This window comes from Nocardia sp. NPDC056064 (assembly GCF_042266925.1).
Classification (GTDB): domain Bacteria; phylum Actinomycetota; class Actinomycetes; order Mycobacteriales; family Mycobacteriaceae; genus Nocardia.
Genome location: NZ_JBHJWO010000002.1, coordinates 395,393 through 449,453, shown reverse-complemented (window position 1 = coordinate 449,453; position 54,061 = coordinate 395,393). Strand labels below are relative to the sequence as shown.

Sequence of the window (54,061 nt, the reverse complement as noted above, 5' to 3'; positions counted from 1 at the left end):
GCCAAGGACGACACCGACCGGATCGAGCGCGAGATCGAGATCGCGCGCGCCCGGTTGGCGACCACACTCGACGAACTGGCGGTGCGCGCCGATCCGCAGCGGATCGCGGACGACACCAAAGCGATGGTGGTCGCCAAGTTCAACGAGCCCAAGGTCAAATACACAGTGATCGGCGCGGGCGCCCTCGTGGCGGGCCTGCTCCTGATCAAGATCTTCCGCCGCTGAGAAACAAGCGGTAACAAGAAAGAACACCCGATGCGGCACTTAGCCACATCGGGTGTTCTTCGTAATGGCGACCCCCACGGGTTTTCGGCCGCCTCGCTCCCGAGGGGCGAGACGTAACGGCGAAGCCGGAGTATCGCCCCTCGGGAGTGAGGCCCAAGGGGCCGAAAACCTCGAGGCGCCAGCCTCAAAAAATTACTGCGTGGGGCAGGCCAGGCCGTCGCCGTCCGGGTCCAGGTGCGGGGAGTAGCCCGCCTCGCCGCGGAACAGGGGGGCGCGTCCGGCGGCGATGGCGTCGTCGCAGCTGCGGAAGGCGCCGCCGGCCGAGCCGGACTGGACCAGGTTGGCCGAGCCGGTGGCACCGAGCAGGGAGTCGAAGCTGGAAGAGCCGGTGCCCGCGGAGCCCGACACCACGTCGGCGTTGGCGACGGGGGTGACGAGCAGGCCGAGGCCTACGGCGGCGAGGCTGACAGTGAGCCGGCGAACGTTCATGAATTCCTCTATGTCTGCTGCGGTTCGGATGTGGGCCCGGACACGTGCGATGGCGGGCGGCCCCGTCAACAATCGTGACGGGGCCGCCCGTTGTCAACCGCGCCGCTGCACCCGATCGCCGCGACCAGCGGTCGGTTATTCGCCCAAGCGCCGACCGGTGAGATGTTCGGCCGGGACGGTGCCCATGCGACCGGCCTGGAAGTCCTCCATGGCCTGGATGATCTCTTCCTTGGTGTTCATGACGAACGGGCCGTACTGGACCACCGGTTCCCGCAGCGGAGTCCCGCCCAGCAGCAGTACTTCCAGATCGCCGGTGGTGGTGTGCTGTTCGGTGTCGGCGGTGAGGCTGATCACGTCACCGGCGCCGAAGACCACGAGCTGTCCCGGACCGATCGGCCTGCGGTCGGCGCCGACCGTGCCGCTGCCCGCGAGCACGTACGCCATGGCCGTGAAGTGTTGCGGCCACGGGGTTTCCAGCTGGGCGCCGGGGCTGATCGAGGCGTGCGCGTAGGCGATGGGGGTCTGGGTGGAGCCGGGGCCGGTGAAGCCGCCGAGCTCGCCCGCGATGATGCGGACCAGCGCGCCGCCGTCGTGCGAGCTCACCAGCGTCAGCTCGCCCGCTCGCAGGTCCTGGTAGCGCGGGGTGGCGAACTTCTTGGCGCGGGGCAGGTTCACCCACAGCTGGATGCCGTGGAAGGTGCCGCCGGAGATGACGAGTTTCTCGTCGGGCAGTTCGTCGTGCAGCATGCCGGAACCGGCGGTCATCCACTGGGTGTCGCCCTCGCCGATGACGCCACCGCCGCCCTGCGAGTCGTGGTGGACCATGATGCCGTCGAGCATGTAGGTCACCGTCTCGAAGCCGCGGTGCGGATGCCAGGGCGCGCCCTTGGCCTCGTAGGGCTCGTAGGCGACCGGGCCCATCTGGTCGAGCAGGATGAACGGGTCGGCCGAGCGCAGATCCACACTCGGGAACGGGCGGGTGACCTCGAAGCCCGCGCCTTCCTGCTGGCGGTGCGCGCTGGTGATGCGGCGCACGGGCCGCTGGGTCTCGGTGACGTCCGGGCGGGGGAGCCGGGGCAGCACCATGATGTCGTCGACGGTGACAGCTGGCATGGGGAACGCCTCCTGAAGTGAATCCACGGTAGCTTGGTTTCCATGTCAACCTTACGCACTCTAGGATAATTCCCGTGACGAGATGGCTCTCCGAGGCGGAGCAACAGACCTGGCAGGCGTTCATCAAGATGCGCCAGCGCCTGGACGGGGCGCTCAGCGCGGGACTGAGCGAACACGGCCTGTCGATGGCCGATTACGAACTCATGGTGCCGCTCTCGGCCGCGCCGAACGGCTGCCTGCGCGCCAAGGAACTGGTCGCCGAGGTGCGCTGGGACAAGTCCCGGCTGTCCAAGCAGCTGGCCAGGATGGCCGCGCGCGGGCTGGTCGACCGGACGCCCGCCGCCGACGACGCGCGCGGCGTGGTCGTCTCGCTGACCGAACACGGCCGGGAGGTGCTGCGCCGGGCCGCGCCCGAGCACGTGGAGCTGGTGCGGGACCTGTTCGTGGACAAGCTGACCGAGCAGGAGAGCGCGGCGCTGCGCTCGTTGTCGGCGAAGGTGATCGCGGCGGCGGACCGGACCTGTTCGCCAGGTTAACGAGTCCGGGGGCGGCGGCGATGCACAGACGTCGGGGTTCGAGCGTTCGGACGAAGGGGCGGCCATGCGGATCGGCGGAACACAGGTCTTGATCGGCGCGGCGTGTGCCCTGGTGCTGACCGGGTGCGCGGAATCGAAACCGCTGGACTATCCGGGGTCGACCTTCCTGCCGAGCACGTCATCGGCTGCGGGCCCGACCGGTGGTCGCACGCCCGCCCCGGACATCACGGCGCCGACCGGTGGGGGTACTCCGGCCCCGGCGCCGACCGGTGGCGGTACCCCTGCCGCACCCGCACCGACCGGTGGCGGCACGCCGGCTCCGATGCCCGCCCCGGGGCCCGCCACGGCGGTCGTCACGCTGGTCGCCGTCGATGCCGCCGGTCAGCCGCGCGACGGCTTCACGCTGTCCAGTCCCGATCCGGTGAGCACTCTGAGCTGCGTCGATGCTGTCCCCAGCCGTTCGGCGACCACCGCGGGTATCTACCACTGCGGCCCGTCGGCGGCTTCGGCCGATGTCTGCTGGCCGACCCCGGACAAGGCCGCCCTGCTCTGCGGTTCGGACCCCTGGGAGCGCACGTTGCGCAAGTACACCGTCGACCCGCCACTGGCCCCGATCGGCCGCACCGAATCCCCCGAACCCTGGGCACTCGAACTCGCCGACGGCCGCCAGTGCCGCATCCGCGTCGGCGGCGCCTGGGGCGGCCGCTCCGACGGACTGGTCGGCGCCTACTCCTGCTCCGGCGGCCACGACGTCGTCCTGCAACCGTCGAACGCCGACACCGCCGTCGACACCTCCTCGCCCACCTGGAAAGTAGCGGTCGGCCCCCTCGGCTCGGGCAACCCCGACTTCCCGCCCCCGGCGAGTATCGAGGTCCGCACCGCCTACTTCGCCGCCGCGAGCTGAACGACCGGGGGCGACCTGTCTCGCGCAGTGCTGGTCACCCTCGGCCGGTGATCCGGCGCTCGCCGCCAGGCCCGCCCAGGGGCCGTGTAGCCCACTCCGGGGCGGCGGAGCTCGTCACCTCGCCTGTGGTGCCCGGCGGAATGAGGGCCCGCGGAGGTCGGCGGTGCCGCCAGGCCAACGGTGCTGGGAGACACTGCGATACGGCTCAATGGTGCTTGCGGCTCGCGGGGATGAGCTGACGCGCGTAGGCGATCGCGGCGCCGGTGTCGGGGAAGACGCTGTCCTCGCCGCCCGAGGGCAGCGCGCCCATCGCGGTCAGGCGGCGGTGGTGGTCTGGGCGCAGGCCGGAGAACAGGACCGTGATGTGGCGGTGTTCGAGTTTGCGGACGGCGCCGGTGAGGACCAGGGCGCCGGTGGTGTCGAGTGCGGTGATGCGCGACATCCGCAGGATCACCACCCGCACGTCGGTGACCTCGGCCAATTCCAGCAGGAAGCGGTGGGCGGCGGCGAAGAACAGCGGGCCGTCGATGCGGTAGGCGACGATGTGGTCGCGCAGCAGCGCGTGTTCCTCGCCGAGATGATCGGACTCGTCGAGCGGGACCTGGTGCAGCCGGGCTTCTTTCGCGACCGCGCGTACCGCGAGGACCAGGGCGAAGCCGATCCCGATCACCACGGCGGTGACCAGGTCGAAGGCGACGGTGACCACGAAGGTGATCCCCATGACCACCGCGTCCCCACGCGAGGCCCGCGCGATGGCGGCCAGGGACGCGGTCTCCACCATGCGCACTGTGGTCGCGAGCAGGACACCGGCCAGCGCTGCGATCGGGATGTGGGCCACCAGGCCCGCCGCGCCGTAGACGATCCCGGCCAGGATCGCCGCGTGGGTGAGTGCCGCCAGCGGCGTGCGCGCGCCGGAGCGCACATTCACCGCGGTCCGGGCGATGGCACCGGTCGCGGGCACGCCACCGAACAGCGGCGCCGCGATATTGGCCAGGCCCTGCCCGAACAGTTCGCGATCGGGATCGTGGCGGGTGCCCACCGCCATGGCGTCGGCGGCGGTCGCCGAGAGCAGCGACTCCAGCGCGGCCAGCGCGGCGACGGCGAGCGCGGGCAGCAGCAGCGCGGTCAGTTCGTCGAGGCGCAGGAATTCCAGCGAGGGCGCGGGCAACCCGGCCGGGATCGTGCCGATCCGGGCGAGATCCAGGTGGAACACACCCGCGCACACCGTCGCCAGCACCACCGTGACCAGGGCGAACGGCAGCTTCGGCAGGTACCGGCCGCCGACCAGGATCACCAGGGCCACCGCGAGCGCGGTCACCGGCGCGGTGGCGTGCGGATCGGCGAGGAAGCGGCGCACCGCGTCGAAGGCCGACTGCCAGACCTTCTCGCCCTCGGCCCCGGACACCCCCAGCGCGCCGGGGAACTGCTGCAGCGCGATCACCACCGCGATCCCCGCGGTGAACCCCTCGATCACCGGGGCGGGCATGAACCGCACCGCCCGGCCGACCCCGGCGAAGGCCAGACCGACCAGCAGCACCCCGGCCATCAAACCCACGGTCAGCACGCCGGACGCGCCGTGCTCGGCCACGATCGGCACCAGCACCACGGTCATCGCGCCGGTCGGTCCGGAGACCTGGAAGCGCGAGCCACCGAAGACCGCGGCCAGCGCACCGGCCACGATCGCCGTCGCCAGCCCGGCGGCGGCGCCGAGCCCGGAACTGATGCCGAATCCCAGCGCCAGCGGCAGAGCCACCAGCGCCACGATCAGCCCCGACATCAGATCCGAGCCCGGTGCCCGGAAGGCGGGCTGCCATGCCGACCAGGTCGGCAGCAGGGCCCGCATGGTCAGCGGTTGCCGAGCAGACGCAACTTCAGCGCGGCGAGCTGCTCGCGCAGCTGGTCGGGTAGCCGGTTGCCGCCGATACCGGCGAACCATTCGTCGATGGAGCGGGTCTCGGCGACCCATTCCTCGGTGTCGACGGCCAGGGCCCGCTCGACCAGGGCACGATCGGTCTCGTTCAGCCCGGACAGGTCCAGGGCCTCGGCGGTGGGGACGTAGCCGATCGGCGTCCACCGCGCCTCGGCGCCGCCGTCGAGACGTTCGAGCGCCCACTTCAGCACGCGGACGTTGTCGCCGAAGCCGGGCCACAGGAAGGTGCCCTCGGCATCGCGCCGGAACCAGTTGACCTGGAAGATCTTCGGCAGCTTCGCCGGATCGGCGGCCGCGCCCAGCTTCAGCCAGTGCGCGAAGTAGTCGCCGACGTGATAGCCGAGGAACGGCAGCATCGCCATCGGATCGCGGCGCACCACCCCGACCGCGCCCGCCGCCGCGGCGGTGGTCTCCGAGGACAGCACCGAGGCCGTGAACACCCCGTGTGCCCAGTCGAAGGTCTCGGCGACCAGCGGCACCGTGCTCGCCCGGCGACCGCCGAAGAAGATCGCCGAGATCGGCACCCCGGTCGGGTCGTTCCACTCCGGCGCCACCGAGGGGCACTGCTCGATCGGGGTGCAGTAGCGCGAATTCGGATGCGCCGCCGGTGTTTCCGATGCGGGGGTCCAGTCGTTGCCGCGCCAGTCGGTCAGATGTGCGGGCGGCTGCTTCGTCAGGCCCTCCCACCAGACGTCGCCCTGGTCGGTGAGCGCGGTGTTGGTGAAGATCGAATTGCCGCGGTCGATGGTGGCGATCGCGTTGGGATTGGTGCGCTCGCCGGTGCCCGGCGCGACGCCGAAGAAACCGGCCTCGGGGTTCACCGCGTAGAGCCTGCCGTCGGCGCCGAAACGCAGCCAGGCGATGTCGTCACCGATGGTCTCGGCCCGCCAGCCGGGCAGCGCCGGTTCCAGCATGGCCAGGTTGGTCTTGCCGCACGAGGACGGGAACGCCGCCGCCACATAGTGCGTCTTGCCCTGCGGCGAGGTCAGTTTCAGGATGAGCATGTGCTCGGCCAGCCAGCCCTCGTCGCGGCCGAGAACCGAGGCGATGCGCAGCGCGAAGCACTTCTTGCCCAGCAGCGCGTTGCCGCCGTAGCCGGACCCGTAGCTCCAGATGGTGCGCGATTCGGGGAAGTGCGCGATGTATTTGGTGTGGTCGCACGGCCACGGCACATCGGCCTGCCCCGCGGCCAGCGGAGCGCCGACCGAGTGCAGGCACCGCACGAATTCGGTGTCGCCGCCGAGCTTTTCCCAGACCGGCGTGCCCGAGCGGGTCATGATCTGCATCGAGACGGCCACGTACGCCGAGTCGGTGATCTGCACGCCGAACTTCGGTTCGGCGGCGTCGAGTGGGCCCATGCAGAACGCGATCACGTACATGGTGCGGCCGGTCATGGCGCCGCGGTAGTGCTCGGTGAGCACGGTGCGCATGTCGACGGGGTCGACCCAGTTGTTGGTGGGGCCCGCGTCGGCGGGGTCTTCGGAGCAGATGAAGGTGCGGTCCTCGACGCGGGCGACGTCCTCGGGATCGGAGACGCACCAGAAGGAGTTGGGCTTGGCGTCGAGGCGCACGAAGGTGCCCTTGTCGACGAGTTCGGTGGTCAGGCGATCCCACTCGGCGGGGGACCCGTCGCACCAGACCACCCGGTCGGGCGTGGTCAGCGCGGCGATCTCGTCGACCCAGCGCAGGACGGCCGGATGCGCGGTGGGGACCGTCGCAGGCACGGAGCTCGCGGTCACGATTGTTCTCCTTCTCACCTTGCTAGGTGTCTAGTTTAGAAAATACGCAATCAGTGGGAACGGGTCGATCCGGTTCGGCGGATGCCGGATCAGGCGACGGTGGTCTCGGGGGGATTGTCGAGTAGTTCGGCCTGACCGGCGACGACACCGGTCAGGATGGCGCGAGCCACGGTCAGCAGCTCTTTGACCCGGGGCGAGGTGAGCTCGTAGGTCACCGACAGGCCCTCGCGGCGGGCGGTCACCAGCCCCGCGCGGCGCAGGATCGCCAGCTGCTGAGACAGGTTCGCCGCCTCGACGCCGACTTCGGGCAGCATCTCCGAGACGGCGTGCTCGCGCTCGCTGAGCAGCTCCAGCACCCGGATCCGCACCGGATGGCCGAGGGTTTTGAAGAAGTCGGCCTTCATCTGATAGAGCGGCCTGCTCAGTCCTGGCACCGTGCTGAGTCCCGTCCTGCCGTCGGAGGTAAGGTGTTTTCTAACTTTAGCAAACAGGCTAACAGGAGAGATATGCCCATCGCCTCGCTCAACGGCATCCAGCTCAACTACGACGTCACCGGGTCGGGCCCGCTGGTCCTGCTCGTGATGGGCAGCGGCAGCCCCGGTCGCGTCTGGCGCAGTTACCAGGTCCCCGCCCTGGTCGCGGCCGGATTCCGGGTGGCGACCATGGACAACCGCGGGATCGCGCCGTCGTCGGAATCGGCGTCGGGCATCACCATGGCCGATCTCGTCGGCGACACCGCCGCGCTCATCGAGCATCTCGGCGCGCCCGCGCACGTCGTTGGCACCTCGATGGGCTCGCGCGTGGTCGCCGAGCTCGCGCTGGCGCGGCCCGAGCTGCTGGGCAAGGCGGTGCTCTTCGCCGCCACCGCCCGCCCGCATCCGGTGACCAGCACGCTGAGCCGGGGCGAGCAGGCGCTCTACGACAAGGGCATCCAGTTGCCGCCGGAGTACGCGGCCGCGGTCAAGGCCATGCTGAACCTGTCCCCGCACACCCTGGCCGACCCGGCCAAGGCCCAGGAGTGGCTCGACATCTTCGAGTTCACCGCGGGCAAGGCCACCGCGGGCACCCGCGCGCAGGCGGGTATGGACCGCTCGCAGGACCGTCGCGCGGCCTACCGCGCGATCACCGTGCCGAGCCTGGTGGTCGGATTCGCCGACGATCAGATGGTGCCGCCGCGCTTCGGTCGCGAGGTCGCCGAGGCCATCCCGGGTGCCACCTACACCGAGATCGAACGGTGCGGGCACTACGGCTACCTCGAGCGCCCGGACGAGGTGAACCGCGTGCTGATCGACTTCCTGGCCTAGTCCCCGGCCGACCAGGGCCGCACGGGCGGTTTGACCCACAGCAGCTTCTCGTCGGCGTGCGCGCGCACCGCCGCCGGGTGGCCGGGGTTGCGGGCGGCCCAGGCGTCCTTCTGGTCGAGCAGATCGGCGACCACCCGCCAGGTCTCGCCGGTGCTCGGCGGGTTGGTCCGCGCGGCGCGGGCGAGCTTGCGCAGGGTGGCGGCGTCGAGGGTGGTCAGTTCGGCGCTGCGGATATCGCGCGACCACAGATAGGCGGCCAGCCGGCGGGCCTTGGCGACGCGGCCGGCGTTGGCCGCGTCGGAATGCGCGTGATCGGGTGCCTGATCGGCGCTGTCTGGCACGTCGGCGATTCTACGACGAACGCCCGTGCCCCGGTCATCGTCGACCGGGGCACGGGCGTTGTGTGCGTCAGCGGCTGTCAGTACGCGCTGTTGACGTTGTCCATCGAGCCGTAGCGCGAGGCCGCGTAGTTGCAGGCCGCGACGATGTTGGAGACCGGGTTCCAGACATCGAACGGGGTGCCCTCGACGTGGTACGCGGCGAAGGTGGGGTCGATCACCTGGAGCAGGCCCTTGGAGGGGATGCCGTTGATCGCGTTGATGTCCCACAGGTTGATCGCCTGGGGGTTACCCGTCGACTCGCGCATGATGTTGCGGTGGATGCCCTCGTAGCTGCCGGGGATGCCCTTGGCGGCCATGATGTCGAGGGCCTCACGGATCCAGCCGTCGAGGTTGTTCTCGTAGGTCTTGGGTGCCGGTTCCGGCATCGGGGCCGGAGCGGCCTCGGGGGCGGGCGCCGGAGCGGCCTCGGGAGCCGGGGCGGGGGCGGCCTGCACGGCCGGGGCCGCGGCGGCGGGGATGTTCTCCGCCTGCTCGACGACCATCGCAGCACGCTCGGGAACGCTGTCGTCGGCGAAGGAGACGGCGGAGGACGCGGCCACGGCGACCAGGCCGACCGCGGCGACCGCCACGGTGAACGCCTCACGACGCGAACGACGGCCGATAACGGTGCTGAGCTTGTCTTTGTTGAGCATTGCTGTTCTGTTCCTTCATCTCTGTCTGGCGAGCACCGGCCCGGTGTGGAGTACGGTGGATCGCGGCAGCGCACGCAGCGGCGCACGCCGGTCAGGCGATGTGTTGTTTCTGTCTGTATGGGGAAGGTGCGACGCTGTCAGGGAGTGGGACGCTCGAGGGCTGTCCATCGCGTCGCACGGTGCTCCACAGCTGGCTGCGGGGAGACCACGCGCTGTTTGGAACTTCCGGAAGTTGGGTACTCCCGCTCTAACCAAACCGCAGGTCCGTTTGTGACCTGATTGCAGAATGGTCACGGTAAGTGAACGCAAGGTGAACGAGACCTGAACGGCAAACGATGCCGATCTTGGTCGGTTCCCGCGGGGGTTGCGGAATCGTTATGTATGCAGGGGGTTTGCCCCCGTTACCGCAGTGGCGGGCGTCACAGAAAAAGATTGCCCGAATCGGGTTTCGCGAGCGTTTGCGCAGCTCGAAGCTGTCCGAATTGGTGTCCGAGTGACATCAGTGCCGAAATCCATGGCCGTTCGATAACGAGACCGTGACCGTTGCCCGACGGGCGGCACCAGACGTAGAAAGACCGCATCCCGGCAGTTGTGATAACTGCCGGGATGCGGTCTGTTGTGCGCCATCAGGGACTCGAACCCCGAACCCGCTGATTAAGAGTCAGCTGCTCTGCCAATTGAGCTAATGGCGCTTGGTTTGCTGTGGATCGCGGCTCCTGGACTCTCTGTCCGGCCCCGCTCTCCGGTGCGGAACAAACATTAACAGGCTCAGGGGCGAAACGTGAAATCGGGCTCTGACCAGCGGGAACGCAATGCTGTTCGCGTTGTTAACGGCGGCGGCCCCCGGACGTATCTAACGATTGTGAACTGGTCGTGTCGCGGGGGCTTTCCCGTTGGTGCGGGCCGGGCGGGCTGGCAGAATGACGGGACGACGATCTCGAACGCCCCGCCGGCGCGGTTGGCATGAACGATTCAGTCGGTGGGATCTGCGGCGCACTGGTTATTGCGCCGGTACGGAAACGGGGTTGACATGGGTAAGAAGCGGGGGCGACCTCGGTCGCTACGGACGTTCGTTCCGGTCGTGCTCGTCGCGGTGCTCGCACTGGGCGTCTCGGCCTGCTCGTCGGCGGAGGGCACGGGGGTGGAGGCGGCGATCGATCGCAACCCCATCACCGAGCTGATCAAGCCGAAGCTGGTCTCGGCGATCAAGGACGGTCAGGTGGGTGTCTCGCCGGGGATGCCGCTGGGCTTCCAGGTCGAGGACGGCACCTTCACCGACGTGAAGCTGACCAACCCGCAGGGCAGCGCGGTCGCGGGCAAGCTCGCCGCCGACGGCCGCTCCTGGGAGACCACCGAGGTCCTCGGCTACGGCAAGACCTACACGCTGACCGCGTCGGCGATCGGCCTGGGCGGGGCCAACTCCACCCGGCTCTCGTTCACCACCAGCTCTCCGGACAACCAGACCAAGCCGTACCTGCTGCCCGGTGAGGGCGAGGTCGTGGGCATCGGCCAGCCGGTGGCGATCCAGTTCGACGAGAACATCCCCGACCGTCGCGCCGCGCAGGACGCCATCAAGATCACCACCGAACCCGCCGTCGAGGGCGCCTTCTACTGGGTGAACAACCGCGAGGTGCGCTGGCGGCCGGAGAACTTCTGGGCGCCGGGTACCAAGGTGTCCATCGAGGTGAACGTCTACGGCAAGGACCTGGGCAAGGGTCTGTACGGCCAGGACAACATCACCTCGTTCTTCACCGTCGGTGACGCGCAGATCTTCACCGCCGACGACAACACCAAGCAGGTGGTGGTCGAACGCAACGGCCAGGTCGTGATGACCATGCCGACCTCGATGGGCAAGGACAGCACGCCTACCGACAACGGCGTCTACATCGTCGGCGACAAGTTCGAGCACATCATCATGGACTCCTCGACCTACGGTGTCGCGGTGGACTCGGCGGCCGGCTACCGCACCCCGGTCGACTTCGCCACCCGGATCTCCTACAGCGGCATCTTCTTCCACTCGGCGCCCTGGTCGGTGGGGCAGCAGGGCTACTCCAACGCCAGCCACGGCTGCCTGAACCTGAGCCCGGCCAACGCGCGCTGGGTCTACGAGAACGCCAAGCGCGGTGACATCACCATCGTCAAGAACACCGTCGGCGGCACCCTGTCCGGTGTCGACGGACTCGGTGACTGGAACATCCCGTGGCCGGAATGGAAGGCGGGCAACGCCGACGTCGCCTGAGCCGCGGTCAGCGAAAAACGAAGGGCCACCGGAGATCTCCGGTGGCCCTTCGTCGTGATCGGGGGTGGTTCAGGCCGGGGTCGGCAGGTCGGCGCAGTCCATCATGGCCTCGCCCGCCACGGCCAGCGCGCTGCCGAGGGCGCCGCACAGGATGCGGCCGCCGAACAGCAGGCGGTCCAGGTTGGGCAGCCCGGCCGAGCCGGTGCCCGAGGAGCCGGTGGTCTCCACGCCGGTCGTCGATCCGCTCTGCGCCGAGCCGGATTCGGGCAGCTCGCTGGGCAGGCCCGCGCCCACGGGGGCGCCGGGGACCTCGGCGGTGAACTCGGTGAGGGGCAGGCCGGGGGACGCCGCCGCGGTGCCCGCGACGGGACCGAGCACGGTGGCGGCCGCGAGGGCCACGACGACGGTGGAACGCTTCATCAAGTGGTCTTTCCGGTCGAACGCTGACGAGAGATGCCACACACCTGGGCGGCGGTCCAGAGTGTAGCGGGCCGGACGTGAGGTTCGTCATGAATCCGTCATGTGATCGCTCAGGCGGTGGCGCGGTGATCCTCGCCATGCAGTTCGGCGGTGATCCCGGCCGTCTCGCCGACGGCGATGCGGCGTACTCCGCACCGGCAGCGCTGATAGGTGACCAGGCCGTCGCTGGTGCGGTGGCAGGACTCGATCCGCCAGGTGTGTGCGTGGTGGGTGCTCATGCATCGAGTCTGTTGTAATGGCATTGTGCATTACAACCATTACGGCCGGGAGCCGGTGCGGCTCGGCATCGAACTGCTCAACGAGCCGTGTGCGAGCGCGGCGGAGCTGGGGCAGCGCTGTGCCGCCGCGGGGCTGGTGCTGTCGTGCGCGCCCACCGAGGCCGATCGCGCCTCGGTGACGGCGTTCCTGGCCCGCTGGCGGCAGGTGGTGCTGGCCGTGGAGCGGGGGGAACGCGCCGCCCTGCTCAATGTGCTGCTGGGCGAGTACGCCGCGGCGCCCCGGCTGACCGACCACGCCGGGGACGGCTGGCATCTGCACTTCCGTGACCCCGGGGTGGCCACCGACCGTCAGATCGCCGCGCTCATCACCGTGGGCACCGCACTGCATCTGACCGGGCTCGGCATGGATCGCCTCGGTGGCTGCGCGGCCGACGGCTGCGAACGGGTCTTCGCCGACAACTCCCGCAACGGCACGCAACGCTTCTGCAGTCCGGCATGCGCGAATCGGTCGGCGGTGCGCAGGCATCGTGAGCGGCGCGGGACCGGGCGCTGATACGGAGAAAGCCCGGTCCGTGGGGACCGGGCTCTCTCGCTCGGGTGACTGACGGGACTCGAACCCGCGACAGCCAGGATCACAACCTGGTGCTCTACCAACTGAACTACAGTCACCATCACCGGTTATTCACCGGCGCGGTAAATAGTAGCGTGCCAGGGGGCGTATGCCCTAATCCGCTGGTCGGGGGCTCGATCCGGTGACATCCACGGCCTCGGTGGCGGCCGCCGCGGCGGCGGTGATCTCGGTGGTCGACGGCCCGGGCAGCGGGACGAACGCGGTGCGGCGGTAGTACTCGAGCTCGCGGATGGACTCCTTGATGTCGGCCAGCGCGCGGTGGGCCAGGCCCTTGTCCGGCTGACCGAAGTAGATGCGCGGGTACCAGCGGCGGCACAGCTCCTTGATCGAGCTCACATCGACCATCCGGTAGTGCAGGTGCGCGTCCAGTTCCGGCATGTCGCGGGCGATGAACCCGCGGTCGGTGGCGATGGAGTTGCCGCACAGCGGCACCGTGCGCGCGGCGGGCGCGTACTGGCGGATGTAGTCGAGGACCTCGGCCTGGGCCTGCTCGAGGGTCACGGTGGAGGCGCGGACCTCCTCGGTGAGACCGGACTTGGCGTGCATCTCGGCGACGACCGGGGGCATGCAGGCCAGGGCGGCGTCGTCGGCGTGGATGACGATGTCGACACCGTCACCGAGGATGTTCAGGTCGCTGTCGGTCACGAGCGCGGCGATCTCGATCAGCTTGTCGCTGTCGAGACGGAGCCCCGTCATCTCGCAATCCATCCAGACCAAGAGTTTGTCGGACACCTGAGTCACCCTAACGGTGCGGTCCCCGCCCGGATCGCTAGGTGCGTCGCGTGGGCGAGGCGGCGCGGTTGCCCGCGACATCCCCGGATGACCGGCATCGAGGTGACCGGCGGGGATACAGTTTGCCCTGGACTTGCGTACGGCTCGGTGACCAGACGGAGGACGCGCGAATGACCACCCCTCAGGAGAAGGCAGCGGCGGCTCGCAAGGCGGCCGAGGAGGCGGCCCGGGTGGCCGCGGAGGCGGCGCAGGCCGCCGAGGCCGCCGAGCGGGAGGCCGCCGCGAGTACCGAAACGTCCACCGCGCCCGCGCAATCGGGGGCCGCGGCGGAGATCGCGGCGGGGTACGCCCTCGACGGTGTCGCGCTGGAACTCGGCACGGTGATGGTCGACGGGGTCGCCGATCCGGCTGCGCGCGTGCGTATTCCGCTGCGCATGATGAACCGGCACGGGCTGGTCGCCGGCGCGACCGGTACCGGCAAGACCAAGACCCTGCAGGGCATCGCCGAACAGCTGTCCCGCGCCGGGGTTCCGGTGGTGATGGCCGATATCAAGGGGGATCTGTCGGGGCTCAGCGAACCGGGCGCCGACAACGACAAGATCCGGGCCCGCGCCGCCGAGACCGGCGCGACCGGCTGGGCGCCGAGTTCGTTCCCCACCGAGTTCGTCTCGCTCGGCACCGGCGGGATCGGGGTGCCGATCCGCGCGACGATCAGTTCCTTCGGCCCGATCCTGCTCAGCAAGGTGCTCGGCCTCAACAACACCCAGGAATCGACGCTGGGCCTGATCTTCCACTGGGCCGATCAGCGCGGCCTGGCCCTGCTCGATCTCAAGGACCTGCGCGCGGTGATCACCCACCTGACCAGCGCGGAGGGCAAGGCCGACCTCGAGGGCATCGGTGGGGTGTCGGCGCAGACGGCCGGGGTGATCCTGCGCGCGCTGGTGAATCTGGAGGCCGAGGGCGGCGACACGTTCTTCGGTGAACCCGAACTCGATCCGGCCGATCTGCTGCGCACCGCGGGCGGGCAGGGCGTGATCACGCTGTTCGAGCTGGGTCAGCAGGCCGCGCGGCCGGTGCTGTTCTCGACGTTCCTGATGTGGGTGCTGGCCGATCTGTTCCAGGTGCTGCCCGAGGAGGGCGATCTGGACCAGCCCAAGCTGGTGTTCATCTTCGACGAGGCGCATCTGCTCTTCGCCGAGGCGTCCAAGGCGTTCCTGCAGCAGGTCGAGCAGACGGTGAAACTCATCCGGTCCAAGGGCGTCGGGGTGTTCTTCTGCACCCAGCTGCCCACCGACATCCCGAATCCGGTGCTGTCCCAGCTCGGCGCGCGCGTGCAGCACGCGCTGCGCGCCTTCACCCCCGACGATCAGAAGGCACTGGCCAAGACCGTGCGCACCTATCCGAAATCGGCGGTGTACGACCTGGAATCGGCGCTGACCTCGCTGGGCACCGGTGAGGCGATCGTCACGGTGCTCTCGGAGAAGGGCGCGCCGACACCGGTGGCGTGGACCAAGATCGCGCCGCCGCGCTCGCTGATGGACACCATCGGCGAGGACGCCATCAAATCCAAGGCACTGGCCAGCGCCCTGCAGGGCAGGTACGGGCAGACCGTCGACCGGGAGTCCGCCTACGAGATGCTGCTGGCCAGCGTGGCCGCCGCCGACCCGGCACCGGAGGCCGCGCCCGCGCCCGGCCGCGCCGACGACTCGGCCGCCGACCGGATCATGAACAACCCCGCGGTCAAGAGCTTCCTGCGCTCGGCGGCCAGCGCGGCGGGCCGCGAGATCAGCCGCAGCCTGTTCGGGACGCGGCGACGGCGGTGATCAGCCGCCCAGCTTCTTGTAGAAGGCGCCCGCGATCGGGGCGGTGAACGAGCGCGGGCCGTAGTTGCCCGCCACGCTCATGCCCTTGCTGATCAGGCCGGGCACGATGCGCATCTTGTTGCGGGCCAGCGCGTCGATGGACACCTTGGCGGTGTACTCGGAGGAGACCCACAGGAAATCGGGGACCATCTTGTCGACGATCGACTCGTCCTCGGGGGCGGGGATCTCGGTGCGCACCGGGCCGGGCGCCAGCAGGGTGACATTGACGCCGCTGCCCTTGAGCTCGCCGCGCAGCGACTCGGAGAAGGTGTTGGCGAAGGCCTTGGAGGCCGCGTAGGTGGCGTTGTTCGGGATGGGCATGTTGCCCGCCGCCGAGCCGCTGATCAGGATGCCGCCCGCCTTGCGCTCGAGCATGCCGGGCAGCACGGCCAGGGTGAGATCGTGCACGGCGGTGGCGTTGAGTTCCATCTGCGCGCGCTCGTAGGCGAAGTCGAGTTCGGCGACCGGGCCGAAGGTCGCGATGCCCGCGTTGTTGCACAGGATCGCGATATCGCGCACGGCGAGCTCGTCGACGAGGCTGGCGCGCTGCGTGCGGTCGGCCAGGTCCACCGCGCGCACCTCGGCGGTGATGCCGTGCGCCAGCGTCAGCCGCTGGGCGAGTTCGGTCAGCACCTCGCCGCGTCGCGCGACCAGGATCAGCGAGTAGCCGCGCCCGGCCAGCTCGGCGGCCAGCGCGGTGCCGATGCCGGAGGAGGCGCCGGTGACGACGGCACGATTGTCTGCAGTGGGGGAGGGCAAGCTCACACCGGGAGCTTAGGGGATCGGCGGCGGCGGGCACCTCGCGAGGCCCGGCGGACCTAGCATGGCTGCGATGAGCGAGGACCAGGTGTTCGGGATGGGTGACGATCCGCTCGCGGCGCCGCTCGGGCCGCCGCTGAGCGAGGACGAGGTCGCCTGGGTGATCGCGGCCACCTGGCCCGGCGCGCGGCCGGGGGAGATCCGCTGGCGCAGCCCACGCCCCCTGTCCTCGACGGTCGGTGTGCGGTGCGTGGACGGGACCGACCTGGTGGTGAAGCGCCTGCCGCGGCAGCTGCGCGACCTGACCGCCCTCGGCGAGGAGCACCGATTCACCGCGCATCTGCGCGACCGGGGGATTGCGGTGCCCGAGGCCCGTGCCACGGCGGGGGAGGCCGGTGCCCGCGACCGACGGCCGCTGCACGCAGGCCCGCCGGGCTCCAGCTCGCCGTGCGAATCCGGGTGGTTCGTCTACGAGGTGCAGCAGGTGGGGGTCGGCGCGGACCGGTATCGGGCCGACTTCTCCTGGTCGCCGTACCGGGATCGCGCCGATGCGGCGGGTGCCGGGGCGATGCTGGGCAGGTTGCACCTGGCCGCGGCGGGTTTCGAGGCGCCCGCGCGACCGGCCCGGCCGCTGGTGGCGAGCATGCACGCCGGGGTGCGCGCGGCGTTCGAGTGGCATCTCGCGCGGCGTCCGGCGGTAGCTCGTTTCCTCGCCGAGCGCGACTGGCGCAACGAGATCGTCGACGTCCGGGCCGATCTCGGGGGCGTCGCACCCCTGTGGACGCACGGTGACTGGCATCCGACCAACCTGCTCTGGCACGACAACGAGGTCACCGCCGTCATCGACTTCGGGCTGGCCGATCGCACCACGGCGGTCTTCGACCTCGCCACCGCGATCGAGCGCACGGCCGTCGACTGGGTCGCCCTGCGCGACGGGGGAGCGGCGTCGGTGCGCTACGACCAGATCGCCGCGCTGCTGACGGGATACCGATCCGAGCGGCCGTTGTCGGAAGCCGAGCGAGCGCTGCTGCCGGACCTGCTGCCGCTGATCCACCTCGGCTACGAACTCTCCGAGATCGACTACTTCCTCACCGTCGCCCACGATCACCGCGCGGCCGAGATCGCCTACCACGACTGGCTGCTCGGGCATCTGCGCTGGTACGCCGGCCCCGACGGGCGCGAGCTCGCCGACGCGCTGCGCGACCTGACATAGAACACCGCCCCACCCACCGGATGCGAGTTCGGTGGATGGGGCGGTGCGGGCGGCCGTCCGTCGCGTCGGACGGCCGGGTCGGGGGGACTACAGGCTCGCCGCCAGGCGGGTGCCCTGGGCGATGGCGCGCTTGGCGTCGAGTTCGGCGGCCACGTCGGCGCCGCCGATCAGGTGCAGGTCGACGCCCGCGGCGCGCAGCGGTTCCTCGAGTTCGCGCACGGATTCCTGTCCGGCGCAGACGATCACATTGTCGACCTCGATGACGCGCGGGTTCTCGCGCTTCTCACCGAAGGAGATGTGCAGCCCGGCGTCGTCGATGCGCTCGTAGTTCACGCCACCGACCTGCTCGACGCCCTTGGCCTTGATCGCCGCGCGATGCACCCAGCCCGACGTCTTGCCCAGGTCCTTGCCGAACGGGGTCGACTTGCGTTGCAGCAGCACCACATCGCGGGCGGCGGGAGCGGGGCGCGGCTGCCTGAGCTGGCCGGGCACCTTCTCGTCGTCGGCGTCGACACCCCACTCCTCCTTCCACTCGTCGAGCTTGAGCGTGGGATGACCCTCCACGGTGAGGTATTCGCTCACGTCGTAGCCGATCCCGCCCGCGCCGATCACCGCGACCTTCTTGCCGACCGGCTTCTCCTGCTTCACCAGCTCGGCGTAGGACAGCACCATCGGGTGGTCGATACCGGGAATGTTCGGGATGCGTGGCCGCACACCGGTGGCCAGCACCACCGAGTCGTAGCCGCCCGCGATCAGTTCCTCGGCGGTGACCCGCTTGTCGAGGTGCAGGGCCACGCCGGTGAGCTCGATCTTGCGGTTGAAGTAGCGGATCGACTCGTCGAACTCCTCCTTGCCGGGGATGCGGCGGGCGATGTCGAACTGGCCGCCGATCTTGTCGTCGGCCTCGAACAGGTCGACCCGGTGCCCGCGCTCGGCCAGGCTGACCGCCGCCGAGAGCCCCGCCGGGCCCGCGCCGACCACCGCGAAGCGCTTGGCGCGGCGTGTGGGCAGCAGGTTCAGCGTGGTCTCGCTGCCCGCGCGTGGATTGACCAGGCACGACACCTTCTTGTTGCCGAAGGCGTGGTCGAGGCAGGCCTGGTTGCAGGCGATGCAGGTGTTGATCTCGTCGGCCCGGTCGCCCTCGGCCTTGTTGGCCCATTCCGGGTCGGCCAGCAGCGGCCTGGCCAGCGAGATCAGCGCCGCGTCGCCGCGGGTGAGGATCTCCTCGGCGATCTCGGGCATGTTGATCCGGTTCGACGCGCAGACCGGGATGTTGACCTGGCGGGCGATCTTGGCGGTGAACTCCACGAACGCCGCGCGCGGCACCGAGGTGACGATGGTGGGCACCCTGGCCTCGTGCCAGCCGATATCGGTGTTGAGGATGTCGACGCCGACGGCCTCGAGTTCCTTGGCCAGCGCGACGATCTCCTCGAAGGTCTGCCCCTTCTCCACCAGCTCGGCCATCGACAGGCGGAACACGATGATGAAATCGGGCCCGACCGCCGCGCGGATGCGCCGGGCGATCTCCACCGGCAGCCTGCGCCGGTTCTCCGGGGTGCCGCCCCACTTGTCGGTGCGCTTGTTCACCCGCGGCGCGAGGAACTGGTTGATGAAATAGCCCTCACCGCCCATGATCTCGCAGCCGTCGTAGCCGGCCAGCTTGGCCAGCGACGCGCAGCGGGCGTAGTCGTCGATGGTGGACTCCACGCCCTTGCTCGACAGCGCGCGCGGCTTGAACGGGTTGATCGCGGACTTGATCGCCGAGGCCGACACGCTGGTCGGCATGTAGGAGTAGCGCCCGGCGTGCAGGATCTGGATGGCGATCTTGCCGCCCTCGGCGTGCACCGCCTTGGTGATGGCGCGGTGCCGGTAGGCCTCGGTCCTGGTGGTGAGCTTGCCGCCGAAGGGCAGCAGCCAGCCGGTCCGGTTGGGCGCGTAGCCACCGGTGATGATCAGGCCGACCCCGCCGCGGGCGCGTTCGGCGAAATAGGCGGCCAGTTTGTTGGTGTCCCAGGCGCGGTCTTCCAGACCGGTGTGCATGGAACCCATGACCACCCGATTGCGCAGGGTGGTATGGCCGAGGTCGAGGGGTTCGAACAGGTGCGGAAAACTCATGGGCTGGGTTCACCTTTTCGCGGTCGCAGGGCCTGCAGTACTTCGTCGCACCATTCGACGTAGCCGGACTCCGCGCGGATGCCCGCGCGCAGCACCAGATACTGGTGCAGTGCGGTGCCGGAGAGCTGGTCCGGCACCGGGAAGAATTTCTTTTCGCTGAGGCGGTACTCGTCGAGGCGGCGGGCGTGGTCGGCGCGATGGCGCTCGACCTCGGCGCACACCGCCGTGATGTCGCCGTGCGCGGCGCCGCGGATCTTCACGCCGAGCTCGTCGCGCGCGGGGGTGGACTGGGTGGGTTCGGCGAGCCAGCGGGCCAGTTCGGTGCGTCCGGCCTCGGCCACCGAGTACACCTTCTTGTCGGGTTTTCCGTGCTGGGTCACCGATTCCACGGTCACCCAGCCGGACTCCTCCATACGCTTGAGGACCCGGTAGATCTGCTGATGCGAGGCACTCCAGAAGTAGCCGATCGACTTGTCGAATCGATGGGCGAGCTCGTATCCCGAGCCGGACCGTTCGCTGAGCGAGACCAGCAGCGCGTGCTCCAGTGCCATGTGACGAGGATATCCGGAACGGGCGGTACTATGCAATCAGGTTCATATTGACGGCGACCTGCCGAAACACTGATGTGCCCTGCCGGGCGCCGCGATCGCCATTACGCTTCGCCCATGACCGAGGTGAGCGCGGCCGAGACCGTCGGTGAGGCGGCCGGACGCGGGCAGGTGCTGGCGTGGGGACTGTGGGATTGGGGGTCCTCGGCGTTCCAGGCCGTGACGCTGACCTTCGTGTTCTCGGTGTATCTCACCGACAAGGTAGGCGACGACCTGCCCGGTGGCGTCTCGGCGAGCGCGTGGCTGGGCTGGGCGCTGGCTGCCGCCGGGCTCGTGGTCGCGGTGACCGCGCCGGTCTGCGGGCAGTACTTCGACGCCGTCGGCTCCCGCAAACGCGCGCTGGCCACGCTCACCACGCTCACCGTCGGCGCCATGTCGCTGATGTTCTTCGTGCGCGACGACTACCACGATCTGTGGCTGGGCCTGGCGCTACTGGCCTTCGCCTCGGCCACCTTCGAGCTGGCCGGGGTGCCCTACAACGCCATGATGCGCCAGGTGTCCACCCCGGCCACGGTCGGGCGGGTCTCCGGATTCGGCTGGGCGATGGGCTATTTCGGCGGCATCGTGCTGCTGCTCATCTGCTACGTGGGGTTCCTGGCCGGTGACGGTGATTCCCGTGGCGTGCTTGGCATGCCCACCGACCAGGGGCTCAATGTCCGGCTGGTGATCGTGCTGGCGGCGGTCTGGTTCACCGTGTTCGCGTTGCCGGTGCTGTTCGCGGTGCCGGAGATGCCGCGCACCGGCGCTGATCCGGGGGCGTCGCGGGCCGGGTTGCTCGGGTCCTACCGGGTGCTGTGGCGGGATGTGCGGGAACTGTGGGGACAGGACCGTCACACGGTGTGGTTCCTGCTGGCCAGCGCGGTCTTCCGGGACGGCCTGGCCGGGGTGTTCACCTTCGGCGCGGTGCTGGCGGTGCAGGTGTACGGCTTCGCCGACGCCGACGTACTGCTGTTCGGCATCGCCGCCAATGTCGTGGCCGGGGCGGCCGCCATCGCGGCCGGACGCTTCGACGACCGGCTCGGCCCGAAACGCGTGATCGTGGCCTCGCTGGTGGGGATGATCGCCTGCGGGCTGGTGTTGCTGGTGGTCTCGGGCACGCTGATGTTCTGGATCTTCGGCCTCGCGCTGACGGTGTTCGTCGGGCCCGCGCAGGCCTCGGCCCGGTCGTTCCTGGCCCGGCTGGCCCCGCCGGGACGCGAGGGCCAGCTCTTCGGGCTCTACACCACCACCGGGCGGGCGGTCTCGTTCCTCGCGCCGGCCCTGTTCGGCCTGTTCGTCTGGGTCTTCGGCAGCGACCGGGCCGGGATCGCCGGCCTGCTGGTGGTGCTGGTGGCCGGACTGCTGGTGCTGCTCCCGGTCCGGGCGCCCGCGCAGACGAAATAAACCAGATCTGGGCGATCTCACAGTGAACGAATGTTCACCCTGTGGTTCACCCGGCGTTCTTGGGCTGCCAGCCCGCGATACCCAGCGCGATCAGCCGCATCTGCATGACCGTGCGCTCGACGATGGCGGCCTCCTCGCGCGGGGTGGAGGCCACGAAGGCGGCGATGCCGTCGGTGACCGTGGTCACCAGCAGGTCCGCGGCGATCTCGAGTTCGGTGGTGCTCCAGGAGTCCAGCGCGCGTAGCCGGGACAGGTCGGCGACGATCTCGCGCACGATCAGCTGCATCTCCATCGCGATCGCCTGACGCAGCGGGGCGGGCCCGCCGTGGCGCTCGCGGATGAGGAAGCCGAACAGCGCGCGCTTGGTGCGCACCTGGTCGAACACGAAGCGCACGGTATCGGCCAGATGCGCGTCCGGCTTGCGCCTGACCTCGCGCAATGCCAGTCGTAGCGCGGTGACGCCCTCGTCGACCAGGGTCGCGCCGAGGTCGTCGAGCGAGGCGAAGTGCCGGTAGAACGCCGTGGGCACGATGCCGGCCGAGCGCGCGATCTCGCGCAGGCTCAGCGCCGCGAAGCCGCGGTCGGCGGCCAGCGCGAGCGTGCCGTCGAGAAGGGCGGCCCGGGTGTGCGCTTTGCGCTCGTTACGGGTTCCTGCCTGCTCAGTCACATCGGTGAGCATACATCCGTTCACCATAGTCGAATCCCTCTAGATGTTGCCCGCCTCACATTATTGCCGGTTGACAGCGGGATGGGTCCATCCGGCACACTGGTGAGTGTACAGGCGTGCACTGAAATGTGGACCGCATGCCGAGTGACTTCCATGAAGGGGTTCAAGCAATGGTGGGACTGATCGATCTGGTGCAGACGTTGACGACGCCGCACCCGCTGGACCGGTACCTGGAGCTCGTCCGCCCCGGGCTCACCGCACGGGAACTGCGTGCCGAGATCACCCATGTCTCGCACGCCACCCCCGGTTCGGTGACCCTCACTCTGCGGGCTACCCGCCAATGGCGCGGTCACACCGCGGGCCAGTACGTGCAGATCGGCGTCTCGATCAACGGCGTGCGCCACACCCGGTGCTATTCGCCGATCGATCCGGAGAGCCGCGGGGACCGATACCTGCAGATCACGGTCAAGGCGCATCCCGGCGGGCTGGTCTCGAACTACCTGCACGACAACGCGAAGCCGGGCATGATCGTCGACCTGGCGCCCGCCTCCGGCGTCTTCGCGCTGCCCGAACAGCGGCCCGGCAAGGTGCTGCTGGTCAGCGGCGGCTCGGGGATCACGCCGGTACTGTCGATGTTGCGGACCCTCGACGCCGAGGGTTTCACCGGTCCGGTGACCTTCCTGCACTACGCGCGTCAGCCGGAGATGGTGCCGCACAAGGCCGAACTGACCGCGATCGCCAACCGGCGGCCCAACTTCCGCATCGAGTACCGCTTCCCGGTCGAGCCGGGCACCGTGGTTAACGGCGAGACCTCCACCGGCAGCGGGTTCTTCGACTACGACGAGCTCGAGCGGGTGGCGCCCTGGTTCGCCGACTCGCAGACCTTCGTCTGCGGGCCGCCGCCGCTGATGAACGCGGTGCGGACCCTGTTCGAGGCCGAGGGTCTGGGCGATCGGGTGCACAGCGAGGAGTTCACCCTCACCACCGTGCCGACCGACCCGTCCGAGGCCACCGGCACCGTGACCTTCTCCGGCAGCTCCGTCACCACCGAGAACTCCGGTGCGCCGCTGCTCGACCAGGCCGAGGCCGCCGGGCTCACCCCGGAATACGGCTGCCGCATGGGGATCTGCTTCTCCTGCACCGCGACCAAGGTCTCCGGTTGCACCCGCAACCTGCGCACCGGCGAGCTCGACGCCGATCCGGACAAGCAGATCCAGATCTGCGTGAACACCGCGGTCGGCGACGTCGACATCGCGCTCTAGACGACAACCACAGCCCGATTCACCAACCAAGGGGAGATACCGCTATGACGATCCTCACCGAAGGCAAAGACGGTCCGGTCATCCTGACCCCCGACCAGGTCGAAGAGCTCGGCAAGGCACTCGACGAGCTGCGCGCCCGCATCGAGGCCGACCTCGGCGAGCGCGACCGCGACTACATCTACAAGATCATCAAGGCCCAGCGCGGGCTCGAGGTCGCCGGCCGCGGCCTGATGTACCTGGGCTTCCTGCCCCCGTTCTGGCTGGCCGGTGTCGCCGCGCTCGGTGTGTCGAAGATCCTCGACAACATGGAGATCGGCCACAACGTCATGCACGGTCAGTACGACTGGATGCGTGAGCGCGGCATCAACTCCCGCGAATTCGACTGGGACACCGTGTGCCCGGCCGATCAGTGGAAGCACTCGCACAACTTCATGCACCACACCTACACCAATGTCCACGACATGGACCGCGACATCGGCTACGGCATCCTGCGCATCGACGAGGGCCAGAAGTGGCACCCGTACTACCTGGGCAACCCGGTCTACGCGTTCCTGCTGATGGTGCTGTTCGAGTGGGGCGTGATGCTGCACGACCACGAGGTCGAGAACATCATCCAGGGCAAGCGCAAGCTGCGCGACAACATCCCGCTGATCAAGGGTGGTCTGCGCAAGTCCGGCAAGCAGGTGCTCAAGGACTACGTGGTGTTCCCGGCGCTGACCGGCCCGCTGTTCCTGCACACGCTGGCCGGCAACGCCGCCGCCAACATCGTGCGCAACCTGTGGACCTTCTCGATCATCTTCTGCGGCCACTTCCCGGCTGGTGTACAGACGTTCACCAAGGAGGAGACCGAGGTCGAGACCCGCGGCGAGTGGTACGTGCGCCAGATGCTCGGTTCGGCGAACATCAAGGGCTCCAAGCTGTTCCACATCATGTCGGGCAACCTGTCGCACCAGATCGAGCACCACCTGTTCCCCGACATCCCGGCCAACCGGTACCCGGAGATGGCGCCCGAGGTGAAGGCGCTGGCCGAGAAGTACGGCCTGCCCTACAACACCGGCCGTTTCTCCAAGCAGATCGGCTCGGTGTGGGCGAAGATCTTCGCGCTCTCGGTGCCGGATCGCTTCGTGAAGAGGGCCCCCAAGCCCGGTGTTATCGTTATGCGTAATCGGAAGGCAACCGAAGTGGGCGTGTAGATGATCGGGAAATTCGAGACCAACAAAGACCTCGTCCAGGAATTGACGTCCTCCGGTGCGCGCCGGGTCGGCAATATCGCCGCCCTCATCACCGGGACCGTCGCCGAGGTCGCCCGGGAAATCGGTGAATTCCTCACCGACGCGATCGAGATGAACGAGGCGGCCGCGGCAGCTCGCCGCGACGCCGCGGTGGAGCGCGCCGAACAGCGTCGTGAGGCCGCCGAAGATCTCGACACTCCGGACGAGACCGGCTCGGATTCCGCGGCCTGGCTCACCGAGCCGGAACCGGTGGTCACCGAGGCCGAGCCCGCTCCCCGCGAGCCGGGCAAGGCCTGATCACCACACCGGCAGCCGCCTGCGCCGTTCGGTGACATCGGTGATCAGATCCCGGTAACCGTCGGTCAGCTCGGCCAATCTGCACCAGTGCACGTGCGTACGTGCCACCGGATCGCCGCCCAGCGCCTGCTGGGCGGCGATCCATTTTTCGGCCATCCGGTCGATCACCGCGCCGAGGGTCTCGGTGTGCAGGGAGGCGCCGCCGCGGTGCGCCACATGGCCCGTGACCCAGTCGTCGATGCGGGAGATCAGGCCCGCGCGGGTGTCGTCGATGTCGTCGAGCAGCCGTCCGCAGGCGGCGAAGACCGTGCCCGCCGCCTCGGCGTCGCGGGCCGCGTCGAGAGTGGTGCGCCTGCGGGCGTGGCAGTGCGCCAGCCCCGCGGCCGCGTCGAGTACCGGATGGTCCTGGGCGGTGGACTGGCGAAAGGCACGCAACAACGCCGTCGGCGACGGGAGTTGCGCGGCATCCGCACGATGGCCGGATTCGTTCGGCATGGTGCACGCCCTCGAGATACGCGGAATTCGGGACTGGATACGCCAGGGCCGAGGAGGACGCGGGACAGGTGCACTCCCCGGCACCGGCGTAGCCCCGCCCGGGCGTCGACGAATTGTCCGCGACGCTGCGGCAGGGAAGACGACCCGGGGAAAATCGGGACTACTCCAGGAAAGCGCGATCCGGCGCCGCCACGCAATAGTACGGAGTACAAATCGGGCAGGCGGCGACAATCGTTATCGACGATTACGGCCGGGTCACCGGCGCGCTTCCCCGGTGTAACCACCCGGCGCATTTCCGGCAATCATTGTTCCGGAGCACCCCGGCACGGCCGCCGAATGCACTAGCCTCGGACAATGTGCCTGCCTATGTGTCCTCGCCCGAACTGACCTTCGGGTTCCTGTTCGCGCTGGAAGACCCGCAGCGAATCGCCGACGTCGTGCGCGATCTGATGGAGCGCCACGCGGTCTCGGTGTTCCGGATCGCGCGCCTGTCCGACGACGACGGCCCGCCCGAACGGTACGTGGTGAACTGGGCGGCCATTCCGCAGATCTCCATCACCACCGCCGCCCCGGAGGAAGCCGAATTGCGCGCCCAGCGGATCATGCTGGTCAACGCCTTTCTCGGCGAGGGCGGCGAAGTGAGCCTGTACTCCGGGAATCCGCACGCGCCGAGCTGAATCCGCTCAGCGCGCCGATTCGTAGATGCGGCGCACCACGTCCTCGATGCCCGGTTCCTCGATGGACAGATCGCGCACCTGCGCCCGGTCCGACACCGCGGCCAGCAACGCCGCCGCGGTGGTGTGCTCGGCGTCGAAGGCCAGCCGCTGGCGCATGCCGCCCGCCTCGCTGGACAGCAGTTGCGCCCCGCACGGCAGATCGTCGAGATCCGGTGTGGGCGCGGCCAGATCGACGACCAGCACCCGGCGCGCGCCCACGGTGGCGCCCAGTCCGGTCAGTGAACCGTCGTACACCAGCTTGCCGTGGTCGACCACCAGCACCCGGTCGCAGAGCCGCTCGATATCGCCCATGTCGTGGGTGGTGAGCAGCAGGGTGGTGCCGCGCTCGATGCGCTCGGCGCGCAGGAACTCGCGCAAACGCTGTTTGGACAGCACGTCGAGCCCGATCGTCGGCTCGTCCAGGATCACCAGCTCCGGCGAATGCAGCAGCGCGGCGGCCACTTCCGCGCGCATGCGCTGGCCGAGCGACAGCTGGCGTACCGGGGTGTCGAGGGTCTCGGCCATCTCGAGTTGTTCGACCAGCTCGTGGGTGCGCTTGTCGGCGATGTCGGGGTCGAGGCGGTGGATCGCGGCCAGGATCGAGAACGACTCGTGCAGCGGCAGATCCCACCACAGCTGCGAGCGCTGCCCGAAGACCACGCCGATGCGCGAGGCCAGTTCCCTGCGCTGGCACACCGGTTCCAGCCCGCAGGTGCGCACACTGCCCGAGGTGGGCACCAGGATGCCGGTGAGCATCTTGATGGTGGTCGACTTGCCCGCGCCGTTGGCGCCGATGTAGCCGACCGCGGAGCCGCGTTCGACGCGGAAGCTCATCGCGTCGACGGCGGTGATGGTGTCGCGATGACGGCGCCATCGGCTGCCGTTCTTGCGGTAGACGGTGAATTGCCGGGTGAGGTCATCGATGTCGATGATGGGTTCGGCGTCGATCCGCTCGTGCATCGCTAGCCACCTCCTCCCTGGTAGTGCCTGGTACCGATCCGCCATGCCGACAACGCCAGCAACCACACCCAGACCGCGGCGACCGGGGTCAGCCAGGCCGACCACGCGGGCAGCAGCGGCGGGCCGGGCAGGCCGAGCAGGGCGATGGTCGGCACGTACGCCGTGAACGCGACGGGAATCGCGAACCCGAACAACAGTTTCAGCGGTGTGGGGAACACCGAGGCAGGCTGCATCGCGGCGAACGAGCCGCCGTAGGTGAAGCTGTTGGTGAGCTCGGCACCGTCTATCAAGAAGAACTGTAGCCCCGCCGCGCATACGAAAAGGCCACAGAACAGCGCAATTCCACTCAGCAGGGTGATCACGATCAAGGTAACCGGGGCGATGCCCCAGTCGATGTCGTTGCGCCACAGCCCGATCGTCAGCACGATCACCGCGACGGCCGCCCTGGCGAGCCTGCGCAGCGAGATGTCGCTGGTGACCAGTTGCAGCAGCAGCGGCTGCGGGCGCAGGTGGTAGGCGTCGAGGGTGCCCATCCTGATCATGGTCGGCAGCGAATCCAGGTGTCCCACCAGCACTTGCGCCAGCGCGAAGGAGGTGTTGGACAGGCCGAACAGCAACAGCGCCGCGTTCACGTCCAGCCCGCCGAGCGTGCCGACATTGTGGAAGATCACCCACACCTCGGCGAATTCCACCAGCCCGATCAGGAACGCGCTGAACACCTCGGTGGCGAAGGAGAGGCGGTACACCTGCTGTGCTTTCACACGCGAACGCAATACTGCGAGATAGGGGGTGAACCAGGTCCCGGCCACAATGCGCGCGGTCTCCGGTTCACCCACCCTGTACCTCCAGTCTGCGTTGACCCGCCCGCAGCATCACCCGCCCGAGCAACCCGATCGCCAGCACCCAAAACCCTTGTGCCGCAACAGTGAACACCGCATCCAGACCTTCTGCTCGCCCGGACAGCGTATCGATCGGCGCCTGCAGGATCGAGGGGAACGGTGTCGCTCTGGCGATGGTGCGCAGCCAGTCGGGGAACATGTGGACGGGAACGAAAAGCCCTGCGAGGAACGTGCCGACGATCTGGTAGAGCACACGGATCCCTCGTATCTCCACCACCCAGAACCCGATCAGCGCCACCGCGAACAGGCACAGGAACGACAGCGCCACCGCCAGCAGCACACTGATCACGCCGAGCACATAGGCCATCGGCGAGGTCGGCATGGACAGGCCGAAGGTGGCCGCGCCGACCACGATGCTCGGGACGCCGCGCGGCAGGAACGTGCAGGCGGCGCGGCCCATGTCGCCGGCCAGATAGCTCAGCTGCACGTCCACCGGGCGCAGGAAATCGATGGCGACGTCACCGGATTTGATGCGGTCGACCAGGTCGATCTGCGGGCCCATGAACTGGGTCGCCCCGAGCAGCCCCTGCGACAGCCACACATACGCGGCGATCGTGCCCTCGTCGTAACCGCCGAACCCACCGGCGGCGCGCACCGCGGCCACCAGGACCGCGGCCCGCACGAAACCGAAGACACAGTTGGTGAACAGCCCGGCGAACATCGCCAATTTGTACTGGGCCTGGCGTTTGAAGCCTGCCCTGGCGAAGGTCCAATACACGGCGACCAGGCTCGGCCTGCCGCGGCGGACCGGACACCGGCGCGTCGCGATGGCGAGTTGCCCGTCCCCCTCCGCATTGCCCCGCACAATCAGTCAACTCTAGGCCGATCCGGACAGATCAGCACGAAAACGGCACGGATCGACCGTGGTTCAGCGCAGCGGGACCTTGACGTCGGTGCCACCCTCCCTGGTGATCCGCGCGTTCATCGCGACCAGGGCGGGGGCGGGGGTGAAGCCGCCCGCGAACAGCGCCTCGCCCTGGCGGAACCACGGTGAGCGCTCCAGCAGCGCGGCGGGCGCGTAGCCGAAGTGGGTGCCCAGTTCGGCGAGGTCGACCGGTGAGGACATCTTCATCAGCGCGAGGTTGTCGCACTGGGACAGGATGCCGGGGTGGACCTTCGACGGCCGCTGCGTCGACAGCAGCAGCCACAGCCCGAATTTGCGGCCCTCGGCGGCGATCTGGATCAGCCGTTCCCTGACCGCGACCGCGATCGGCGAATCCAGTTGGGGCGAGGCCAGATTGTGCGCCTCGTCGATCACCAGCAGGATCGGGCGGCGTTCCTCCCGGCGCGACCACAGCTCGTCGAGCAGCGCGAGAGCTACCACGAGTTGCTGTTCGGCGGTGGAGAATCCGCCCAGATCGAGCACGGTGGCGTCGGGTCGCTCGGCGACCACCTCGGTGACCGCGCGCTGATTGCGTGCCCACACCTCCCATTCGAGCAGGCCCAGGTTCTCGATGCGCATGCCGAGCCGCTGCTGCGCCGGTGATTCCGAGCTGCGCAGGTGCGGCAGGGTGTCGTCGAGTTCGGTGGCCGAGAGCACCGTGGACAGGTGCATGAGTTCGTTGAACTCCTCGCGATCGGCGATCGGGTCGATCCGCAGGATCGCGGCCTTGGACGGCAGCGGGAGTTCGGTGAAGCGGGCCCGCAGCAGGGCACCCTTGTGCGGGCGCAACACCCGGATGTCGCGGCGGCGCAGGGCGTCGGCGGTCGGGCCGCTCGCCTGGGGATCGAGCTCGCCCAGGTGCACGAAATCGGAGTTGGGGTCGAAGACCACCACCGGCAGGGCGGTGTGCGCGATCAGCTGTTCGAGCACGACACCGAGGGCGTAGGTCTTGCCCGAGCCGCTCTGCCCGCACCAGAAGGTGTGCCGGTTGAACCGGGTGGGCAACAGCCGGGCGGGACCACCGGGTGGGGTGAGGTCGACGCCGATGTCGAGCCGCGCGCCGGTGGTGTCGTGCAGGGTCTGCACCGTGGCCGCGTCGGCCATCTCCACCGTGGCGTCGTCGAACGGGTATCCGGCGCGCACGTCGATGCCGTCGGCGAGCACCTCGCCCATCATCCTGCCGCGCAAGAAGGCCGGGGAGGTCTGTGAGCGTTCCTCCACCAGCGCGAGCTGGCGGCGCTGTGCGCTGACGATCACCGCCAGCGAACCGGCGACCAGCGCGCACCCGGTCGCGTCGGCGACCACGAACGAACGACCGTCCTCGGACCGGGCGAAGGTCTGGCTATTGTTCGGCACCCGCCGATCATCGCACCGAACAGGCCGCGGACGTGCGGATAGCTACCGAGTCGCTATCTGGTGTTCGATCAGTGCTCCGGGAAGCCGGTCGCGAACAGGATGGCGATGGCCACGGAGCTGACCACGGAGATAGCGAGAATGATCCACATGAGTGGGAAGGGTACCGGTCCGTCGGTCCACCACCCGCATCGCGTCCGGTCGGGGTCAGCGGGTGGTCGCGGCGAACGGTGCCGCGGCGAGCATCCAGTTGCCGAACTCGCAGGCCAGGTGCCATTGGTGCTGGTGGATATGGCGCTGCGGGACCGCGCCGGGGAACTGGACGGTGAGCAGCGCATCGAGTCCGCCGTCGTTGTCGCGGAACTGGTGACGGACCCCGCCGATGATCAGGCCGTCGTCGAGCAGAGCGGTTCCGGTGATCTGAACGGGGTAGGCGGGATCGGCCGGGATCGTGACGTCGTCGGGACGGTGATAGTCGACCAGGAAGCGGGAGGCGGCGGGGGAGCCGCCGGTGGTCTCGACGACCTCCTGGCGGCCGTCGGACAGGCCACGCAGCAGGTAGTGGTCCGGGCAGGCGGCGTTCATGGCGTCTTCGTCGTCGACCACGACGAGGTTGTCGAACCAGGTGGCGAAGCGTTCGGCCGACAACCCTGGCGCGTGCAACCGGGCGATCGAGTACTTGACCTTGCCTCTGCCTGCCGCGACGCCGATACGCGCGATGCGTTCAGAGATGGCGAGTTCCCGTTTGAGCATGGCGTAGACCCCGGCGTGGCCCAACTCGGTGCGCAGTGTCGCGAGCGCGGCGCGGCGCAGGGGGAGCGGCGCGCCGCGCAGCTGCTCGACGGTGGGGCCGGGCAGGATCTCGGCGATTCCACGTGCGCCCAGGTGGCGGGCGTATTTGGCGAGCACGATGTCGGCGCGGCGTGACTCCCACTCGAGCACCTGCCCGCGGGTGACCTCGCGCCGCCCGATGGTTGCGCGGATGGTGATCGGATCGACCATGCTGACGTCCTCCTGGGTGAATTAAAGCCAGTATTGCTTGCATTAGGCCATTGACAGGTCCATGGTGATGGCTGATGCTGTCTTAACGCAAGTAAGACTTGCTTTTATTCGTTCCCGAGAGGAATCGGTCGATGCTGACCAGGAGAAATTTCATGACCCGCGCTGCCGGGGCCACTGCCGCCGCAGGTCTGGCCGCGGCCTGTCTCGGCTCCGGGCCGGCCTTCGCGTCCCCGCTGGGGCAGTCGGCGCAGGCCGGGCTGCGCACCTTCATCGACGGCGCCCTGGTCGATCAGGCGGCGGTCGTCGAGTGGGAGAAGCGGCGGTTCTCGGTGGTCGCGGCGCGGCTGCGCCAGGACTATGTCGGGGTGCTGACCGGTGAGCTGGACTCGTTGCTGACCCGGCTCGAGAACGCCGTCGACGACGTGCCGGCCGCGCGCGTGGCCTTGGCGCAGGCACGGCTGAGCATCGGCGAGGCGGGGATCCGCGAGCTGCTGGCCGCCGAACTCGTCGCCTCCGAAACCGCCGCGCGGGCCGGGATCGCCGCCTCGGACGGACGCTGGCAGTACGCGATCACCGAGATCGCCAGTGACCGGGGCACCGCCCAGGGCTTCCTGGACTGGTTCGACCGCGCCCGCCTCACCGACGACCGGCCGGTGTGGACCGACGCCTGCCCGGACCACTACCTCATCGCCACGCTGCCCGACGGCCGCCAAGAGGTCATCGAGGTGACCGGTGGCGCGATGCTGCCCAGCCAGTTCTTCGTCGACTACACCGACGTCACCGGGGTGATGGTGCCCGCGGACCCCGCGTATCCGCTCACCGCCGCCGGTGTCGCGTCGCTGGCCGACGGTTTCGTCATCGGCGGTGTCCGCCACCAGTTCCGCGATGAACCGGGCGGTGGCTTCCGTGCCCAGCTCAAGGTCGCCTTCCCCGCAGCGCTGCCGGGCCTCTACATCGCCGAACACCGGTGGCATCTGGCCTGCGAGTTCGGCAACTGGATCACGGCCTACCTGCGCACCGTCCAGTGAGGCGCGGCGATGCCTGTGTGTCGCCGCGCATTCGGCATGGGGCAGGCACGTCGAGTAGAACTGGACCATGGATCTCGACGACGCCGAGCAGGCCGACACGGCCCCGCGCAAGCGCACCGGCGGCCGTTCGGCCCGGGTGCGCGTGGCGGTGCTCACCGCCACGCTCGAGCAGATCACCGAGTTCGGCGTCGAGGGCCTGACCATCGGTGACGTCGCCGCCCGCGCCGGTGTCGCGGAGACCACCATCTACCGCCGCTGGGGCACCCGCACGGCCCTGATCGCCGACGCCGTCACCGAACTGGCCGCCGTGGGCAACCCCGTCCCCGACACCGGTTCGCTGCGCACCGACCTGCGGGTACTCGCCGAACAGGTCTCGCACCTGATCGCCCGTCCCGGCATCGCGCGACTCGTCGGCACCGTCATCGCGCTGTCCGTCGACCCGGAGGTCGAGGCCGCGCGCCGCCGCTTCTGGGACGACCGCTTCGAACGCAGCTCCCACGTCGTCACCAGGGCGATCGAGCGCGGCGAACTCGCCGGCACGACCGACCCCCGCGAGGTCGTCGAAACTCTCTCGGCACCACTGTATTTCCGGGTCCTGGTGGGGTCGGAGCCCATCGACGACGCCTTCATCACCCGCTGCGTCGACAACACCCTGGCCCTGCACGGGCAACCCGCGCGCTAGACGTGGTCAGTCCCGGCTGGTCGCTTCGGCGCGCCCGCGAACGGCGCCGAGGGCGAATTCGGCCCAGCGGATGTTCTCCTGCTCGAAGGCGATGCCGCGCAGCAGAGTGAGGTAGGGGCCGATGTGGGCGGATTCGCTCAGGTAGGCCGGCTCGCTGCGGCCGTCGAGCAGGCGGGCGCGGCGGCGTTCGTAGCGGGCGAGCTTGGCCTGCGCCCAGCCCCGGCGCTCGATCAGCATGGCCTCGACCGCGGGGGTGTCACCGGTCGTCATGCCCTGGATCTTGACCAGCATGTCGTCGCGGATGACGGTGGGCTTGGGCGCCTCGGCGATGAAGTCGCGCAGAACCTGCCTGCCGGTCTCGGTGAGCGAGTGCAGCCGCTTGTTGGGGCGCTTCTCCTGTTCGACGACGCGGGCGGCGATCAGTCCGTCGGCGGTCATCCGTTCGAGCTCCTTGTAGAGCTGCTGCGGGGTCGCCATCCAGTAGTTGGCCACCGCCGCGTCGAACAGTTTGGCCAGGTCGTAGCCGGAGGCCTCACCTTCCATCAGGGCGGCCAGTACCGCGTGTCGTAACGCCATCCGCCCAGCGTAACAGCAGTGCGATTATTCAAATCGGTAAACCAGCAGCGCACTGGACATCGGTGTAGAGCTGCGGTTAGCCTCTGGTGAACTATTCAATTATTTGCCTAGGAGGCTGGCATGGGTCATCCGTTCCGGACGGCGGTGGAGGCGAGGGATCACGACGCCATCGAAGCGTTGCTCGCCGACGACGTGGTGTTCACCAGCCCGGTGGCGTTCGCGCCGTATCCGGGCAAGCCGGTCACCGCGGCCATCCTGCGGGCGGTGCTGCGGGTGTTCGAGGACTTCCGCTACGTGCGCGAGATCGGCGGCGCCGACGGACGTGACCACGCGCTGGTGTTCGAGGCCACCGTCGACGGGTTGCGGCTGTCGGGCTGCGACTTCCTGCATTTCGACGAGGAAGGCCGCATCGACGAGTTCACGGTGATGGTGCGCCCGCTCTCGGCCGCCAAGGCGCTGGCCGCCCGGATGGCCGAGCAGTACCCGCGCATCCAGCAGGAGGCGCGAGAGGCGATCGAGGGCAAGGCCACCGCGTGAGCACGCCGGGGTTCTCGCGCTATGTCGCGCTCGGCGACAGCCAGAGCGAAGGCGTCGGCGACGGCGACGACAGCACCGGGCTGATCGGCCTGGCCGACCGCCTGGCCGCGAGGATGGCCGTTGCCGCCCCCGGCCTGCTCTACGCGAACCTGGCCGTGCGCGGCAAACTCGCGGGCCAGGTCCGCGCCGACCAGCTCGACGCGGCACTGGCGCTGCGGCCCGATGTGGCCACGGTCATCGCCGGGGTGAACGACATGCTGCGTCCGAGCTTCGACGCCGACGTGGTGGGGGAGCACCTCGCCGCGATGTTCGCCGCCCTCACCGGGCAGGGCGCGGTGGTGGCGACGGTGACCTTCCCCGACCTCACCGCGGTCATGCCTGTCACCCGGCCACTCGGTGGGCGCCTGGCCGCGCTCAATGGGGTGGTCCGCGCCGTGGCGGCCGATCACGGGGTCCTGGTGGCCGACTTCGACCATCTTCCGGTGGTCACCGATCCACGTATGTGGTCGTGGGATCGCCTGCACTGCAGCCCACTCGGCCACCAGCGCATCGCCGACGCCCTGGCGCAGACGTTGTCGCTGCCCGGGGCCGACGGCAGCTGGGCTGAACCGCTGCCTCCGCTGCCCACGCCCGGCATCCTGGCCACCGGCGTGACCGAAGTGCGCTGGGCGAGTGGATTTCTCGGGCCGTGGCTGCTGCGCAGGCTCACCGGGAAGTCCTCCGGTGACGGGCGGGTCGCCAAACGACCGCAGCTGCTGCCGGTCGGTTCGGTGGCGGGTTCGCCCGTCACCTGACAGCGCGGGCCGCCCACCTCGAGGCAGCCCTCTCCGCGCGCTCGGCGTCCGTCGGCGGCTATGTTCGCTGCGGAACGACGAGTTCAGGGAGAACGCAGTTTTGGACCAGCGGTCAACGAATCCAGTTGTTGCGCAGAACCTCCGGATGCCGGTCGGTGTGCGGTCGGCGCAGGTCGTCGTCTTCCTCATGGCCGGGATCGGGGTCATCGGCACCGTCGTGCTGATCGGGCTGGGTCACCCGATCGCCGCGGGCGCGAACACCCAGGGCTACCTGTTCTCCTGGGCGCTGGCCGTCACCGCCTGCTTCTTCGGGCGCAGGCGGCGGTCGGTGCGGATCACCGCGACCGTGTTCGCGGTGCTCGAAGGATTCGTCGCGCTCGGGTCCGCCGCTGCCGTCGATCCGGACGCGGAGGTCGCGCTGGTCCGGATCTCGCCCGGACCGATCGGTGTGCTCGCGGTGATCGCCGTGCTCGTCCTGCTGTACCGGCCCTCGGCTCGAACCTGGTTCGCGGGTCCCGGCATCGCCTCCGCGCATCGCGGCCCCGATGTGGCGGCCGGGCGTCGGGTGCGGCTGTCCGTCCTCGTGGGAGCGCTGGTCGCTGTTCTCGGGGGCGGGCTCGGGGTCTGGTGGGTTCTCGGCGATCGGAACACCGCCGCCACCCCGGCGGTCGGCGACTGCGTGGGCGGCACGAACGGCAGTGACGTCCGGTCCTCCTATACCGAGCTGCTGACGGTGGGATGTTCGGACCCGGCCGTGCAGGCGAAGGTCATCGCGGACGTCCCCGATACCGGGAAGAGTTCCCCGTGCAGGCAATTCGAGGACGCGGTGAAGCTCGACGAGTACGACGGAATCGACGGGCGCATCCTCTGCCTGCGCGTCTTCGGCTGACCGGCTGTGGCTCAACTCCCTATGAGGACAGCGGGATCCACGAACCGCGGATCGCGAGCGATCGCCGCGAACCCCGACCCTCCGTCGACCGACTCCTCCACCCCGGCCAGCCGGACGAGCAGATCGAAGTAGTCCGATTCCGCCGTCCGCAACGCCGCGATAGTCGCCGTGAGATCGGTGCCACGGGCGAACCGCGCCCCGTCGGCCCCCACCAGCAGCGTCGCCAGCCAGGCCTCGGAGTCGGCGGCGAACATCGACCCGCTGGTCTCGGCCCAGAACAGCACCGTGCTCGGCGCCGTCGCGGAACACCGCCGTCCCGCCGCGGCGAGCATCACCAGCGCGGTGTAGACGTTCGACTCACAGAACCCGAAGTGCATCAGATACGCCTCGAGCGCGCCCTCCCGATACCGCAGCACATAGGTGAGCCCACCGGTGTTCTCCCCGAAGCAGTCCCCGAAATACTCCCGGGGCGTCACCCCTTGCTCGGCCTGTCCCCAGTCCGGAGCCTTCCCGTCCCAGAACCACCCGTCGAACATCGCCCCGCTGTTCTCGATGACCTCCGGGCCCGGCGCCGGTGTCTCCAGCCAGTCCTCGAAGGACTCCCGCCCCAGGGGAATTCGAGCGGCGACGACAAACGTGTCCGACACAACGGCTCCTCAGCGATCCGACGGCACCGACTGTCCCCGCGCCCACGCGTCATCCTGCCCCACTTCGGCGCGAAGCCCGACCCGTAGCGCCCACACCGGCGCTACCGTGGAGATACCCGTGGGGAGGAACACGATGGTTTCGGTGATGCTGGACCGCTTTTCGTTCGATTTCCGCTACGCCCTCAACGACCGGCAGAAGACGATGTTCGACCCGAGCCGGACATTCGTCGAGATCTACTCCGTCCCCACACCCGCGGGCCGGGAAGAGCGTGGGTGGACCTGCCTCGAATCGAGAAGGATCAAGCGAAGTATCGAGATCGACGCCACCGCCGAGGAATCCGCGGCGTGGATCCGCGCCAGGACCGTCGCCCTGGACGCGCTGTCGACCGCCGAACAGCAGGTCGTCCACGATCTCGGCCTGCGGATCGAGCGCGGCTTCTACCCCGGACTACGCCGCGCGCACGGCTGGTCGGCATCGCGCCGCCGCGCGGCCTCACGACAGGCATTCGACGAACTCGAAGCCCGGCTACACGACATCACCGAGCACTATCGCCCCGTCCGCGAGCAGATCGACACCCGCGTCCACGAGGCCGAAGCACGCGCACAGGAACTCCAAGCAATACGCTGGCGCATCCAGCGCGAACGGGAACAACGCGACGCCCACTTCACCGACCTGGCCGCCCGCACCCGCTGGAGCTACCACGTCACCGAATCCGACCGAACCGTCCACGTCTCCCGCACCGACGACTCACCCCTGACCACCCCCGACCTGATCCACGACCTCCAACGCCCCACCCACCACCTCACCGGCTACACCGTCCACTGGGCCCCCTCCGCCCGCACCGAAATAGAACACGCCACCGGCACGGATTTCACCACCTGGTGGACCGTGATAGCCCCCAGGCACTGGCCCGATCCCCGAAAAGTCCCGCCCCGCCCACCGACCCGCCCCACCCCCTCCATCGGCGGCCACTCCAGCTACGGCGGCCACGACAGCTTCTCCTCCTGCGGAGGCGGCTTCTGACACGACGTACTCGCCAGACAGCCGGTCATGGCCGACCATCTGTCACCTGATCAGGACATCGCGGTCCGCGGACCGGCGCATACGCCGGTATCTGAAGACACTTCTACCCGCTGACGCAGTGTGCTCAGCGGTGCGGGTGCCTCTGACCCGCGATCGTTGCAGGTCAGAGGCAATTCTGCGCCCCCGGCAGGAATCGAACCTGCGACCTAGAGATTAGAAGGCTCTTGCTCTATCCAACTGAGCTACGGAGGCAGTCGCATACACCTTGGCGGATCTGGGCCGCGCTGTCCAGCTCGAAAAGTATAGCGACCGACCAGATCGGGTGGGGGTGACGGCAGGAGCGAGAGCCCCATCGGGGCGGTGCCGGGTACGCCGAACTACCCTCGTTGTCATGTCGTTATCGCAGGACCCCTCCGCTGGACCCGCCGTCGACGGTGGACCACCGGCGGCGGAGTCGGGGCGGTCCGTGCCGGTGGGCAACGCTGCGTCCTTCGGCGTGCTGAGTGCTGTCGCGGGGGCTGTGGCCGCGGTGGTCGCGGCGATGGTGGTCGGGTTGTCGGCGGCGCAGGCGTTGAGTCTGCTGGGTATACCCGATCCGGGGCCGTTGACAACATACGGATTGCCCGCGCTGCGGGCGGTGGCCGATCTGGCCGCCGCGGTGACCGTCGGCTCGCTGCTGTTCGCGGCGTTCCTGCTGCCGCCGCGCGACAGCGGGTTGCTCGAGGCGGGCGGCTATCGGGCGGTGCGGCGGGCTTCGGCCGCGGCGCTGGTCTGGGCGGGGGCGGCGGCGCTGCTGGTGCCGCTGACGGTGTCGGATACGACCGGTCAGCCGGTGACGAGCATCTGGCGGCCCGAGAAGTTGTGGCCGGTGATCGCCCAGGTCGAGGTGGCGGGGGCCTGGCGCACGACGGCGCTGCTGGCGCTGATCGTGGCGATCGGCTGCCGGCTGGCGTTGCGCTGGGGCTGGACGCCGGTGCTGCTGGGTGGCGCGCTGGTGACGATGATGCCGCTGGCACTGACCGGGCATTCGTCCTCGGGCGGGTCGCACGACGTGGCGACCAACTCGCTGCTGTTGCACATGGTGGCGGCGGCGGTGTGGGTCGGTGGGCTGATCGCGGTGCTCGCGCACGCGATGCGCGGCGGGGCGGGCACCGATGTGGCGGCGCGGCGGTTCTCGCTGGCGGCCACGGTGTCGATCGCGGTGATCGCGGTCAGCGGCGTGATCAACGCCTGGGTGCGAGTGCCCGCCGCCGACCTGTTCACCACCACCTACGGCAGGCTGGTGCTGGCCAAGACCGCCGCGCTGCTCGTGCTCGCCGCCATCGGCTATCTGCAGCGTCGTGCCGCGCTGCCGGCGCTGGCCGCCGACCCGCGCGACCGCACGGCCCTGATCCGCTTCGCCGGGGTGGAGATGCTGATCTTCGCGGCCACGATCGGGCTGGCCGTCGGCCTCGGCCGCACGCCGCCTCCGCCGCCCACCTCGATCCCGACGCCGATGGAGGTCGAACTCGGGTACGTCATCGACGGGCCGCCGACGGTGGCCAGGCTGCTGTTCGACTGGCGCTTCGACCTGATCTTCGGCACCCTGGCCATCGTGCTCGCGGTGCTCTACCTGCTCGGGGTCTACCGCCTGCGCAAGCGTGGGGACGCGTGGCCGTTGGGCCGGACCATCGCCTGGTGCAGCGGCTGCCTGGTGTTGCTGCTGGCGACGTCGTCGGGAGTCGGCCGGTACTCACCGGCGATGTTCAGCGTGCACATGGGTGCGCACATGGCGTTGTCGATGCTGGCGCCGATCCTGCTCGCTCTCGGCGGCGCGGTGACGTTGGCGCTGCGCGCGCTGCCGCCCGCCGGTCGTGGCGGGGTGCCGGGGCCGCGCGAGTGGATCCTGGCCGCCGTGCACAACCCGGTCTCGCGGTTCCTGACCCAGCCCGTGGTCGCCTCGGTGATCTTCGTGGCCGGGTTCTACGCGCTCTACCTGGGCGGCATCTTCGACACCACGGTCGATTCGCACGCCGCTCATCTGATGATGAACGCGCACTTCCTGCTCAGCGGCTACCTGTTCTATTGGGTGGTGATCGGCATCGATCCCAAGCCGCGCGAGGTGGCGCCGCTGACCAAGCTCGCGATGGTCTTCGGCACGCTGCCGTTCCACGCGTTCTTCGGCATCGCGCTGATGAGCATGACCACCGTGCTGGGCGGCTGGTTCTACCGCACGCTCGGCCTGGGCTGGCACATCGACCTGCTCGCCGACCAGCGCAACGGCGGCAGTTTCGCCTGGGCCAGCGGTGAGGTGCCGCTGGTGGTGGTGATGCTGGCGCTGCTGATCCAGTGGTCGCGCAGCGACCAGCGCCTGGCCAAACGCACCGACCGCGCCGCCGACCGGGACAACGACGCCGATCTCACCGCCTACAACGCGATGTACGCGGAGCTGGCGCGCCGCGACGGCGAGGTGCGCCGGTGAGCGCACGCGAGGTGCCGGTGAGCGAGTCGGCCGAGCGTGCCCAGCCACCGCGGATCCTGCGCACCGAGGTGCGCGCGGCCCGGCGCAGGCTGACCGGCCGGGTCCGCAAGACCCCGGTGTTCCACACGAGCGTCGACGGGCCGGACGGGCCGGTGCCGGTATCGCTGAAGCTGGAGTTCCTCCAGCACGGCGGCACCTTCAAGGTGCGCGGCGCGCTCAACGCGCTGCTCAGCACCCGCGAGCAGACCGGCCACGTGGTGGTCGCCTCGGGCGGCAACGCCGGAATCGCGGTGGCATTGGCCGCCGCCCAGCTGGGCCGCGACTGCACGGTGGTGGTGCCCGAATCGGCGCCGCACACCAAGGTCGCGGCGATGTGGGCGCACGGTGCCGAAGTGCTCTGGCACGGCACCAGCTACGCCGAGGCGCAGCAGCGCGCGGTGTCGCTGGCCGCCGAACGCGGCGCCGAACACCTGCACGCCTACGACATGCCCGCCGTGGTGGCGGGCGCCGGTGTCATCGGGCTGGAGCTGGAGGAACAGGTGCGCGGGCGCCCGCCGGTGCTGGCCGCGATCGGTGGGGGCGGCCTCATCGCGGGGCTCGGTGCGGCGCTGGGCAGGCGCAGGCAGATCGTCGGCGTCGAGTCCGAGCACACCCCGGCGCTGTCGGCGGCGCTCGCGGCGGGCAGGCCGGTCGACATCACCGCGCAGTCCGCGGCCACCGAGCTGCTGTGCGCGACTCGGGTCGGTGACATCGCCTTCGACATCGCCCAGCGACACCGGATGCCTGCGCTCTCGGTCGCCGACGACGCGATCAGCGCGGCCCGCGAGTACCTGTGGCGGGAGTTCCGGGTGGTGGTGGAACTCGAGGGTGCCGCCGCGCTGGCCGCGGTGCAGAGCGGGGTCTACACCCCGGAGCCCGGAGTGCGGCCGATCGTGGTGCTGTGCGGGGCCAACACCGAACTCCCCGTCGTCTGACACGGCGGATATCCACAACCAGGGAAGTTGTCCACAAATCGTCCTCGCGGCTCCCGGCCGGGTCCGTGGCCGGTCATCCTTGAATCGTCAGCACAACGACGACGAGCGGGGGCGGATTCGATGTACGAGGCGAACACGACGGTGGTCGGCACCGTGATCACCCATCCGGTACGACGCGATCTCGGCAACGGCGACCAGGTGGTCACCTTCCGGATGGCCAGCAATGCGCGGCGGCTCGACCCGGCCACGGGGGAATGGGTGGACAACGGCAACCTCTACCTCACGGTCTCGTGCTGGCGCAGGCTGGCGATCGGGGTCGGGCGGTCGCTGCACCGGGGTGATCCGGTGATCGCCTGCGGGCAGTTGCGCTCGCACGAGTACCGGGCCAAAGACGGCACCGAGCGGCGCGATCTGGAGATGCGCGCGGCCGCGGTCGGCCCGGATCTGGGCCGGTGCGGTGCCTCGGTGGTGCGCCGGTCGGACGCGGCCCGCGCGGTGACGCATCCGGCGCGGAATATTTCCGGTCACACCGGCGCTGCACTCTCCGGCGCCGAGGACGTGGCCGAGTATGCGCCCACCGCCCCCACTGCCGTAGCCTCTACGACCGCGGCGGATTCCCTCCCGGCGCGATCGCCGGACGCGGTGCCCCCGGCGGGCATCCCCGAGCAGGTCGACGCCTGAGGCGCTGTCCGCGGCACCCGGCCCGCTCCGCATCTCACCCCCGTTACCCGCACCGATAGGCTTCCATATATGGCTGAGTTCATTTATCAGATGATCAAGGTTCGCAAGGCGCACGGCGACAAGGTCATTCTCGACGACGTGACGCTGAACTTCCTGCCCGGCGCCAAGATCGGTGTCGTCGGACCCAACGGCGCGGGTAAGTCCAGCGTGCTGAAGATCATGGCGGGGCTGGACCGGCCGAACAACGGTGAGGCGTTCCTCGCGCCCGGCGCGACGGTGGGGATCCTGCAGCAGGAGCCGCCGCTCAACGAGGAGAAGACCGTCCGCGGCAACGTGGAGGAGGGCCTCGGCGAGGTCAAGGTGAAGCTGGACCGCTTCAACGAGATCGCCGAGCTGATGGCCACCGAGTACTCCGACGAGCTCATGGACGAGATGGGCAAGCTGCAGGAGTTCCTCGACCACGCCGACGCGTGGGATGTCGACTCCCAGCTCGAACAGGCCATGGACGCGCTGCGCTGCCCGCCGCCGGACGAGCCGGTCACCAAGCTCTCCGGTGGTGAGCGCCGCCGTGTCGCGCTGTGCAAGCTGCTGCTGAGCAAGCCGGATCTGCTGCTGCTCGACGAGCCCACCAACCACCTCGACGCCGAGTCGGTGCTGTGGCTCGAACAGCACCTGGCCTCCTACCCGGGCGCCGTGCTGGCCGTCACCCACGACCGGTACTTCCTCGACAATGTCGCCGAGTGGATCCTCGAACTCGACCGCGGCCGCGCCTACCCGTACGAGGGCAACTACTCCACCTACCTGGAGAAGAAGGCCCAGCGCCTCGAGGTCCAGGGCAAGAAGGACCAGAAGCTGCAGAAGCGGCTCAAGGAGGAGCTGGCCTGGGTGCGCTCGGGTGCCAAGGCCCGGCAGGCCAAGAACAAGGCCCGCCTGGGTCGCTACGAGGAGATGGCGGCGGAGGCCGAGAAGCACCGCAAGCTGGACTTCGAGGAGATCCAGATCCCCGCGGGTCCGCGCCTGGGCGACATCGTCGTCAACGTGTCGAACCTGGACAAGGGCTTCGGCGACCGGCAGCTGATCAAGGACCTGTCCTTCACGCTGCCGCGCAACGGCATCGTCGGCGTGATCGGCCCCAACGGTGTCGGTAAGACCACGCTGTTCAAGACCATCGTCGGCCTGGAGGAGCCCGACAGCGGCGAGGTCAAGGTCGGCGAGACGGTCAAGCTCAGCTACGTCGACCAGAACCGCGCGGGCATCGACCCGAACAAGAACGTCTGGCAGGTCGTCTCCGACGGGCTGGACTTCATCGAGGTCGGTAACCAGGAGATGCCCTCGCGCGCCTACGTCAGCGCGTTCGGCTTCAAGGGCCCAGACCAGCAGAAGCCGGCCGGGGTGCTCTCCGGTGGTGAGCGCAACCGCCTGAACCTGGCGCTGACGCTCAAGCAGGGCGGCAACCTGATCCTGCTCGACGAGCCGACCAACGACCTCGACGTGGAGACCCTGAGCTCGCTGGAGAACGCGCTCGAGCAGTTCCCGGGCTGCGCCGTGGTGATCTCCCACGACCGCTGGTTCCTGGACCGCACCTGCACCCACATCCTCGCGTGGGAGGGCGACAGCGACAACGAGGCCAAGTGGTTCTGGTTCGAGGGCAACTTCGAGGCCTACGAGGCGAACAAGATCGACCGGCTGGGTGCCGAGGCGGCCCGGCCGCACCGGGTCACCCACCGGAAGCTGACCCGCGACTGAGCGGATCACACCGAGCCGGACCACGGGCAGGGTAGCGCGCGTCGCACCCTGCCCGTGGTGTCTCCGGCGGCCGTCCGACCGGCCCGCCGCGGCAGCGGATCCGGGGGGCTGGGGGAGTGTTCGCTGCGAGCGGAATCCGTTGCGGCACGGCGGGTTCGGTATCGCTGTCGCGTCATCGGCGAAGTTACCCGTGGGGTAATCGGATTGTCTCTCGGCGCGGCCCCTGACCTCGGGCTAGTCTCGATTCGGCGTCACCTGTATGCGGAACCGAAGCGGAACCGAATCCTTGGGAGTGGACGGAAAATGACGGTCTCGTCGGAATTGTCCAGCGCAGCGTGGGCAGCGGGTCTGCCCCAGCCTCTGCGTGGGGAGCTCGCCACCTTGGAGGAGGCGTACTTCCGACACGTCGACGCCGGCGACGTCGACTGCACGATCACCGGCATCACCCAGATCTTCCGCCGTCACCTCGAGCTGGCCACCGAACGTCCCCGTGGCAAGGCGCTGATGCGGGTCCATCATCCCGACGACGGCGCCGGCGTGGGTGTCGCGGTGCAGCTGGTCACCGACGACATGCCGCTGCTGGTCGAGTCGATCACCGCGGCGCTCAATCGCGCGCAGGTCAGCGTCACCGAGGTCATCCACCCGATCTTCGAGGTCATCCGGGACGCGGAGGGCAAACTGGTCTCGGCCGCCCCGCACGAGGTGGACGGCAACGGCGCGGTCGGGCTGGCCGAATCGTGGATGCACCTGCAACTGCACCCCTCCACCAGCCGGGCGGCACTCGACGAGCTCACCGCCACGCTGCCCAAGGTGATCGCCGACGTGCGGCAGGTCATCGACGACACCGAGGCCATGGTCCGCGTGCAGTCCGGCCTGGCCGACCGGCTGGACCGGGCCGCGGGCCGGTCACCGGCACCGTTCCCCGCCGCCGATCTCGGCGCGTGCGCCGATCTGCTGCGCTGGCTGGCCGACGGCAATTTCACCCTGCTCGGTTACGCGCGCTACCGGCGCGACACCGTGAGCGGGCACACCGTCTCCAGCGCGGTGGACGCCAGCTCGCTGGGCGTGCTGCGCCCGGGTATCGGCACCGATTTCCAGGTCCCGATCAACGGGGGCGACCGGCCGCTGCTGCTGCTGACCCAGGGGCTGGTGCGGGCCACCGTGCATCGGTCGGTCTACCCGTACTTCATCGGTGTCGCCGATGTGGACGACGCGGGTGTCGTGGCCGGGGTGCACCTGTTCATCGGGGTGTTCACCGTCAGCGCCGTGCACGAGAACGTGCTCGACATCCCGGTGATCAACCGGCGGGTGCGCAGCGCGATCGAGGCGGCGGGCTTCGACCTGGAATCGTTCTCCGGGCAGGCCATGCTCGAGGTGATCGAGTCGTTCCCGCGCACCGAACTGTTCTCCGCCGACACCGAGACGCTGCGGCGCACCGCGGTCGCGGTGCTCGGCGTCGGCCTGCGCAGGCAGGTGCGGCTGTTCCTGCGCTCGGATTCCTACGGGCGGTTCGTCGCGTGCATGGTGTACCTGCCGCGTGATCGCTACACCACCGCGGTGCGTCTGGAGATGCAGGACATCCTGGTCCGCGAGCTCGGCGGCACCGATATCGACTATTCGGCGCGGGTCAGCGAAAGCGAGCTGGCCAGTGTCTATTTCACGGTCATGCTGTCCACCGAGCCACACGCGCCGATCCCGGACACCTCCGAGGAGAACCGGCTGCGGATCCAGGCGCTGCTCGACGCGGCCAGTCACAGCTGGGACGACCGCATCGAGGGCGAGGCCGCCACCTCGGCCGAGCACGACCCGGCCGCCGTCGCCCGTGCCGCCGAGACCTTCCCCGAGGGCTACAAGGAGGACTTCACCCCCGCCCGCGGTCTCGACGATCTGGGCAGGCTGGCCCGGCTGCCCGAGGGCGGCATCGGCCAGCTCCTCTACCGCACCGCCGATTCCGCGCCGGGCACCTGGCGGTTCAGCCTCTACATCGCAGGCAGCGGGGTGTCGCTGAGCCAGGTGCTGCCGGTGTTGCAGAGCCTGGGTGTCGAGGTCGTCGACGAGCGGCCCTACCGGCTCGAGCACGCCGCCGAGCGCTGGATCTACGACTTCGGGCTGCAGGCCCGCCCCGACCTGCTGCGCAACCCGCTCGTCGCCGAACTCGACGCGGGCCTGCTCACCCCGAGCACCGAGGCCGACGCCCTGCGGTCGCGGGTCACCGATGCCGTCGAGGCGGTCTGGTACGACCGGGCCGAGGCCGACGGTCTCAACGAGCTGGTGCTGCGCGCCGGGCTCGGCTGGCGCGAGGTCACCATCCTGCGCGCCTACGCGAAATACCTGCAGCAGGCCGGATTCCCGTACAGCCAGGCCAATATCGCGCGCGTGCTGCTGGCCCATCCGGAGGTGGCACGCCAGTTCGTGGCGCTGTTCGCCGCGCGTTTCGACCCCGACACCGTCTCGGCCGAGACCGCCGCGGAGCTGGAGACCAGGGTGCGCGCGGGCATCGACGAGGTGGTCAGTATGGACGCCGACCGGATTCTGCGTGCCATTCTCGGCCTGGTCAAGGCCACCCTGCGCACCAACTACTACGTGCTCGACGCCGACGGCCGCCCGCGCGACTACCTGTCGCTGAAGGTGGAACCGCGCGAGATCGCCGAATTGCCCAAGCCGCGACCGCAATTCGAGATCTTCGTCTACTCACCGCGGGTGGAGGGCGTGCACCTGCGCTTCGGTTCGGTGGCGCGCGGCGGGTTGCGCTGGTCGGATCGGCTCGAGGACTTCCGCACCGAGATCCTGGGCTTGGTGAAGGCGCAGGCGGTGAAGAACGCGGTGATCGTGCCGGTCGGCGCCAAGGGCGGTTTCGTGGTGAAGCGCCCGCCCGCGGCCACCGGCGACCCGGCCGTCGACCGGCAGGCGAGTATCGCCGAGGGCACCGCCTGCTACCGCACCTTCATCTCGGGGCTGCTCGACGTCACCGACAATGTCGACCTGGCCACCGGCGCCGTGCTGCCACCGGAGCGGGTGGTCCGTCGCGACGGCGACGACACCTACCTGGTGGTCGCCGCCGACAAGGGCACCGCCAGCTTCTCCGACACCGCCAACGACGTGGCCACCGGCTACGGCTTCTGGCTCGGTGACGCGTTCGCCTCCGGTGGCTCGGCCGGCTACGACCACAAGGCCATGGGCATCACCGCCAAGGGCGCGTGGGAATCGGTGAAACGGCATTTCCGGGAGATGGGCATCGACACCCAGAGCCAGGACTTCACCGTGGTCGGCGTGGGTGACATGAGCGGTGACGTGTTCGGCAACGGCATGCTGCTCTCGCGCCACATCCGGCTGGTCGCCGCGTTCGACCACCGGCACATCTTCCTCGACCCGAACCCCGACGCGGCCACCTCCTTCGCCGAGCGCGAGCGGCTGTTCGCGTTGCCGCGCTCGTCCTGGGCCGACTATGACCGCTCGCTGATCAGCGAGGGCGGCGGGGTGTTCGAGCGAACGGTGAAATCGGTGCCGATCTCGCCGCAGGCCAGGGCCGCGCTCGGGCTGCCCGACGGGGTGCAGGCGCTCTCGCCGCCGGAGCTGGTGCGCGCGATCCTGCTGGCACCGGTGCAGCTGCTGTGGAACGGCGGCATCGGCACTTATGTGAAGGCGAGCACCGAGTCCAATGGCGAGGTGGGCGACAAGTCCAACGACGCGGTGCGCGTCGACGGGAAGCAGTTGCGGGTCAAGGTGGTCGGTGAGGGCGGCAACCTGGGCGCGACGGCGCTGGGACGCATCGAGTTCTGCCGCGCGGGCGGCAAGATGAACACCGACGCGCTGGACAACTCCGCCGGTGTCGACTGCTCCGACCACGAGGTCAATATCAAGGTGCTGCTCGACGGCGTGGTGAGCGCCGGCGCGCTGGCCCCGGCCGATCGCAATCCGCTGCTGGCCTCGATGACCGACGAGGTCGCGCGGATGGTGTTGCAGGACAATGTGGATCAGAACGCGCTCATCGGGATCGCGCGCACCGACGCGCCCCAGATGGCGAGCGTGCACGGGCGCGTCATCGACGACCTCGAGCAGCGGCGCGGACTGGACCGCGAGCTCGAGGCCCTGCCGTCGACGGCGGAACTGAAGCGGCGCGCCGAGGAGGGCAGCGGGCTGGCCTCGCCGGAGCTGGCCAACCTGCTCGCGCACGTCAAGCTCGGGCTCAAGGCCGACCTGCTCGACACCGACCTGCCCGACAGCGCCTACTTCGCGCGCAGGCTGCCGTTGTACTTCCCGACCCCGCTGCGCGAGCGCTTCGGTGCCGAGATCAAGAAGCACCGGCTGCGCCGCGAGATCGTCACCACGATGATCGTCAACGAGGTGGTCGACTATGGCGGCATCACCTACGCGCACCGGCTCGGCGAGGAAGTCGGCGCGAGCACTTCCGATGTGGTGCGCGCCTTCGCCGCCGCCAGCGAGATCTTCGAACTGCACGATGTGTGGGCGCGGATCCGCGGCGCCGACGCGCCCGCCGGGGTGTGCGATCTGATGGAACTGGAATCCAAGCGCACGCTGGACCGGGCCTCGCGCTGGCTGCTGAGCAACCGGCCCCAGCCCATCGCGGTGGGCGCCGAGATCAACCGCTACCACCGCCGGGTGCAGGAACTCGCGCCGCAGGTGCCCGGCTGGTTGCGCGGGCACCACGTCACCTCGCTGACCCAGGGCGCGGCCGAGCTGATCGCGCGGGGCGCACCGACCGAGCTGGCGACCGAGGTGTTCGGGCTGCTGAGCATGTTCCCGCTGCTGGACGTGGTCGACATCGCCGATATCGCCGATCGCGACGGCGCCGAGGTGGGTGCGCTCTACTACGCGCTCAACGAGCACCTGAAGATCGATTGGCTGCTCGAGGCGGTCAGCCACCTCGAACGCGGTGACCGCTGGCACGCGCTGGCCCGGCTCGCGCTGCGCGACGACATGTACGGTTCGCTGCGTTCGCTCACCCTCGATGTGCTCTCCGGGGGTGACCCGGAGGAAACCGCCGACGAGAAAATTGCATACTGGGAGTCGAAGAACCAGTCCCGGCTGGGTCGTGCGCGCGCGGCCCTGGCGGAACTGTTCGAGTCCGGGACCCACGACCTCGCCACACTGTCGGTCGCCGCGCGACAGGTGCGGAGCATGGTGAGCGGGGTGGGCGCCCAATCGGAGGTACCACGGTGACGAGCTCGCCGAACGGCGACACCGCCGCACCCGCGGCAGATCTGGTGTTGCCGCAGCGTTTTCACGCGAAGGTCGAGATCCGCTGGTCGGATATGGATGTGTTCCAGCACGTCAACCACGCGCGGATGGTGACGCTGCTGGAGGAGGCCCGCATTCCCTGGCTGTTCGACGAGGACAAGCCCACCGCCTCGATGGGGCGCCAGGGATGCGTGCTGGTCGACCTGCACGTGAAGTACCGGGGCCAGCTGCGCCACGAGGACACCCCGCTCGATATCGCGATGTGGGTCAAGCAGTTGCGCGCGGTCGATTTCACGATCGGCTACGAGGTGCGGGCCAACGGCGCTGCCCCCGATTCGCCGCCCGCGGTCACCGCGACCACGCAGCTGGCCGCGTTCGACATCGAGACCCAGCGTCTGCGCAGGCTCAGCGACACCGAACGCGACTACCTGGCACTGTGGCGGGCCTGATTTCGTGAGTTCCGAACAGCGGGTGCTGCACACGCCCGACCCGGCCGAACGCGAGAACCTGGCCACCTTCCTCACCCGGGCGCTACGCCTGGACCCCGCCGCCGTCGTCCGGTTGCGCCGCCGCGGGTCGAGCCTCGTCTCGGCCTGGGTGGCGACCGGTTTCGAGACGCTGGCGGTGCGTACGGTCACCGCGGAACTCGGCGTCGACGACGCCACCGCCGCGGCCGACACGGTGCTGGCCGGTCTGCGCACCGGGCATCCGGTCGACCTGGGCTATTCGATGGATTCGGCCTGGCGTGGCGCGCTGCCACCGGTCGACGGCTTCACCCACGTCGACGACGTGCCCGCCCGCGCCCTGGTCGAACTGGCCGAGCGCGGGGCGGACGTGGCCCGCGAACACGGGGGCGCACACGGCCCGCCCGCCTCCCTGCTCGACCAGTCGGTCCTCACGGTCACCGGCGCGGGCGATCTCGCGGTGGAGGTCCCGATGCGCGTCGTCTTCGCCCTCACCGCCATGGATTTCATCCCGCACGCGGGGGAGAAGGCCGAGTCGCGGCGTATCCAGCCCACCGAACTGGTTCGCGTCCGCGCGACCCGCACCTGGCTGCGTCTCGACGCCCGCTATGGCTCGGTTGCCCGTCGGGTGGGCGGTGGGATTCCGCTGTCGCCGAGCTGACGTGTGGGAACCGGGCGGCGGGATTCCGCTGTCGCCCAGCTGACGCGTGGGAACCGGGCGGCGTGATTCCGTTGTCGCCCAGCTTGATTCATGAGTCCGGCGTCGGCGCTCGTCGACGCACCGGCGGGTGCCGAGTCGGTGGAGCGGTGGCGATTCCCCGCGATGACGCCGTGCCTCGACGCGCTGCGGTGATCGGGCGAAGGCGGCTGGGCGCGATTCGTACGCAGGGCTGCCGGTCTCGGTCGTCCAATACGCCTCGCATGTCGCCGAGTGGTCCTATGTCATTCCGGCGCGCCACAACAGCGAACAGGGAACATGGGTTCGCGTTCAGTGCACGCCCATCAGGCGCAGCAATGCCGTCGTGCCCGCCGCGGCGAGCACGGTGACGAGTAGTGGGGCGCGCCGCCAGGCCAGGACACCGCCGACCGCGACCCCGGCGGGCAGCGCGAGACCCAGTTCGCCGGAGCCGGTCGGCAGCGTCGCGGTCGCCACGAGCGCCGCGAGCAGGATGAGCGCGCCGGTGTCGAGCAGGTGGATCGCCCTGGGGGACAGGCGCAGTCGATGACGCAGCGCGGGTCCGGTCCAGCGCAGCGCGTAGGTGCCCGCGGCGAGGATCAGCATCGCGGGGAGCAGGGCCTGAGTGCTCATGACCGGCGCCCCTGGTGCGTTGGGCGCGCTATGCCGGTGGCCGGGGGTCGTGACCACCACGTCCCGGCGAGCGAGGTGGCCCGGATGGCGAGCGAGGTGGTCGGCCGATGGCGCAGCGCGGGTCTGGTCCAGCGCAGTGCGTAGGTGCCCGCGGCGAGGATCAGCATCGCGGGGAGCAGGGTCTGAGTGCTCATGACCGGCGCCCCTGGTGCGTCTGTCGCGCGATGTCGGTCGCCGAGGGTCGTCGCCGCCACGTCCCGGCGAGCGAAATGGCCGGGATAGCGAGCGAGGTGGCCGGCTGATGACGCAGCGCGGGTCCGGTCCAGGTGCCCGCGGCGAGGATCAGCATCGCGGGGAGCAGGGCTTGAGTGCTCATGACCGATGCCCCTCGTGCGTCTGTCGCGCCATGTCGGTCGCCGCGGGTCGTCGCCGCCACGTCCCGGCGAGCGAGCTGGCCAGGTTGGCGAGGGAGGTGGTCGGCACGGCGAGCAAGATGGCCGGGACGGCGAGGGTGGTGGCCGCCGCAGCGAGGGAGGTGGCCGCGCCGCCGAGGAGGGTGGTCGCCACGGCGAGGGAGGTGGTCGGCGCAGCACGGGAGGTGGTCGCCGCAGCGTGGGAGGTGGACGACGTGGCGTGCTCGTACCCGGGGATTGTCAGCATGACTGCGCCGCTGGTTCGGTAGGGGCCTTCTCCGGGGGTCGCAGGGCGAACACCAGGCCGGCCAGGGCGATCAGGACCGGGAGGCCGGCGGGGACGAACGGAGCGACGACCACGGCCAGCGCGGCGCCGGCCAGGACCGGGCGCAGGGTGGCGCGGTCGCGGAGGGCGGGCAGGATGAGGGCCAGCAGGATGACCGGGAAGACCGCGTCGAGACCGAGCGCGGAGGTGTCGGGAACAATCGCGCCGAGGGCGGCGCCCAGGGTCGCGCCGAGCGGCCAGCAGAGGGCGACGCCGATGCCGCACGCCCAGTACGCGGCGCGTTTGCGGGCGGGATCGCCGGGTGCCGTGGCGAAGGCGACGGACTCGTCGTTGAGCACGTGGATGCCGAGCACCCGCCGCCAGCCGCGACCGAACACCTCCGGCGCCGACAGGCCGTAGGGCAGGTGCCGGGCATTGAGCAGCAGCCCGGCCACGACGGCCGCGATCGGGCTGCCACCGGCGGCCACGATGCCGAAGAACAGCAGCTCCGAGCCGCCGGCCAGCACCGTCACCGCCATCACGACGGGCATCCAGACCGGGAATCCGGCCGCGATCGTGGAGGCGCCGTAGGACACCCCGAACAGGCCGACGGCCAGACAGGCCGCGGCCACGGCGGTACCGGTCCGCCGATCGAGTGTTCGCCATATCGAACGCATGTTTCCCATAGTGAACGCCCGGGGTGGGTAAAGTCAACGCGAACTCGCCAGCCCCCAGGAGGCGTCGATGGACCGGCAGGACCCGGTCGCCGGACCACCCCAAGCGGTGATCGCGGCGGCGCTGCGACGCGAACGCGCGCGCGCAGGTTTGTCGCTGACCGAGGTCGCCAGCCGGGCGGGCGTGGCGAAATCGACGCTGTCGCAACTGGAATCGGGCACCGGCAATCCCAGCCTGGAGACCCTGTGGGCGCTGTGCGTCGCGCTGGAGATGCCGTTCTCGCGCCTGCTGGACCCACCCCGGCCCAATGTCCAGGTGATCCGGGCCGAGGAGGGCGCGGCGGTGCCCTCGGCCGATGCCGACTACCGGGTGACCTTGCTCGCAGCGGGCCAGTCGCACACCCGCTGCGATGTGTACCGGATCGCGGCCGAGCCGGGACATGTCCGCCGGTCCGAACCGCACACCCCGGGCGTGGTCGAGCACGTGGTGCTGGCCGCCGGGCGCGCGCTGGTCGGCCCGGCGGACGAGCCGATCGAGATCGGCCCCGGCGACTACGTGCGCTACCTGGGCGATCTCCCGCATGTCTTCGAGGCGATGGAGCCGGGCACCTGGGCCTCGATGGTGATCGAGAGCCCCTGACTCAGGCGGCGCCTTCGCCGAGATACTGCAACCAGAGCGGATCCAGCTCGGCGGTGGTGGACAGCAGTCGCCAGTGCGGTCCCTTGGGGGAGACCAGCGGATGACGTAGCGTCCAGCCGATCTCGGCCAGCATCTTGTCGGCTTTGCGGTGGTTGCACGGGGCGCAGCTGGCTACGCAGTTCTCCCACGAGTGCTCGCCGCCGCGGCTGCGCGGGATGACGTGGTCGATGGTCTCGGCCTTGCCGCCGCAGTAGCCGCACCGGTAGCGATCGCGGTGCATGAGGGCGGCGCGGGTCATCGGGACCCGGGCGCGATAGGGCACCCGCACGTAGGTGCGCAATCGGATGACGGAGGGAATCGCCACGGCGGCCCCCGCGGAATGCAGGACCGGGGCGTCGGGGTCGTCGTGGACGGCGTCGGCTTTGGCGCAGATCAGCAGGACCACGGCACGGCGCGCGGACAGGGCGGTGAGGGGCTCGTAGGTGGCGTTGAGGAGGAGGACCCGGCGTTTGCGCCATGCGGCGGCGTCGTGGTCTCCGGCGAGATGTAATGGCGCGGGGTGATGCGGCAGGTCGTGACGACCGGATGCGCCCGGATGGTGATCGGACAGGATGTGCAGCGGGATGGCCCCCGAGCCACGATTGTGGACGTCGGCGGGCTGGAGTTGTCGATACGCGCGCGCCTCGTGTGACCGGGCGCCTGGTCGCTGCTTCATCTTGACCTCGATTTCATGATTGGCAGGATCATGTGGTATCTGGGGTCGATACTGTCACCCAGTTGACCACGCTCGCGCCGGTATTGCACGGCTATTTTTCAAACTTCCGGGTGAACTGTGGTTGAAGGGCCATGTGTTCGTGATGCACGCTGCCGCCGGGCGGGGCCGCCGGTCACCGGGGCACAATGGGGGACGTGACTTCAGGTGAGCAGACAACGACCTCGTTCTACGACGCGGTGGGTGGCGCGCAGACCTTCCAGCGGCTCGTGTCGGTGTTCTATCGCGAGGTCGCGGCCGACGAGATCCTGCGGCCGATGTACCCGGAGGCCGACCTCGGCCCGGCCGAGCGGCGGCTGCGGATGTTCCTCGAGCAGTACTGGGGCGGGCCGCGTACCTACTCCGACGAGCGCGGGCACCCGCGGCTGCGGATGCGCCATCATCCGTTCGTCATCGGGCCGCTCGAGCGCGATGCCTGGATGCGGTGCATGACCATCGCCGTGGGCGAGATCGAGCCGTCGATCCTGGACGACGAACACCGCAAGGCCCTGCTGGACTACTTCCAGATGGCGGCCGCGTCCTTGCAGAACGCCCCGTAGCCGACCCGGCGGGGTGCCCCGCGTTCGCTGATGACCGGCAGGTGGCGGCCCGATTTCGCGGCGATATCGAGGTTTACCGCGAGGTTTCGGCCCGGCGTGGCCGACGCTGGCGATTTGCCGGATCGTGAGAAAGTGCCGCGCCACAGGAATATCGCGGGCGGTTTTTGGCAATATTGCGGGTGTGACACAGACACCTGCCTCGCCGGTGCCGGGGGACAAAAGCACCGCTCCGTGGTGGACAACCGCCGTGTTCTATCAGGTCTATCCGCGTTCGTTCGCCGACTCCGATGGTGACGGAATCGGCGATCTGGGCGGTGTACGCGAGAAGATCGGCTACCTCGAGCTACTCGGTGTGGACGCGCTGTGGATCTGTCCGGTGATGCGTTCGCCGCAGGCCGACGGCGGGTACGACGTGTCCGATCCGCGCGACATCGACCCGCTGTTCGGCGGGCTGGCCGCGATGGACGA

57 protein-coding genes and 3 tRNA genes (2 of these 60 cut by a window edge) are annotated in these 54,061 nt (G+C 69.5%); 29 read left to right on the top strand and 31 right to left on the bottom strand.

Features of this window, described 5'->3' with window-relative positions:
- Positions 1 to 225, top strand: partial view of a DUF3618 domain-containing protein gene (locus ACFC06_RS25975; RefSeq protein ID WP_375936923.1) — the 3' portion only. Its footprint begins 9 nt before the window's first position; the window shows 225 of its 234 coding nt (coding positions 10-234); its start codon lies off the left edge, out of view; it ends in the stop codon at positions 223 to 225.
- A gap of 192 nt (positions 226 to 417) precedes the next feature.
- Here ACFC06_RS25975 and ACFC06_RS25970 read toward each other — a convergent pair whose 3' ends face one another.
- Together ACFC06_RS25970 and ACFC06_RS25965 are read right to left on the bottom strand one after the other, a co-directional pair.
- Positions 418 to 714: an excalibur calcium-binding domain-containing protein gene (locus ACFC06_RS25970; protein WP_278262985.1), complete on the bottom strand. Its 297-nt coding sequence runs from the start codon at positions 712 to 714 to the stop codon at positions 418 to 420.
- Between the two features lie 135 nt (positions 715 to 849).
- Positions 850 to 1,827 (bottom strand): pirin family protein, encoded by a 978-nt coding sequence (locus ACFC06_RS25965; protein WP_375936920.1) that lies wholly within the window; start codon positions 1,825 to 1,827, stop codon positions 850 to 852.
- Positions 1,828 to 1,901: 74 nt separating this feature from the next.
- Between ACFC06_RS25965 and ACFC06_RS25960 the strand changes: the two genes are divergently transcribed.
- Both ACFC06_RS25960 and ACFC06_RS25955 read left to right on the top strand, forming a co-directional pair.
- Complete coding sequence (locus ACFC06_RS25960; RefSeq protein ID WP_375936917.1) at positions 1,902 to 2,363, top strand: MarR family winged helix-turn-helix transcriptional regulator; 462 nt, start codon at positions 1,902 to 1,904, stop codon at positions 2,361 to 2,363.
- A 64-nt stretch (positions 2,364 to 2,427) separates the two neighbouring features.
- Positions 2,428 to 3,267: a hypothetical protein gene (locus ACFC06_RS25955; RefSeq protein ID WP_375936914.1), complete on the top strand. Its 840-nt coding sequence runs from the start codon at positions 2,428 to 2,430 to the stop codon at positions 3,265 to 3,267.
- Positions 3,268 to 3,472: 205 nt separating this feature from the next.
- Here ACFC06_RS25955 and ACFC06_RS25950 read toward each other — a convergent pair whose 3' ends face one another.
- The 3 genes from ACFC06_RS25950 to ACFC06_RS25940 form a co-directional block, all read right to left on the bottom strand.
- A complete protein-coding gene (locus ACFC06_RS25950) occupies positions 3,473 to 5,110 on the bottom strand; it encodes a SulP family inorganic anion transporter (protein ID WP_375936911.1) in 1,638 nt (545 codons plus the stop codon).
- A 2-nt stretch (positions 5,111 to 5,112) separates the two neighbouring features.
- Positions 5,113 to 6,936 carry a phosphoenolpyruvate carboxykinase (GTP) gene (locus ACFC06_RS25945; protein ID WP_375936908.1) on the bottom strand — a complete coding sequence of 608 codons (1,824 nt, stop codon included), beginning with the start codon at positions 6,934 to 6,936 and terminating at the stop codon, positions 5,113 to 5,115.
- A gap of 89 nt (positions 6,937 to 7,025) precedes the next feature.
- Complete coding sequence (locus ACFC06_RS25940) at positions 7,026 to 7,340, bottom strand: ArsR/SmtB family transcription factor (RefSeq protein WP_375937327.1); 315 nt, start codon at positions 7,338 to 7,340, stop codon at positions 7,026 to 7,028.
- Between the two features lie 102 nt (positions 7,341 to 7,442).
- Between ACFC06_RS25940 and ACFC06_RS25935 the strand changes: the two genes are divergently transcribed.
- Positions 7,443 to 8,240 carry an alpha/beta fold hydrolase gene (locus ACFC06_RS25935; RefSeq protein WP_375936905.1) on the top strand — a complete coding sequence of 266 codons (798 nt, stop codon included), beginning with the start codon at positions 7,443 to 7,445 and terminating at the stop codon, positions 8,238 to 8,240.
- Here the strand turns inward: ACFC06_RS25935 and ACFC06_RS25930 are convergent.
- The 3 genes from ACFC06_RS25930 to ACFC06_RS25920 all read right to left on the bottom strand — a co-directional run bounded on the left by ACFC06_RS25930 (position 8,237) and on the right by ACFC06_RS25920 (position 9,965).
- On the bottom strand, positions 8,237 to 8,581 hold the full coding sequence (locus ACFC06_RS25930; protein WP_375936902.1) for a hypothetical protein: 345 nt from the start codon (positions 8,579 to 8,581) through the stop codon (positions 8,237 to 8,239). The two genes, ACFC06_RS25935 and ACFC06_RS25930, sit on opposite strands and share 4 nt — an antisense overlap.
- A gap of 77 nt (positions 8,582 to 8,658) precedes the next feature.
- Positions 8,659 to 9,273, bottom strand: a complete 615-nt coding sequence (locus tag ACFC06_RS25925; protein WP_375936899.1) for a transglycosylase SLT domain-containing protein — start codon at positions 9,271 to 9,273, stop codon at positions 8,659 to 8,661.
- A gap of 619 nt (positions 9,274 to 9,892) precedes the next feature.
- A tRNA-Lys gene (locus ACFC06_RS25920) sits at positions 9,893 to 9,965 on the bottom strand.
- Between the two features lie 338 nt (positions 9,966 to 10,303).
- Between ACFC06_RS25920 and ACFC06_RS25915 the strand changes: the two genes are divergently transcribed.
- Entirely contained in the window at positions 10,304 to 11,512 is a 1,209-nt protein-coding gene (locus ACFC06_RS25915; protein WP_375936896.1) for an Ig-like domain-containing protein, read from the top strand.
- Between the two features lie 69 nt (positions 11,513 to 11,581).
- Here ACFC06_RS25915 and ACFC06_RS25910 read toward each other — a convergent pair whose 3' ends face one another.
- Both ACFC06_RS25910 and ACFC06_RS25905 read right to left on the bottom strand, forming a co-directional pair.
- Entirely contained in the window at positions 11,582 to 11,932 is a 351-nt protein-coding gene (locus tag ACFC06_RS25910) for a hypothetical protein (RefSeq protein ID WP_375936893.1), read from the bottom strand.
- Between the two features lie 110 nt (positions 11,933 to 12,042).
- Positions 12,043 to 12,210, bottom strand: a complete 168-nt coding sequence (locus tag ACFC06_RS25905) for a hypothetical protein (protein WP_375936891.1) — start codon at positions 12,208 to 12,210, stop codon at positions 12,043 to 12,045.
- 25 nt (positions 12,211 to 12,235) lie between these two features.
- Between ACFC06_RS25905 and ACFC06_RS25900 the strand changes: the two genes are divergently transcribed.
- On the top strand, positions 12,236 to 12,763 hold the full coding sequence (locus tag ACFC06_RS25900; RefSeq protein ID WP_375936888.1) for a CGNR zinc finger domain-containing protein: 528 nt from the start codon (positions 12,236 to 12,238) through the stop codon (positions 12,761 to 12,763).
- A gap of 43 nt (positions 12,764 to 12,806) precedes the next feature.
- Here ACFC06_RS25900 and ACFC06_RS25895 read toward each other — a convergent pair.
- Both ACFC06_RS25895 and orn read right to left on the bottom strand, forming a co-directional pair.
- Positions 12,807 to 12,879: transfer RNA gene (locus ACFC06_RS25895), tRNA-His, on the bottom strand.
- Positions 12,880 to 12,934: 55 nt separating this feature from the next.
- Positions 12,935 to 13,573, bottom strand: a complete 639-nt coding sequence (orn, locus tag ACFC06_RS25890) for an oligoribonuclease (RefSeq protein WP_375936886.1) — start codon at positions 13,571 to 13,573, stop codon at positions 12,935 to 12,937.
- Between the two features lie 170 nt (positions 13,574 to 13,743).
- Between orn and ACFC06_RS25885 the strand changes: the two genes are divergently transcribed.
- Positions 13,744 to 15,396 (top strand): helicase HerA-like domain-containing protein, encoded by a 1,653-nt coding sequence (locus tag ACFC06_RS25885; RefSeq protein ID WP_375936883.1) that lies wholly within the window; start codon positions 13,744 to 13,746, stop codon positions 15,394 to 15,396.
- On the opposite strand, the gene cmrA is transcribed toward ACFC06_RS25885, so the two are convergent.
- Positions 15,397 to 16,200, bottom strand: coding sequence for a mycolate reductase (gene cmrA, locus ACFC06_RS25880; RefSeq protein ID WP_375936880.1), 804 nt, complete (start codon positions 16,198 to 16,200; stop codon positions 15,397 to 15,399).
- A gap of 67 nt (positions 16,201 to 16,267) precedes the next feature.
- Here cmrA and ACFC06_RS25875 point away from each other — a divergent pair, with 67 nt between their 5' ends.
- Positions 16,268 to 17,407, top strand: coding sequence for a phosphotransferase enzyme family protein (locus tag ACFC06_RS25875; RefSeq protein WP_375936877.1), 1,140 nt, complete (start codon positions 16,268 to 16,270; stop codon positions 17,405 to 17,407).
- An 87-nt stretch (positions 17,408 to 17,494) separates the two neighbouring features.
- Here the strand turns inward: ACFC06_RS25875 and ACFC06_RS25870 are convergent, their stop codons facing one another.
- Positions 17,495 to 19,522, bottom strand: coding sequence for an FAD-dependent oxidoreductase (locus ACFC06_RS25870; protein ID WP_375936874.1), 2,028 nt, complete (start codon positions 19,520 to 19,522; stop codon positions 17,495 to 17,497).
- Entirely contained in the window at positions 19,519 to 20,073 is a 555-nt protein-coding gene (locus ACFC06_RS25865; protein WP_375936871.1) for a PadR family transcriptional regulator, read from the bottom strand. Before ACFC06_RS25865 ends, ACFC06_RS25870 begins: the two co-directional genes overlap by 4 nt.
- A 114-nt stretch (positions 20,074 to 20,187) precedes the next feature.
- Here ACFC06_RS25865 and ACFC06_RS25860 point away from each other — a divergent pair, with 114 nt between their 5' ends.
- A complete protein-coding gene (locus tag ACFC06_RS25860) occupies positions 20,188 to 21,513 on the top strand; it encodes an MFS transporter (RefSeq protein WP_375936868.1) in 1,326 nt (441 codons plus the stop codon).
- Between the two features lie 46 nt (positions 21,514 to 21,559).
- Here ACFC06_RS25860 and ACFC06_RS25855 read toward each other — a convergent pair whose 3' ends face one another.
- Entirely contained in the window at positions 21,560 to 22,207 is a 648-nt protein-coding gene (locus tag ACFC06_RS25855; protein WP_375936865.1) for a TetR family transcriptional regulator, read from the bottom strand.
- A gap of 143 nt (positions 22,208 to 22,350) precedes the next feature.
- Between ACFC06_RS25855 and ACFC06_RS25850 the strand changes: the two genes are divergently transcribed.
- Genes ACFC06_RS25850 through ACFC06_RS25840 form a run of 3 tightly spaced genes read left to right on the top strand, consistent with a single transcriptional unit; the run spans position 22,351 to position 24,971 of the window.
- A complete protein-coding gene (locus ACFC06_RS25850; protein ID WP_375936862.1) occupies positions 22,351 to 23,442 on the top strand; it encodes a ferredoxin reductase in 1,092 nt (363 codons plus the stop codon).
- 44 nt (positions 23,443 to 23,486) lie between these two features.
- Entirely contained in the window at positions 23,487 to 24,635 is a 1,149-nt protein-coding gene (locus ACFC06_RS25845; protein ID WP_375936859.1) for a fatty acid desaturase family protein, read from the top strand.
- A complete protein-coding gene (locus tag ACFC06_RS25840) occupies positions 24,636 to 24,971 on the top strand; it encodes a hypothetical protein (protein ID WP_375936856.1) in 336 nt (111 codons plus the stop codon).
- Here the strand turns inward: ACFC06_RS25840 and ACFC06_RS25835 are convergent, their stop codons facing one another.
- A complete protein-coding gene (locus ACFC06_RS25835; protein WP_375936853.1) occupies positions 24,972 to 25,466 on the bottom strand; it encodes a DUF4254 domain-containing protein in 495 nt (164 codons plus the stop codon).
- A gap of 356 nt (positions 25,467 to 25,822) precedes the next feature.
- On the opposite strand from ACFC06_RS25835, the gene ACFC06_RS25830 reads away from it, so the two are divergent.
- Complete coding sequence (locus tag ACFC06_RS25830; protein WP_278262960.1) at positions 25,823 to 26,143, top strand: hypothetical protein; 321 nt, start codon at positions 25,823 to 25,825, stop codon at positions 26,141 to 26,143.
- Between the two features lie 6 nt (positions 26,144 to 26,149).
- On the opposite strand, the gene ACFC06_RS25825 is transcribed toward ACFC06_RS25830, so the two are convergent.
- From ACFC06_RS25825 to ACFC06_RS25805, 5 genes are all read right to left on the bottom strand, one after another.
- Positions 26,150 to 27,142 carry an ATP-binding cassette domain-containing protein gene (locus ACFC06_RS25825; protein ID WP_375936850.1) on the bottom strand — a complete coding sequence of 331 codons (993 nt, stop codon included), beginning with the start codon at positions 27,140 to 27,142 and terminating at the stop codon, positions 26,150 to 26,152.
- 2 nt (positions 27,143 to 27,144) lie between these two features.
- On the bottom strand, positions 27,145 to 27,978 hold the full coding sequence (locus ACFC06_RS25820; RefSeq protein ID WP_375936847.1) for an ABC transporter permease: 834 nt from the start codon (positions 27,976 to 27,978) through the stop codon (positions 27,145 to 27,147).
- The gene (locus tag ACFC06_RS25815; protein ID WP_375936844.1) at positions 27,971 to 28,759 is read right to left on the bottom strand and encodes an ABC transporter permease; all 789 of its coding nucleotides are present in this window, start codon (positions 28,757 to 28,759) and stop codon (positions 27,971 to 27,973) included. Before ACFC06_RS25815 ends, ACFC06_RS25820 begins: the two co-directional genes overlap by 8 nt.
- Before the next feature lie 150 nt (positions 28,760 to 28,909).
- Positions 28,910 to 30,280, bottom strand: a complete 1,371-nt coding sequence (locus tag ACFC06_RS25810; RefSeq protein WP_375936841.1) for an ATP-binding protein — start codon at positions 30,278 to 30,280, stop codon at positions 28,910 to 28,912.
- A gap of 204 nt (positions 30,281 to 30,484) precedes the next feature.
- A complete protein-coding gene (locus tag ACFC06_RS25805) occupies positions 30,485 to 31,279 on the bottom strand; it encodes a hypothetical protein (protein ID WP_375936838.1) in 795 nt (264 codons plus the stop codon).
- A 131-nt stretch (positions 31,280 to 31,410) separates the two neighbouring features.
- On the opposite strand from ACFC06_RS25805, the gene ACFC06_RS25800 reads away from it, so the two are divergent.
- Both ACFC06_RS25800 and ACFC06_RS25795 read left to right on the top strand, forming a co-directional pair.
- On the top strand, positions 31,411 to 32,307 hold the full coding sequence (locus tag ACFC06_RS25800; RefSeq protein ID WP_375936835.1) for a twin-arginine translocation signal domain-containing protein: 897 nt from the start codon (positions 31,411 to 31,413) through the stop codon (positions 32,305 to 32,307).
- 67 nt (positions 32,308 to 32,374) lie between these two features.
- Positions 32,375 to 32,989: a TetR/AcrR family transcriptional regulator gene (locus ACFC06_RS25795; protein WP_375936832.1), complete on the top strand. Its 615-nt coding sequence runs from the start codon at positions 32,375 to 32,377 to the stop codon at positions 32,987 to 32,989.
- A 6-nt stretch (positions 32,990 to 32,995) separates the two neighbouring features.
- Here the strand turns inward: ACFC06_RS25795 and ACFC06_RS25790 are convergent, their stop codons facing one another.
- Positions 32,996 to 33,565: a PadR family transcriptional regulator gene (locus ACFC06_RS25790; RefSeq protein ID WP_375936829.1), complete on the bottom strand. Its 570-nt coding sequence runs from the start codon at positions 33,563 to 33,565 to the stop codon at positions 32,996 to 32,998.
- Between the two features lie 120 nt (positions 33,566 to 33,685).
- Between ACFC06_RS25790 and ACFC06_RS25785 the strand changes: the two genes are divergently transcribed.
- The 3 genes from ACFC06_RS25785 (at position 33,686) to ACFC06_RS25775 (ending at position 35,785) form a co-directional block, all read left to right on the top strand.
- Entirely contained in the window at positions 33,686 to 34,102 is a 417-nt protein-coding gene (locus ACFC06_RS25785) for a nuclear transport factor 2 family protein (RefSeq protein ID WP_375936826.1), read from the top strand.
- Entirely contained in the window at positions 34,099 to 34,896 is a 798-nt protein-coding gene (locus ACFC06_RS25780; RefSeq protein ID WP_375936822.1) for an SGNH/GDSL hydrolase family protein, read from the top strand. Before ACFC06_RS25785 ends, ACFC06_RS25780 begins: the two co-directional genes overlap by 4 nt.
- 145 nt (positions 34,897 to 35,041) lie before the next feature.
- On the top strand, positions 35,042 to 35,785 hold the full coding sequence (locus tag ACFC06_RS25775; protein WP_375936819.1) for a hypothetical protein: 744 nt from the start codon (positions 35,042 to 35,044) through the stop codon (positions 35,783 to 35,785).
- 11 nt (positions 35,786 to 35,796) lie between these two features.
- On the opposite strand, the gene ACFC06_RS25770 is transcribed toward ACFC06_RS25775, so the two are convergent.
- Entirely contained in the window at positions 35,797 to 36,432 is a 636-nt protein-coding gene (locus ACFC06_RS25770; RefSeq protein WP_375936816.1) for a hypothetical protein, read from the bottom strand.
- Between the two features lie 133 nt (positions 36,433 to 36,565).
- On the opposite strand from ACFC06_RS25770, the gene ACFC06_RS25765 reads away from it, so the two are divergent.
- Complete coding sequence (locus ACFC06_RS25765; protein ID WP_375936813.1) at positions 36,566 to 37,456, top strand: hypothetical protein; 891 nt, start codon at positions 36,566 to 36,568, stop codon at positions 37,454 to 37,456.
- A gap of 178 nt (positions 37,457 to 37,634) precedes the next feature.
- Here the strand turns inward: ACFC06_RS25765 and ACFC06_RS25760 are convergent.
- Positions 37,635 to 37,708: transfer RNA gene (locus ACFC06_RS25760), tRNA-Arg, on the bottom strand.
- Positions 37,709 to 37,847: 139 nt separating this feature from the next.
- Between ACFC06_RS25760 and ACFC06_RS25755 the strand changes: the two genes are divergently transcribed.
- From ACFC06_RS25755 to ACFC06_RS25725, 7 genes are all read left to right on the top strand, one after another.
- Positions 37,848 to 39,917 carry a cytochrome c oxidase assembly protein gene (locus tag ACFC06_RS25755; protein WP_375936810.1) on the top strand — a complete coding sequence of 690 codons (2,070 nt, stop codon included), beginning with the start codon at positions 37,848 to 37,850 and terminating at the stop codon, positions 39,915 to 39,917.
- Positions 39,914 to 40,891 carry a serine/threonine dehydratase gene (locus ACFC06_RS25750; protein ID WP_375936807.1) on the top strand — a complete coding sequence of 326 codons (978 nt, stop codon included), beginning with the start codon at positions 39,914 to 39,916 and terminating at the stop codon, positions 40,889 to 40,891. The genes ACFC06_RS25755 and ACFC06_RS25750 overlap by 4 nt, the downstream gene beginning before the upstream one ends.
- A gap of 120 nt (positions 40,892 to 41,011) precedes the next feature.
- Positions 41,012 to 41,572, top strand: coding sequence for a single-stranded DNA-binding protein (locus tag ACFC06_RS25745; protein ID WP_375936804.1), 561 nt, complete (start codon positions 41,012 to 41,014; stop codon positions 41,570 to 41,572).
- Between the two features lie 69 nt (positions 41,573 to 41,641).
- Complete coding sequence (gene ettA, locus ACFC06_RS25740; RefSeq protein ID WP_375936801.1) at positions 41,642 to 43,318, top strand: energy-dependent translational throttle protein EttA; 1,677 nt, start codon at positions 41,642 to 41,644, stop codon at positions 43,316 to 43,318.
- A 303-nt stretch (positions 43,319 to 43,621) separates the two neighbouring features.
- On the top strand, positions 43,622 to 48,499 hold the full coding sequence (locus ACFC06_RS25735; RefSeq protein ID WP_375936798.1) for an NAD-glutamate dehydrogenase: 4,878 nt from the start codon (positions 43,622 to 43,624) through the stop codon (positions 48,497 to 48,499).
- Between the two features lie 41 nt (positions 48,500 to 48,540).
- Positions 48,541 to 48,966 (top strand): thioesterase family protein, encoded by a 426-nt coding sequence (locus tag ACFC06_RS25730; RefSeq protein ID WP_336083587.1) that lies wholly within the window; start codon positions 48,541 to 48,543, stop codon positions 48,964 to 48,966.
- Between the two features lie 4 nt (positions 48,967 to 48,970).
- The gene (locus ACFC06_RS25725) at positions 48,971 to 49,642 is read left to right on the top strand and encodes a hypothetical protein (protein WP_375936795.1); all 672 of its coding nucleotides are present in this window, start codon (positions 48,971 to 48,973) and stop codon (positions 49,640 to 49,642) included.
- Between the two features lie 327 nt (positions 49,643 to 49,969).
- Here the strand turns inward: ACFC06_RS25725 and ACFC06_RS25720 are convergent, their stop codons facing one another.
- From ACFC06_RS25720 to ACFC06_RS25700, 5 genes are read right to left on the bottom strand one after another with little or no spacing between them, the layout of a single operon-like run.
- Positions 49,970 to 50,290: an AzlD domain-containing protein gene (locus ACFC06_RS25720; protein WP_375936792.1), complete on the bottom strand. Its 321-nt coding sequence runs from the start codon at positions 50,288 to 50,290 to the stop codon at positions 49,970 to 49,972.
- On the bottom strand, positions 50,287 to 50,484 hold the full coding sequence (locus ACFC06_RS25715; protein ID WP_375936789.1) for a hypothetical protein: 198 nt from the start codon (positions 50,482 to 50,484) through the stop codon (positions 50,287 to 50,289). Before ACFC06_RS25715 ends, ACFC06_RS25720 begins: the two co-directional genes overlap by 4 nt.
- Positions 50,481 to 50,666, bottom strand: coding sequence for a hypothetical protein (locus ACFC06_RS25710; protein ID WP_375936786.1), 186 nt, complete (start codon positions 50,664 to 50,666; stop codon positions 50,481 to 50,483). Before ACFC06_RS25710 ends, ACFC06_RS25715 begins: the two co-directional genes overlap by 4 nt.
- Entirely contained in the window at positions 50,663 to 50,950 is a 288-nt protein-coding gene (locus ACFC06_RS25705; RefSeq protein WP_375936783.1) for a hypothetical protein, read from the bottom strand. The genes ACFC06_RS25710 and ACFC06_RS25705 overlap by 4 nt, the downstream gene beginning before the upstream one ends.
- Positions 50,944 to 51,645, bottom strand: coding sequence for an AzlC family ABC transporter permease (locus tag ACFC06_RS25700; protein ID WP_375936780.1), 702 nt, complete (start codon positions 51,643 to 51,645; stop codon positions 50,944 to 50,946). The genes ACFC06_RS25705 and ACFC06_RS25700 overlap by 7 nt, the downstream gene beginning before the upstream one ends.
- A gap of 67 nt (positions 51,646 to 51,712) precedes the next feature.
- On the opposite strand from ACFC06_RS25700, the gene ACFC06_RS25695 reads away from it, so the two are divergent.
- Positions 51,713 to 52,282 (top strand): helix-turn-helix domain-containing protein, encoded by a 570-nt coding sequence (locus tag ACFC06_RS25695; RefSeq protein WP_375936777.1) that lies wholly within the window; start codon positions 51,713 to 51,715, stop codon positions 52,280 to 52,282.
- Between the two features lies 1 nt (position 52,283).
- On the opposite strand, the gene ACFC06_RS25690 is transcribed toward ACFC06_RS25695, so the two are convergent.
- Positions 52,284 to 52,997: an HNH endonuclease gene (locus tag ACFC06_RS25690; RefSeq protein WP_375936774.1), complete on the bottom strand. Its 714-nt coding sequence runs from the start codon at positions 52,995 to 52,997 to the stop codon at positions 52,284 to 52,286.
- A 185-nt stretch (positions 52,998 to 53,182) separates the two neighbouring features.
- Here ACFC06_RS25690 and ACFC06_RS25685 point away from each other — a divergent pair, with 185 nt between their 5' ends.
- A complete protein-coding gene (locus tag ACFC06_RS25685; protein ID WP_375936772.1) occupies positions 53,183 to 53,593 on the top strand; it encodes a globin in 411 nt (136 codons plus the stop codon).
- A 181-nt stretch (positions 53,594 to 53,774) separates the two neighbouring features.
- On the top strand, positions 53,775 to 54,061 hold the start of the coding sequence (locus tag ACFC06_RS25680) for a glycoside hydrolase family 13 protein (protein ID WP_375936769.1). The gene runs 1,318 nt beyond the window's last position; only the first 287 of its 1,605 coding nucleotides appear in the window; the start codon lies at positions 53,775 to 53,777; its stop codon lies off the right edge, out of view.

What these genes read in the sequence shown, in the direction of transcription:
- ACFC06_RS25685 (WP_375936772.1), top strand. Translation starts at nt 53,183, where the DNA reads ATGGGGGACGTGACTTCAGGTGAGCAGACAACGACCTCGTTCTACGAC.
- ACFC06_RS25805 (WP_375936838.1), bottom strand. Translation starts at nt 31,279, where the DNA reads ATGGTCGATCCGATCACCATCCGCGCAACCATCGGGCGGCGCGAGGTC.
- ACFC06_RS25745 (WP_375936804.1), top strand. Translation starts at nt 41,012, where the DNA reads ATGTACGAGGCGAACACGACGGTGGTCGGCACCGTGATCACCCATCCG.
- ACFC06_RS25935 (WP_375936905.1), top strand. Translation starts at nt 7,443, where the DNA reads ATGCCCATCGCCTCGCTCAACGGCATCCAGCTCAACTACGACGTCACC.
- ACFC06_RS25775 (WP_375936819.1), top strand. Translation starts at nt 35,042, where the DNA reads ATGCCGGTCGGTGTGCGGTCGGCGCAGGTCGTCGTCTTCCTCATGGCC.
- ACFC06_RS25915 (WP_375936896.1), top strand. Translation starts at nt 10,304, where the DNA reads ATGGGTAAGAAGCGGGGGCGACCTCGGTCGCTACGGACGTTCGTTCCG.
- ACFC06_RS25690 (WP_375936774.1), bottom strand. Translation starts at nt 52,997, where the DNA reads ATGAAGCAGCGACCAGGCGCCCGGTCACACGAGGCGCGCGCGTATCGA.
- ACFC06_RS25735 (WP_375936798.1), top strand. Translation starts at nt 43,622, where the DNA reads ATGACGGTCTCGTCGGAATTGTCCAGCGCAGCGTGGGCAGCGGGTCTG.
- ACFC06_RS25860 (WP_375936868.1), top strand. Translation starts at nt 20,188, where the DNA reads ATGACCGAGGTGAGCGCGGCCGAGACCGTCGGTGAGGCGGCCGGACGC.
- ACFC06_RS25850 (WP_375936862.1), top strand. Translation starts at nt 22,351, where the DNA reads ATGGTGGGACTGATCGATCTGGTGCAGACGTTGACGACGCCGCACCCG.
- ACFC06_RS25955 (WP_375936914.1), top strand. Translation starts at nt 2,428, where the DNA reads ATGCGGATCGGCGGAACACAGGTCTTGATCGGCGCGGCGTGTGCCCTG.
- ACFC06_RS25965 (WP_375936920.1), bottom strand. Translation starts at nt 1,827, where the DNA reads ATGCCAGCTGTCACCGTCGACGACATCATGGTGCTGCCCCGGCTCCCC.
- ACFC06_RS25715 (WP_375936789.1), bottom strand. Translation starts at nt 50,484, where the DNA reads ATGAGCACTCAGACCCTGCTCCCCGCGATGCTGATCCTCGCCGCGGGC.
- ACFC06_RS25885 (WP_375936883.1), top strand. Translation starts at nt 13,744, where the DNA reads ATGACCACCCCTCAGGAGAAGGCAGCGGCGGCTCGCAAGGCGGCCGAG.
- ACFC06_RS25845 (WP_375936859.1), top strand. Translation starts at nt 23,487, where the DNA reads ATGACGATCCTCACCGAAGGCAAAGACGGTCCGGTCATCCTGACCCCC.
- ACFC06_RS25870 (WP_375936874.1), bottom strand. Translation starts at nt 19,522, where the DNA reads ATGAGTTTTCCGCACCTGTTCGAACCCCTCGACCTCGGCCATACCACC.
- ACFC06_RS25905 (WP_375936891.1), bottom strand. Translation starts at nt 12,210, where the DNA reads ATGAGCACCCACCACGCACACACCTGGCGGATCGAGTCCTGCCACCGC.
- ettA (WP_375936801.1), top strand. Translation starts at nt 41,642, where the DNA reads ATGGCTGAGTTCATTTATCAGATGATCAAGGTTCGCAAGGCGCACGGC.
- ACFC06_RS25970 (WP_278262985.1), bottom strand. Translation starts at nt 714, where the DNA reads ATGAACGTTCGCCGGCTCACTGTCAGCCTCGCCGCCGTAGGCCTCGGC.
- ACFC06_RS25925 (WP_375936899.1), bottom strand. Translation starts at nt 9,273, where the DNA reads ATGCTCAACAAAGACAAGCTCAGCACCGTTATCGGCCGTCGTTCGCGT.
- ACFC06_RS25790 (WP_375936829.1), bottom strand. Translation starts at nt 33,565, where the DNA reads ATGGCGTTACGACACGCGGTACTGGCCGCCCTGATGGAAGGTGAGGCC.
- ACFC06_RS25705 (WP_375936783.1), bottom strand. Translation starts at nt 50,950, where the DNA reads ATGCTGACAATCCCCGGGTACGAGCACGCCACGTCGTCCACCTCCCAC.
- ACFC06_RS25865 (WP_375936871.1), bottom strand. Translation starts at nt 20,073, where the DNA reads ATGGCACTGGAGCACGCGCTGCTGGTCTCGCTCAGCGAACGGTCCGGC.
- ACFC06_RS25755 (WP_375936810.1), top strand. Translation starts at nt 37,848, where the DNA reads ATGTCGTTATCGCAGGACCCCTCCGCTGGACCCGCCGTCGACGGTGGA.
- ACFC06_RS25700 (WP_375936780.1), bottom strand. Translation starts at nt 51,645, where the DNA reads ATGCGTTCGATATGGCGAACACTCGATCGGCGGACCGGTACCGCCGTG.
- ACFC06_RS25825 (WP_375936850.1), bottom strand. Translation starts at nt 27,142, where the DNA reads ATGCACGAGCGGATCGACGCCGAACCCATCATCGACATCGATGACCTC.
- ACFC06_RS25940 (WP_375937327.1), bottom strand. Translation starts at nt 7,340, where the DNA reads ATGAAGGCCGACTTCTTCAAAACCCTCGGCCATCCGGTGCGGATCCGG.
- ACFC06_RS25855 (WP_375936865.1), bottom strand. Translation starts at nt 22,207, where the DNA reads ATGGTGAACGGATGTATGCTCACCGATGTGACTGAGCAGGCAGGAACC.
- ACFC06_RS25785 (WP_375936826.1), top strand. Translation starts at nt 33,686, where the DNA reads ATGGGTCATCCGTTCCGGACGGCGGTGGAGGCGAGGGATCACGACGCC.
- ACFC06_RS25875 (WP_375936877.1), top strand. Translation starts at nt 16,268, where the DNA reads ATGAGCGAGGACCAGGTGTTCGGGATGGGTGACGATCCGCTCGCGGCG.
- ACFC06_RS25950 (WP_375936911.1), bottom strand. Translation starts at nt 5,110, where the DNA reads ATGCGGGCCCTGCTGCCGACCTGGTCGGCATGGCAGCCCGCCTTCCGG.
- ACFC06_RS25910 (WP_375936893.1), bottom strand. Translation starts at nt 11,932, where the DNA reads ATGAAGCGTTCCACCGTCGTCGTGGCCCTCGCGGCCGCCACCGTGCTC.
- ACFC06_RS25710 (WP_375936786.1), bottom strand. Translation starts at nt 50,666, where the DNA reads ATGAGCACTCAAGCCCTGCTCCCCGCGATGCTGATCCTCGCCGCGGGC.
- ACFC06_RS25765 (WP_375936813.1), top strand. Translation starts at nt 36,566, where the DNA reads ATGGTTTCGGTGATGCTGGACCGCTTTTCGTTCGATTTCCGCTACGCC.
- ACFC06_RS25695 (WP_375936777.1), top strand. Translation starts at nt 51,713, where the DNA reads ATGGACCGGCAGGACCCGGTCGCCGGACCACCCCAAGCGGTGATCGCG.
- ACFC06_RS25840 (WP_375936856.1), top strand. Translation starts at nt 24,636, where the DNA reads ATGATCGGGAAATTCGAGACCAACAAAGACCTCGTCCAGGAATTGACG.
- ACFC06_RS25795 (WP_375936832.1), top strand. Translation starts at nt 32,375, where the DNA reads ATGGATCTCGACGACGCCGAGCAGGCCGACACGGCCCCGCGCAAGCGC.
- ACFC06_RS25835 (WP_375936853.1), bottom strand. Translation starts at nt 25,466, where the DNA reads ATGCCGAACGAATCCGGCCATCGTGCGGATGCCGCGCAACTCCCGTCG.
- ACFC06_RS25800 (WP_375936835.1), top strand. Translation starts at nt 31,411, where the DNA reads ATGCTGACCAGGAGAAATTTCATGACCCGCGCTGCCGGGGCCACTGCC.
- ACFC06_RS25720 (WP_375936792.1), bottom strand. Translation starts at nt 50,290, where the DNA reads ATGAGCACTCAGGCCCTGCTCCCCGCGATGCTGATCCTCGCCGCGGGC.